Below are 56,335 nucleotides of genomic sequence, written 5' to 3'. Positions count from 1 at the left end.
CCTGCCGTTCGAGGAGCGGCTCTGGCGCGGCCTGCGGGCGTTCTTCCGGTTCGTCGGCGCGCACCGGGACGGCTGGGCGGTCCTCTACCGGCAGGCCCGGGGCGAACCTCCGTTCGCCGGGGAACTGGCGTCGATGCGGAGCCGGATCATCGAGGTGGTCGCCGGGATGCTCGCCCGGGGCCTGGCCGCCGACGGCCGCGAGGCCCGCGCCGCCGACCTGGAGATCATGGCGTACGCCCTGGTCGGCGCCGCCGAGTCGGTCGCCGACCTGCTGGCCGAGCAGCCGGACGCCGATCCGGACCGGATGGCCGGCCGGATGATGGAGATCGCCTGGAGCGGTGCCGGCAACCTGCTCGCCGGCCGCCGCTGGCGACCACCTTCCACCCAGCCGGACTGATCCCGGGCCGCCCTGCCGGACTGATCCCGGGCCACCCTGCCGGACTGGTCCCGGGCCGCCGCGCCGGGCTGCCCGGCACACCCCGCCGGCCTGATCCCCACCTCTGCTGCTTGACGTCTGCCGTCCAGGGTGTCAGTCTCGTCTGACAGGGGGTGTCAGATGCATCTGACACCGGGGAAGGAACGGGACGCATGGAGCAGGCCCCGCCCTCGGGGGAGCAGTTGCTGCGGATGCTCACCGCGCTGGCCAGCCCGCACCGGTTGCGGATCGTGGCGGCCCTCGCCGAGGGCCGCAGCTATGTCAGCCAACTCGCCCGCCGACTGGAGATGAACCGGCCGCTGCTCTACATGCACCTCCAGCGGCTGGAGGCGGCCGGGCTGGTCGTCGGCGAACTGGAGACGGCCCGGGACGGCAGCTCGGTGAAGTACTTCGAGGTGGTGCCGTTCGCGCTGGCCGTCACCCCGCGGTCGATCGCCGAGGCGATCCCGACGCTGGATCCGGCGGCCGGCGTGCCGGACCCATCGGGTGCGGCCGAACGGAACGACCCGGCAGCGGGTGTGGCGGGTGCGGCAGCGAGAAACGGCCCGGCGGCCGGCGCCACCGGCCCGGCGGAACAGCACGGCCCGGCAGCGGGCGGATCGGGAGAGGAAACGAGCGAGTGAACACATTGTTGGCAGCCGAACTGGACATCGCGCAGACCGCCACGATCGCGTCGGCCGCGGTGGCGGTCGCCCTGGTCGCCGTCGTCGGCTTCGTCGGCCTGGGCTTCTACCGGGCCCGGCGGAGCACGGCCGGGGATGCGGCGTACCGCGCGCTGGTCGAGCGCGTGGTCGAGGCGGAGACCCGGACGGCGGAGGCCGGCACCGCGACCGCCGGTGAACTGACCGGCCTGCGCACCGAGGTGCGCGGCGCCCGGGACGACCTGGCCGAGGTCAGGCAACGGCTGGCCGAGTTGGAACGGCTGCTCAGCCAGATCGGCTGAGTCCACCGGGAGCCGCACACGTGCCGGTCCGGTGACCGGCGGCACCCGCACGGGGGAGGAGACGAGATGATCAGCGAATCGCGCCGAGGAATGCTGGCCGTGCTGGCCGTGCTGGCCGTGCTGGCGGCCCTGCCGTTGGCGGTGGGCACCGGGGTCGGCCCGGCGGCGGGGGTGCCGCCGTCGCCGCCGGTCGACGGGATGTCCCGGGTGGAGAGCCATCTGCGGAAGTACATGGCCGAGGTCCGGGCACCCGGACTGGCGTACGCGGTGGTGCGCGGTGACCGGGTGGTCGGGCAGGGCGCCTGGGGCGTCGACGGGAACGGCGAGCCGATCACCCCGGGTACGCCCTTCGTGCTCGGCTCGGTGTCGAAGTCGTTCACCGCGCTGGCGGTGATGCAGCTCGTCGAGTCCGGCCGGGTCGAGCTGGACGCACCGGTCCGCCGGTACGTGCCGTGGCTGCGGCTGGCCGACGAGTCGGTGGCGGCCCGGATCACCGTACGGCAACTGCTCGTCCAGACGACGGGCCTGCCACAGGTGGCGTCGACGGGGCTCACCGACCGGTACGACAACACGCCGGGTGCGCTGGCCCGCTCGGTACGGGACCTCGCGACCGTCCGCCCGACGGCCGAACCGGGCGGGGTGCACCAGTACAGCGACGCCAACTACATGATCCTGGGCGTACTGGTCGAGGAGGTCACCGGGGAGAGCTACGGCGGATACCTCCGCAGGCAGGTGCTCGACCCGCTCGGGATGGCCGATTCCGCCGCCACCGGTGCCGAGGCGGAGGCGCTCGGGATTCCGCCGGGTCACCGCTACTACCTCGGCCGCCCGCAGCGCTTCGAACCGTCCTTCGACGGCTCCGGGGTGTCGTACGGTTTCCTGGCGGCGAGCCTGACCGACCTGACCCACTACGTCGCGGCGCAGCTCTCCGCAGGCCGGTACGCCGGTCGTGCGGTCCTGTCGCCGGAGGGCATGGCCCGGCTGCACACCGGCCAGGTTCCCACCGGCGGCGACGGCCGGTACGCGATGGGTTGGCGGGAGGGCACCCTGGGCGTTCCGGCCGAGCGGATCGTCTGGCACGCGGGTGCGACGGCCAGCTCGTTCGGCCACATCGTGCTGGTACCCGGGTCGGATCTCGCCGTGGTGGTGCTGACGAACGTCTACGGGCTGCCGATGGACGGCCCGCTGGCCTCGGCCGCCTTCGACGTCGCCCGGATCCTGCACGGTGCCGGGGCGGCGCCCGCCCAGGCGGAGGATCCGACGTTCGGCTGGTTGCTCGCCGGGCTGGCCGCGGTCGCCGTACTCCTGCTCGGTCTGCTGGTCTGGTCGGTGGTCCGGGCCTTCCGGCGCCCGGCCGGGCCGGTGCGGTCGGGGCGCCGGGCGGTCGCCGGAGCCGCCGGTTGGGTGGTCGGCTGCGCCGGGCTCGCGGTCGCGGTGGTCTGGGTGATCCCGGCGTTCTGGGACGGTGCCGGCCTGGCCAAGGTGCGGCTCTTCGCCCCGGACGTCGGTGACGCGATCGTGGCGGTGGCCGTGCTCGCCGGCCTGGTGGCCCTGGCCCGCGTCGGCCTCGCCGCCGCCACCGTCCGGAGCGGCCAGCCACGGCGACCGGCGCGACCGGGCCAGTCGGCGGGATCGGCGCAGCAGGCGGAGCGCCCGCGTCACGAGGTGCCGGGCGCTGCCTGACCGGGTACGGGTGCTCCGGTCCGGGTGGGACCGGAGCACCCGTGACGTCGCCGGTGGCCGGGTCGGATCGGCCGACGCCGTGGGCGACGGTCAGATCCGGCCGGTGCCGGCGCCGCCGGTGACGATGGACTTCACGTTGGCGGCCGGGTCGAGCGAGTACCCGTACGGGATGCCGTTGACGCTGCCGCCGGCCTGGCCGGAGCCGGAGTTGACGAAGTGGTTGTTCCGGGCGACCAGGCCGCCGACCGGCGAGCTGCCCTCACCCCGGTGGTACGGGTCGCTGACGTTCTCGAAGTAGTTGCCCTCGACGAGCACGCCCGCGTTGCAGGTGGAGGCGACGCCGTAGCCGCCGTTGCCCCGGTAGAAGTTGTTGTAGACGTGCACCGGGTTGCCGAACCGGACCCGGGGGTGCCGCTGGTTCGACCCGTCGAACCAGTTGTGGTGGTACGACACCCGCAGCCGACCGACGTCCTCGCCCGCGTTGCTGTCGGAGTGTCCGAGCAGGAACGACTTGTCGTGGTTGAAGACCCGGTTCCAGGAGACGGTGGCGCAGTCGGAGCTGCGCTTGATGTCGACCGCGCCGTCGGAGCCGCTGCTGAAGCTGTTGTGGTCGATCCAGACCCGGCTCGAGTACTGCACGTTTATCGCGTCGTCGCCCCAGTTCCGGAAGTTGATGTTCCGGATGATGACGTTGCTGACGCTGGCGACGTTGAGCCCGCCGCCGGTGATCGTGGCGTTGGCGCCGACCCCGATGATCGTCTTGTCCGCGGCGACCTTCTGCATGCCGCTGAGCGAGATGGTGCCGGAGAACCGGATCACCCGGGCGCCGCTGGCCTGCATGTTGCTGATCAGGCCGTTCGCGTCGCTGACGGTGACCGGGGAGGCGTTGCCGCCGCCGCTGGTGCCGCCGCACTGGGTCGCCCAACCCTCCAGGTTGAACGAGGCGGCCGAGGCGCTCGGCATCGCGACCAGGGAACTGGCCGCGAGCGTCGCGGCGGTGGCCGCCGCGAGCAGCGGCACCCGGACGAGCCGCCGGGTGCGCCGGGTGGTGGTTTCGGTGCTGGACACAGGGGAACCTCCGAGCGGAAGTGGTCCACCCCGGCGGCCGGGCGGGTGGGACGCGGACGCCGCCAGCGGTGGGTGGACGGTGCGGCCGACGGATCTGGGCCGCGCCGGGGACGGGGCTGCTGGAAAGCGCTTTCCAGCATCGACTGAAGACTATCGATGGCCCTCTATCCTGTCAACGGCAAATCTCGATGTTTGTGCCGTCCTGTCGGGCTTGGCCCGAGAGGGTGATCGGTCCGGATCAGACCTGATCATCCCGCCGTCCGCGGTCACCTCACCGAGCAGGTGGGGACGGCCGCGCGCCGGGTCGTGCAGCCCGAAACTCCGGCCCCGGCTCGCCGAGAAGGCCACCGTCGACGGCAGCGGCACCGGCAGCTTGAACGCCACGTCCACGGTGTACGCCTCGGGCAGCCGCCCCTCCAGCGCGGCCAGGCAGCGGGCCTTGCTCCACATCCCGTGCGCGATCGGCCGGGGGAAGCCGAACAGCCGGGCGGCGACCCGGGAGGTGTGGATCGGGTTGCGGTCCCCGGAGATCCGGGCGTACTCCCGGCCCACCCGGGTGGCCACCCGCCACAGCGCGGTCGGGGCCGGCGCGGCCGGTCGGTCACCCTGGTCGCGCCGGTCGCCCCCGGCGGCCGTACGCTCCCGTCGCAGGTACGTCGACACGCCGCGCCAGACCGTCTCCCCGGCGACGGAGGCGGTGCAGACCACGTCGAACTGTCGGCCCCGCTCGTGCGGGCGCAGGTCGACCGCGCGTACCGCCAGGTCCAGCGGCTCCGCCGCGTCCACCTGGCGGTACGTGCTGATCCGGTTCGCCACGTGCACCAGCCCGACCAGGGGCAGCGGAAACTCCGGTGCGCTCATCAGGCGCAGCGCCAGCGGGAAGGCAAGTACGTGCGGATAGGTCGGCGGCAGCGCGTCGGCGAGCCGGAACCCGCACACCCGGTCGTACTCCGCCAGGTGGTCCCGGTCCACCGTCACCCCCCGGACCACAAGTTCGGTCCCGGGAAGCCGACCGGCCCGCCGGGCCGACCCGAACCCCGGGGCCAGCCCGATCGCCGCCCGGCGGTAGAGCGGCCCGCCGGCCGGCACCGCCGCCAACTCGACCGGCACTGCTTCCGGCTGCTCCCCGGTGCCGTGCGGAAGCTCGGTCATCAGGCCCCCAACAGGCTCTGTCCGCAGACCCGGACCACGTTGCCGGTGACGCCGGCCGAGCCGGGTGAGGCGAACCAGGCGATCGTCTGCGCCACGTCGACCGGCAACCCGCCCTGGGCCAGGCTGTTCATCCGCCGGCCCGCCTCGCGGAGCATCATCGGCATCCGGGCGGTCATCCGGGTCTCGATGAAGCCCGGAGCGACCGCGTTGACGGTGATACCGCGCTCGGCCAGAAGCGGCGCCATCGAGTGCACCAGGCCGATCACGCCGGCCTTGGAGGTGGCGTAGTTGGTCTGGCCCCGGTTGCCGGCGATCCCGGCGATCGACGAGACCCCGATCAGCCGGCCACCGCGCGGGATCAGCCCACGGTCCAGCAGTACCTCGTTGATCCGCTCCTGGCTGGTCAGGTTGACCTCCAGGACCGAGTCCCACCGGTCCGGGGTCATCCGGCCGAGCGTCTTGTCCCGGGTGATCCCGGCGTTGTGTACCAGCACGTCGAGCCGGCCGTGCCGGTCGGCCAGGTGGTCGGCCAGCCGCAGTGGCGCGTCCGGCGTGGTCAGGTCGAGCTGCACCGCCGTACCGCCGACGGCGTTGGCGACCTCGGCGAGCGCGTCACCGGCCGCCGGCACGTCCAGGGCCACCACCTGGGCGCCGTCGGCCGCCAACACCTCGGCGACCTTCGCCCCGATCCCCCGGGCAGCACCGGTGACCAGGGCTATCCGGCCGTCCAGCGGACGGTTCCAGTCGACCTCGGGCACCTCGGCCGGGCTGATCCGGATCACCTGCCCGGAGACGTACGCGGAGCGGCCGGAGAGGAGGAAGCGCAGGGTCGACTCGACGGCCCGTTCCGCACCCGGCGCGACGTAGACGAGCTGCGCGGTGCTGCCCCGGCCGAACTCCTTGCCGATGCTGCGGGTCAGCCCTTCCAGGGCGCGCTGCGCCGTCGCCTCCCGGGGCGTGCCGCAGGACTCCGGCGGGGTGCCGAAGACGACCACCCGGCCGGACGGGTGCAGGGCCCGGGCCAGCGGGTGGAAGAAGTCGAAGAGTGCGCGCAACCCGGCGGAGTCGGTGATGCCGGTGGCGTCATAGAGCAGGGCGGCCTGCCGAGGCATCCGGCCGTCCCCGTCCCGGCCGTTCGGCGAGGCGTCTCGGGGCTCCGACGGGTCGGAGATCTGCACGCCGGCCGGGTGCAGCAGCGCGGCCAGCGGCTCGACCAGGCGACCGCCGGGAGCGGCACCGAGGCGTACCGGGCCGTGGGCGAGCGGGTCGCCGGGGCGGTACCGGCGCAGCCTGGGCGGGTCCGGCAGGCCGAGGCGCCTGACCAGCGCCCGGCCGGGACCGGTGTGGGCGAAGCTCGCGTACCTGTCGCTCATGCCCGTAGCCTACTCGCGGGTAAGGTAGGAACAACCCTGCGTTCTGGAGGCGTCACCATGGAACCCGTAGCCGTACGTCGCGTCGCGGTCCTCGGCGGCAACCGGATCCCGTTCGCCCGCTCGAACGGCCGGTACGCCAGGGCGTCCAACCAGGACATGCTGACCGCCGCCCTGGACGGGTTGATCGCCCGGTTCGGCCTGGCCGGGGAACGGCTCGGCGAGGTGGCCGCCGGTGCGGTACTCAAGCACTCCCGGGACTTCAACCTCACCCGCGAGGTGGTACTCGGCTCCCGGCTCGACCCGCACACCCCGGCGTACGACCTCCAGCAGGCCTGCGGCACCGGCCTGGAGGCGGCGATCCTGGTCGCCAACAAGATCGCACTCGGGCAGATCGACGTCGGCGTCGCCGGTGGGGTGGACACCACCTCGGATGCACCGCTGGCCGTCAACGAGGAGCTGCGACGGACCCTACTGGAGATCAACGCAGCCCGGACGCTCGGCGGGCGGCTGCGCGCCGCCACCCGGTTGCGCCCGGCCCAGCCGTTCCGGCCGGAGATCCCGCGCAACGCCGAGCCGCGTACCGGACTGTCGATGGGTGAGCACGCGGCGGTCACCGCCCGGCGCTGGAACGTCGACCGGCGGGCCCAGGACGAACTCGCGGTCCGCTCGCACCAGCGGCTCGCCGCCGCGTACGACCGGGGTTTCTTCGACGACCTGGTCACGCCGTACCTCGGGCTGACCCGCGATCAGAACCTCCGCCCGGACACCAGCGCGGAGAAGCTCGGCCGGCTCAGGCCGGTCTTCGGCACCCGGGGGCCGGAGGCCGAGCAGGCCAGCATGACTGCCGGCAACTCCTCCCCGCTCACCGACGGGGCGTCGACCGTGCTGCTCGCCTCCGAGGAGTGGGCCAGGGCGCACAACCTGCCGGTACTTGCCTGGTTCGGCGCCTCGACGACCGCCGCCGTCGACTTCGTACACGGCGACGAGGGACTGCTGATGGCACCCGCGTACGCCGTGCCCCGGCTGCTCGCCCGGACCGGGCTGACGCTTGCCGACTTCGACTACTTCGAGATCCACGAGGCGTTCGCCTCGCAGGTGCTGGCCACCCTGGCGGCCTGGGAGTCGCCGGAGTTCTGCAAGGACCGGCTGGGCCTGGATGCCCCGCTGGGCACCGTCGACCCGGCGAAGCTGAACGTCAACGGCTCGTCGCTGGCTGCCGGCCACCCGTTCGCGGCGACCGGCGGCCGGATCGTGGCGACCCTGGCCAAGCTGCTCGCCGAGCGCGGTTCGGGACGCGGGCTGATCTCCATCTGCGCGGCCGGCGGCCAGGGCGTGGTGGCCATCCTCGAACGCTGAACCGAATGCGTCGCGATGCATGGCGGGACCTGGGCCGCCCTACCGCTCGGCCCAGGAACCGGGTACAGATCTCCTCCGGTGGCCAGGTCGGGCAGGTCGGTGGCCGCGTAAGTGCCGCTCATCCGCCGGAAACCGATCGCCGGGATCGCTGACCTGGACACCAGAGGCGTTATGGCTTCCGGGTAACGCCTCTGGTGTCCAGGTCGCGGTCGTTGGAGCCCGTCAGGTGGTGGCCGGCCGCCAGGAGGCACCACCGTCCAACAGACGTTTGATAGTTGAGACGCCGTCTTCTAGACTCCCAAACATGTCTTTGGGAGTTGACGGTCCGGACCGACCTCCGGGCGGCAGCGGAGCTAGCGCCGTGGGCGCACCGGATCCGACCGCCCGGCTGCGGGCCCTGGCCCACCCGGTCCGGCTGCGGATCCTGTCCCTGCTCACCGCGTCGGCGTTCACCGCCGCCGAGATCGCCCGCGAGCTGGACCTGACGCACGCCAACGCCAGCTACCACCTCCGGCACCTGCTCGCCGCCGGGGTGATCGAGGTGGCCGGCGAGGAACGGATCCGGGGCGGCGTCGCCAAGCGCTACCGCTACGACGCGTCCCGCGACTTCGACTGGAAGCAGCGCCAGGACGCGGCGACGGCGCCGAAAACGACCGACGGCGAGGTGACCCCGGACCACCGGCTGGTCTACGCGGCACTCGCCACCGAGCTGCGCCGCCGGGCCGAGCGGGTCCGGCGCGGCCCGGGGAACTTCCTCACCGACGCCGAGTTCTGGGTCGACGACGAGACCTGGGACGAGATCCGGAACACCGTCGCCGAGGCGTCGGCCCGGCTGCACGCCGCCGCCAAACCACCGCGTACGCCCGGCACCTCCCGGGTCAGCGCCACCGTCGCGCTCTTCCGGATGGAGGACTGAGGCATGCGTACCCGTGACCCGGCGGGTAGCCGCGACTCGGCGTTGGCGCCGCTACGGCACCGGCCCTTCCGCTATCTGGCGATCGGGCGCGCCGCCACCATGCTCGGCAACGCGGTCGCACCGATCGCGCTGGCGTTCGCCGTACTCGATCTCACCGGCAGTGTCCGCGACCTCGGCCTGGTGGTCGGCGCGCGGTCGCTGACCCACGTGCTCTTCCTGCTCTTCGGCGGGGTGCTTGCCGACCGGCTGCCCCGGCAGGCGGTGATGGTGGTCTCCTGCACGCTCGCCGCCGTCACCCAGGCGGCGGTCGCGGCACTTGTGCTGACCGGCAGCGCGACCATCCCGGCGCTGATCGCGCTCAGCGCCCTCAACGGCGTACTGGCCGCCTTCGCCTGGCCGGCCGCCGCCGCGCTGGTCCCGCAGACCGTGCCGGCCGAGCTGCTCCAGTCGGCCAACGCGCTCAACCGGCTCGGCACCAACGCGGCGATGATCGGCGGCGCCTCGCTCGGCGGAGTGCTGGTCGCCGGCGTCGGACCGGGCTGGGGCCTGGCGGTGGACGCCGGCACCTTCGCGCTGGCCGGGCTCGCCTTCGCCGGGGTACGGGTGGCGCCGGTCGCCCGCCGTGCCGCTGCCGAACGCGGCAACCCGCTGCGGGACCTGCGGGAGGGCTGGACCGAGTTCGTCGCGCGCTCCTGGGTCTGGGTGGTGGTACTCGGCTTCCTCCTGATCAACTTCGCCTACACCAGCTCGGTGAACGTGCTCGGCCCGGCGGTCGCGGACGAGACGATCGGCCGGACCGCCTGGGGGCTGGTGCTCGCCGCCCAGACCGCCGGCATGGTGCTCGGAGCGCTCGTCGCCCTCCGGATCCGGATACGCCGGCTGCTCCTGCTCGGCGTGTTCTGCATGTTCGCCGACGTGTTGCTGCTGCTCGGGCTGGCCTGGGTGCCGTCGGTCGCCGTCCTCCTGGTCGCCGCCGTGGTCGCCGGGTTGGCCGTCGAGCAGTTCTCGGTCGCCTGGGAGACCTCGATGCAGCAGAACATCCCGGCCGACCGGCTCGCCCGGGTCTACTCCTACGACGCGCTCGGCTCGTTCCTGGCGATCCCGCTCGGCCAGATCGCGATCGGTCCACTTGCCGAGACCATCGGCGACCGGTCGACGCTGCTGGTGGCCGCCGGGATCGTCTTCGTCGCGGTGCTCGGCATGCTGGCCGACCCCGGCGTACGCGGGCTTTCCGCCCACCTCCCGACCCGCGAGGGAACCCCGGCCGGCGAGGGGACCCCGACATCCAAAGGAACCCGGCTCTTCGCCGAGACTCCGGCTCCTGCGGAGAGTCCGGTGGCCGGTGCATTGCCGCCGTCAACGCGCGCTTCCTCCGAAAGCGGCGGTGCGCCGGTCGGCGGTGGGCCGGCTGCGGAGAACGTGTGACCGACGGCTACCGCCTGCGGTCACGGGCCCCCGGGCAACCCGCCGATCCCTGGCAACTCCGAGCATTGGTGCCGCCGTTCTCGCGCGGGTTGGTGGTGGCGGTTGCCGCGACGGCGTACCTGAGTGCGCTGCGGGAGCGGGGGCGCTGGCCGACACCTGCGCTGCTCACCGTCGGCGGCTTCGCCGGACCGGCGGTGCTCGCCGGGTCGCTACAGGTCTTACCGCACCAGCAACGCTGCTCGCGGAGATTGCGCACACCCGGTTGTCGAACTCCGACAACGGCATCCTGGGGCTGGTTCCTCCGCTGCCGCTGCTGGTCGCGTTCCTGCTTGGCGTTTGCCGCGCTACAGGTTCTATACCTGGACCGTCTGGCCATGCGGGTGGGCCGACCGTCCGGTTCTCCGGCCTCACGGTCCGGCCCACCTCCACAGCCCACCCTTGCCGGCCCACCCTTGCGGCTTCCACCTCCGCCGCCTTCGCCGGAGGTGGAGCCGCCCACGGCCGGCGGTCGGACCGGGTAGCCCGCCGTGGCCGACCCGCCGTACCGGGTAACCCTCACTCGTCTGTGACGAGCACGCCCATCGAGCGGGCGGTACCGGCGATCTGCCGCATCGCCGCCGAGACGTCGTCGGTGTTCAGATCCGGCAACTTCCGCTCGGCGATCTCCCGGAGCTGCTGCCGGGAGATCCTGGCCACCGTCTCGGTGCCGGGCCGGGCCGAACCGCCGGCCAGCCCGAGCACCTTCCGGACCAGGTACGCCGTCGGCGGCGTCTTGAACCGCAGCGCGTACGACCGGTCGTCGAAGACGGTGACGACCACGGGCACGATGTCCCCGCGCTGGCCTGCGGTGGCGGCGTCGTAGTCGAGCGTCAACTGCCGGGTGTTGACGCCGGTCGGCCCGAGCATCTTGCCGATGTCGACGATCGCCGCGTTGCCGGCGTCGAGTTCCAGGGTGAGCTGACGGCTGATCTTTCGCTGTGCTGCCATGCCGGCGAAGCTATGGATTCCAGCGACTGGAAGGTCAACGCCGTTTCAGGACCGCCCGGCCTCGGGGGCCGCCCCGGCCCACCCGGTACCGCCCGGCCAGGACCGCCCGACGGCCGGCCCTGGACGGCAAGCGGAAGGCTGACCGAGTGCGGGTTCGGTAGGGGCTCCAGGCGCGGCGGACGGAGTCACGGTCCCGGCGGCCCAGGGCAGGCAGACCCCGGGGTTGGCCGTCACGTCCGGCAAATAACTTAGGGTACCCTCACCTAACTGCTGACCTTGGCTGGAGGGGCTTCGTGAAACGGAACTGGGAGGGCCTGGTACTCAAGGCCATGGGAGGCCGGGAGTTCCGGCTCACCGTGCTGGGTACCGAGTCGGTCGAGGGGCACTACCAGCGCATCGTCCTCGACGACGGTGGGTTGCTGAAGTCGTGTGGTGTCCATCCGACGATGTGGATCCGGTTGTGGTTCGACAACGACGGGCGGGCGCACCAGCGGGCGTACACGCTGGTCGACCCTGATCCGGAGAACGGGCGGTTCACGCTGGAGTTCGCCGTCCACGACGGCTGCGCCGCACGGTGGGCCACCACCGCCAAGGTCGGCGACACCATCGACGCGATCGTGCAGGGCAGCGCGTTCCAGTTGCCCGAACCGGCGCCGGAGCACCTCTACCTGGTCGGCGACGCGGCGTCGCTACCAGCGGTGAACAGCCTCCTCGACGCCGGCGCACACATTCCGGCGACGGTCTGGCTGGAGTACTCGCACGAGGGCGAGAAGGCGCTGGCGCCGCGGGCCCGGGCGCACCACGAGGTGACCTGGGTGCCCCGCCGCGACGGCGGGCGGCACCTGGTCGGCACGGTCTGCGCGGCGCTGCCCGCCAGTGAGACCGCGCACTACTGGGTGGCCTGCGAGGCGGCCAGCACCCGCAGCATCACCCGGCACGTCCGGCGGACACTGGGCGTCGGCAAGCACCAGCTCACCTCGCTCGGCTACTGGCGGGCCGTCTGATGGGCCGCCTCGGCACGCTGACCGCGCTCTACGTCACGCAGTACCTCGGCATCGGATTCATCACCGTCGGCCTGACCGCCATCCTGCGCGACGGCGGCACCTCGCTGGACACGCTGGCGCTGCTGCAGGTCGTCGGTCTGATCTGGCCGATCAAGTTCCTCTGGGCACCGGTCCTCGACCGGTACGGCTCCCGGCACCGCGGCCACTACCGCTCCTGGCTGCTGGTGCTGCAGAGCGCGCTGGTGCTGGCGCTGCTGGCACTGCTGCCGTTCTCCCGGCCGGCCGACCAACTCGGCCCGGTCATCGCCATCTGCGCCGCGTTCGTGTTCTTCTCCGCCACCCAGGACATCGCCGCCGACGCGGTCGCGGTACGACTGCTGGCGGCGTCGGACCGGGGCGCCGGCAACGGCATCCAGGTGGCCGCGAGCTATCTGGGCAACCTGCTCGGCGGCGGCGCCTGCGTGCTGGTCTACGACCGCTTCGGCTGGGCGCCGGCGGTCGGACTGCTGGCCGTGCTGACCGCGGTCGGGCTGCTCGTGGTGTGGCGGTTCCGGGAACCGGAGCGTACCGACCGAGTCGTCCGCGTCGGCGTCGCGTACCGGGCGCTGGTGTCGGTGTTCGGCCAGGTCGGGTGCCGGTGGTGGACGTTCGGGGTGGTACCGCTGGTCTACGTGGGTGCCGGCATGGCGTACGCGCTGATTACCCCCGCGCTGGTGGACGCCGGGTGGTCGCTGGGCCGGATCGGCGTGGTGACCGGCGTGGTGACCAGCGTGCCGGCGATCGCGGCCGGTCTGGTGGCGGGCCTGGGCATCGGCCGGTTCGGTCGGGCCGGCGTGCTGGTGGCCGGCGGGGTGACGTTGGCGCTGTCCACGCTGGCGTTGCTGCCGCTGATGAACGGTCGCGCTCCGCTGGGCGGCACGGTCGCCGCGATCTGCTTCTTCCTGGCCGCCTACACGGTCGCCAACGTGGTGCTCTATACGGTCAACATGGACTACTCGAGGCCGGGCAGCGGCGGGACCGACTTCACTGTGCTGTCGTCGTTCGGGCTGGTCTGCTCGTTCGTGGCCGCGTCGCTCGGGCTCGCCGCCGCCGAACGGTTCGGCTACCCGGCGGTCGCGGTGGCGGCTCTCGTGCTGGTCACTGCCGGGGTCGTGGTGGGTGTGACGCACCAGCGCCGGTTCCCGCCGTCCGGACCGGCACGGAATAAGGTGACCGCCACGGCGGACTTGCTTGTTGGGTGAGCCCTCGCCCAATACCACGATGCCCGGCGTGCGCCGCCGGTCTCTACTTCTGGTACGTGCGGAGGGCTTCGGGAGCATCGATCCGCTCGCCCACCTGTGGTCGCTGAGCATCATCGAGCAGTTCTTGGTGTGGCCACCGGGCTGGCCGGGCCGGGCGGGGCCAGCAACCGGCATTCAGCCCCGGGCGGGCGGGTCCGGCTCCGCATGGTCGAATGGCGGGGTGACCATTCCCAACATCCTGGCCAACCGCTACGCCTCGGCCGAGCTGGCCGCCCTCTGGTCGCCGGAGGAGAAGATCCGGATGGAACGGCGGCTCTGGCTGGCCGTACTCCGGGCGCAGCGCGATCTCGGCGTGCCGGTGCCGGACGGGGTGGTCGAGGCGTACGAGCGGGTGCTGGACCAGGTCGACCTGGCCTCGATCGCGGCCCGGGAGCGGGTCACCCGGCACGACGTGAAGGCGCGGATCGAGGAGTTCAGCGCGCTGGCCGGGCACGAGCAGGTGCACAAGGGGATGACCTCCCGGGACCTGACCGAGAACGTCGAGCAGCTCCAGGTCCGGGCCTCGCTGGAACTGGTCCGGGACCGGGTGGTCGCCGCCCTGGCCCGACTGGCCCGACTCGCCGTCGAGCACACCGACCTGGTGCTCACCGGACGTTCGCACAACGTCGCCGCGCAGGCGACAACGCTGGGCAAGCGGTTCGCCAGCGCCGCCGAGGAGCTGCTGATCGGGTACGAGCGGCTCACCGACCTGATCGAGCGCTATCCGCTGCGCGGCATCAAGGGGCCGGTCGGTACCGCCGCCGACCAGCTCGACCTCTTCGACGGGGACGCGGCGAAGGTGGCCGAGCTGGAGCGCCGGGTCGCCGGGCACCTGGGCTTCCGCCGGGTACTCGACAGCGTCGGCCAGGTCTATCCGCGCTCCCTCGATCTTGACGTGATCTCCGCGCTGGCCCAGACCGCCGCCGCGCCGAGCAGCCTGGCCACCACGATCCGGCTGATGGTCGGGCAGGAGCTGGCCACCGAGGGCTTCCGCCCCGGCCAGGTCGGCTCCAGCGCGATGCCGCACAAGATGAACACCCGGTCCAGCGAGCGGGTGAACGGCTTCGCGGTGATCATCCGGGGTTACCTGTCGATGGTCGGCGAGCTGGCCGGCGACCAGTGGAACGAGGGTGACGTCTCCTGCTCGGTCGTCCGCCGGGTCGCCCTGCCGGACGCGTTCTTCGCCGCCGACGGGCTGTTCCAGACCTTTCTGACGGTGCTCGACGAGTTCGGCGCGTACCCGGCGGTGATCGCCCGGGAGCTGGACCGCTACCTGCCGTTCCTGGCCACCACCAGGATCCTGGTGGCGGCGGTCCGGCGCGGGGTCGGCCGGGAGACGGCGCACGAGGTGATCAAGGAGCACGCGGTCGCGGTGGCGCTGGCCATGCGCGAGAAGGGCGCCGCCGAGAACGACCTCTTCGACCGGCTCGCCGCCGACGGCCGGCTCGGCCTGACCCGGGCCGAGATCGACGAGCTGGTCGCGGACCGGGCGGGCTTCACCGGGGCGGCGTCCGCGCAGGTCCGGGCCGTGGCCGACCGGATCGCCACCGTGCTGGCGGCGCACCCCGAAGCCGCCGCGTACGACCCGGCCCCGATCCTCTGACGCAGATCGGTCAACGAGGTGGCTCGGCGGCGCCATCCGCTGCCGGCACCTGCCCGGCAGGCCCGCGTCGGCCTCCCCAGACGAGCCACAGCCCGGTGACGAGCACAATCACTCCTACCGGCACGCCGTATACGGCGTGCACCACTGCCTCGACGAGGCCCGCGTAGTGGTCGGCGGACATCTGCTGGGTGGCTCCCGGAATGGGCATCGCACTCCCGACAAGCTCGCCGAGGACGGCGAGCAGGAGCACGACTCCGAGCGGTGTCAGCAGCCAGCCGAGTTCGGACCGCCAGCCGGTCCAACCGGCCCGGAGCAGCCATCGTGGGAGCGTCACGCCGCGAAGCGTAGCGCAGCCGGACGATCCGCCAGCGGTGGTCAGGTTGCCGAGATGCCGATTCTCGGCGTCAGCCACGCAGCAGCACGGTGCCCCGGACCCGCCTGGCGTCAGTTCCGGGGTGTCGGGGTGCCGGCGGCGCTGCCCAGGTCGGGTGCGCTGGGCGCCTCGGCGATCGCACCGGAGCCCAGCGGTTCGGCCAGGTGCGCCGTCTCGGCGGCGACCTTCGGCTGGTCGGCGGGCGGATGCTCGGGTGGCTGCCGGACGGCGACCACCGCCGTACCGTAGGCACACAACTCCATCCACATCTCGCCGACCTCGCGGTGGTCGAAGCGCATCCCGATCACCGCGTTGGCGCCGAGCCGGGTGGCCTCCTCGCCCAGCTTCTGCACGGCGTCGGTACGCCAACGCGTGAGGTTCTCCGGCGCCTTCGGGTCGTAGGCGCCACCACGGAGGTTCTTCACCCCCTCCCGGTACGGGTTCCGGGTCCGGGCCTGGGAGGACACGACTTCGCCGAGTACGGCGCGGATGTCGTAGCCCGGCAGATGATCCGTCGTCACGACCAGCACACGTTGATGCTGGCAGAGTGAGGGCCGACCGTTTTGCGAGGGCTGTTCACATCGCTCCAGTTTGCGAAACGGCGCGGCTGCCGCGAAACGGCGCCGGCACCCCGAGACCGGCCGCCGGGCCGCCAAACGGTGCCTGGCCGACGGAAACGGCGCGGCGCGGACGTCCCGACCCAGTCGGAACGTCCGCGCCATACCCCTGAGGAGGGTGTGGGTGGTGCCTAGACGCCGGAGACGGAGGTGATCCAGGAACGGTTGTAGGCGACGCTGCCGTAGTTCTGGATGCTCTGCCCGTCGGCGGTGGAGGCGACGCCGACCTGGGCGCCGTTGTAGACCTGCGGGCCACCCGAGTCGCCACGCCAGGCGTTGCCGTTGACCCGGGTGCTGCGGATCGCCCGCCCACCGTACGCGTCGGAGACGCTGGTACTGGTCACCCTTACGGTGGCGGTCTTCAGCGTGCTGGACGCCGAGCAGCCGCTGTAGCAGGTCATCCCCCACCCGTAGATCGAGTTGGTGGAGTTGACCGGCGGGTAGCTGCTGGACAGCGGCATGTAGCTGGTCTGGATCGAGGTGGAGAGGTTCAGCAGCGCCAGGTCGTAGCGACCGTAACTGGCGGTCACGCCGCTGGTGACGCCACCGGAACTCCGGTTGACGCTGCCCACCCGCACCGACATCGTGCCGCTGACGCAGTGCCGGGCCGTGAGCACCCAGCGGGCCGCGATGATGGTGCCGGAGCAGGTGAACGAGCCGTTGCTGAACACGGCCGCGGCCCACGGGGCCGAGGAGACGGTGCCGCCACCGATGATGTACGGGGTGACGGGGGCGGCGGTGGCGACGGACGGCGCGACGAGCGCGCCGGTGAGGGCGGTGGCGAGCATCACCAGGGTTCGGTGAATACGCACAGGGGGCTCCTTCCGGGGGGTTTACCCGGGGTCACCGGGTCGGTTGAGCCGCCGTAGGCGGGAGGATGTCCGCCGTACGGACCTGAACGGTCAACGTTCGGTCCTGCCGACCGGACGTTTGACGCCACACGCTAAGCCGTTCGTCACCTATTCACAAGGGTGAACTCCTTCGGCCGGTTTCCGGCCCTCGCCGCCGGGTGACCGGGTCCGGCACGCCCGGCAGGTGGGCGCCCCCGGACCGTCGCGCTCCGCCGAGGGCATCGACGCGCCGGCCCGTGCGTCAACTGGCTGGTCGGCCGGGTACGCTGGCTCCGCTCGCCCCTTTCGTGGGCCGGCACCCAACTGCGTACACAGTCAGGAGTGCCCAGTGCCTCGCGTCGTCGTCGACGTCATGCTCAAGCCGGAGATTCTCGATCCTCAGGGCCAGGCCGTCGCGAATGCGCTGCCGAGGCTCGGCGTCACGGACGTCTCCTCCGTGCGCATCGGCCGGCGGATCGAGATCGAGTTCACCGGCCAGCCGGACCTGGACCGGGCCCGGGAGATCGCGGACAAGCTGCTGGCCAACCCGGTCATCGAGGACTTCTCGGTCCGGGTGGCCGAGGCCGGGGACACCGCGGAGGGCAACCCGTGACCGCCCGGATCGGCGTGGTGACCTTCCCCGGCTCGCTCGACGACCGGGACGCGGCCCGCGCCGCCCGGATCGCCGGCGCCGAGGTGGTGTCGCTCTGGCACGACGATCCAGACCTGCACGGCGTCGACGCCGTCGTGCTGCCCGGCGGCTTCTCCTACGGCGACTACCTGCGCTGCGGCGCCATCGCCCGGTTCGCCCCGGTGATGGAGACGATCGCCGCCGGAGCCCGGGACGGCCTGCCGGTGCTCGGCATCTGCAACGGCTTCCAGATCCTCTGCGAGGCACACCTGCTGCCCGGCGCGCTGACCCGCAACCAGCACCTGCACTTCCGCAACCGTGACCAGGTGCTGCGGATGGAGTCGGCCGGCACCGCCTGGACCAACGAGTTCCAGCCCGGTCAGGAGATCCTGATCCCGGTGAAGAACGGCGAGGGCTGCTACGTCGCCGACGAGCGGACCCTCGACGAGCTGGAGGCGGGCGGCCGGGTCGTCGCGCGCTACCTGGGCGGCAACCCGAACGGCTCGCTGCGGGACATCGCCGGGATCAGCAACGAGGCCGGCAACGTCGTCGGGCTGATGCCGCACCCGGAGCACGCGGTGGAGGCGCTGACCGGACCCTCCCTCGACGGGCTCGGCTTCTTCACCTCGGTCCTCAAGCACCTCGCGGGAGTACCCGCATGATCGAACGGAGTGAGGTCATGGGCCAGCCAGAGCCCGCCCTCGCCGGCCACCCCTCGGCACCCGATCCCGCAACCCCGGCACCCGCACCGGCACCCGCCTCGGCCGTCGACGCGGTGGCGGCCAGGATGGCGGCGGCTCCGGCTCCGGCTGCGGCCCCGGCCGAGCCGGCCGTACCCGGCCAGCCGGTGCCGGAAGGCGTTCCCGCCGAGCTGCCCGTGAACGGCTACCCGGGCGGCGTGGACACCGTGTCGAACGCGGCGGGCACCCCCGGCGACCTCCAGCCCTACGCCGAGCTGGGCCTGCGCGACGACGAGTACGACCGGATCCGGCAGATCCTCGGCCGCCGCCCCACCCAGTCCGAGCTGGCGATGTACTCGATCATGTGGAGCGAGCACTGCTCCTACAAGTCGAGCAAGGTGCACCTGCGGCAGTTCGGCGAGAAGGCTCCGCCCAGCGACCGGCTGCTCGCCGGGATCGGCGAGAACGCCGGCGTGATCCAGATCTCCGACGAGCTGGCGGTGACCTTCAAGGTCGAGTCGCACAACCACCCGAGCTTCGTCGAACCGCACCAGGGCGCGGCGACAGGTGTCGGCGGGATCGTCCGGGACATCCTGGCGATGGGCGCCCGGCCGGTCGCGGTGATGGACCCGCTGCGCTTCGGCGCCGCCGACCACCCCGACACCGCCCGGGTACTCCCCGGCGTCGTCGCCGGGATCGGCACGTACGGCAACTCGCTCGGGCTGCCGAACATCGGCGGCGAGGTCGTCTTCGACTCCTGCTACCAGGGCAACCCGCTGGTCAACGCGCTCTGCCTCGGGGTGCTGCCCGTGCGGCGGCTGCAGAACAAGGCCGCCGCCGGACCCGGCAACGTGGTGGTGCTGCTCGGCGCCAAGACCGGACGGGACGGCATCGGCGGGGTTTCCGTGCTGGCCAGCGCCACCTTCGACGACGGCAGCGAACAGCGTCGTCCGTCGGTGCAGGTCGGCGACCCGTTCATGGAGAAGCTGCTGATCGAGGCGTGCCTGGAGCTGTACGACGCCGGGCTCGTCGTCGGCATCCAGGACCTCGGCGGTGCCGGGCTGACCTGCGCGCTCACCGAGACCGCCGCCGCGGCCGGCACCGGCATGCGGGTCATGCTGGAGCGGGTGCCCCTGCGCGAGGCGTCGATGCAGCCGCACGAGATCCTGGCCAGCGAGTCGCAGGAGCGGATGCTGCTGATCGTCGCCCCGGAGAAGCTCGACGCGGTGCTGCGGATCGCCGAGAAGTGGGGCGTGCCGGCCAGCGCGATCGGCGAGGTGACCGGCGCCCCGGCGGGTTCCGGGCCGGGCCGGCTGCTGGTCACCTGGCAGGGGCACACCGTTGTCGACGTGCCGCCGGGCTCGCTTGTGGACGACGGTCCGGTCTACGCCCGCCCGATGCGGGAGCCGGCCGACCTGATCCTGCTCCAGGCGGACCGGGCCGAGACGCTGCCCCGGCCGTCCACCGCCGAGGCGCTGCGGGAAACCCTGCTCCGGATGATCGCCTCGCCGAACCTCTGCGACAAGACCTGGATCACCGAGCAGTACGACCGGTACGTCCTCGGCAACACCGTGCTGGCGCAGCCGGAGGACGCCGGGATCATCCGGATCGACGAGCGGTCCGGGCTGGGCGTCGCCATGTCGGTCGACGGCAACGGCCGGTACACCCGACTCGACCCGTACCACGGTGCCAGGCTGGCGCTCGCCGAGGCGTACCGGAACGTGGCCGTGACCGGCGCGAAGCCGGTCGCGGTGACCGACTGCCTGAACTTCGGCTCGCCGGAGGACCCGGGCGTGATGTGGCAGTTCGCCGAGGCCGTGCGCGGGCTCGCCGACGGCTGCGCCGAACTGGGCATCCCGGTCACCGGCGGCAACGTCAGCTTCTACAACCAGACGGGCGCGGCGGCGATCCACCCGACTCCGGTCGTCGGCGTGCTCGGCGTACTCGACGACGTGGCGCAGCGGGTGCCGATGGGCTTCGCCCGGACCACCGGGGCCGACCACGACCTGATCTTCCTGCTCGGCGAGACCCGGCTGGAACTCTCCGGCTCCGAGTGGGCCTGGGTCACCCACCAGCATCTCGGCGGGGTGCCGCCGAAGGTCGACCTGGCGGCCGAGCGGGCGCTCGCCGAGCTGGTCGCCGAGGCGGCCCGGGTCGGGCACCTGCGCTCCGCACACGACCTCTCCGACGGCGGTCTCGCCCAGGCGCTCGTGGAGTCGAGCCTCCGCAACGGTGTCGGGGCCCGGATCGCCCTGCCGGAGGGCTTCACCGCCGGTTCGATGCCGTTCGTCTTCCTGTTCAGCGAGTCGACCGGCCGGGCGATGGTGGCGGTGCCGCGCGGGCACGAGAAGGCGTTCACCGCGCTCTGCGTCGAGCGGGGTGTGCCGTGGACCCTGATCGGGGTCACCGACACGGCCGGCGACGAGCTGGAGATCCGGGACCAGTTCACCATCGGGCTGCCGGAGTTGCGGGCGGCGTACAGTGCGACGCTGCCGAGCCTGTTCGGCGAGGGCGCGACGACGTTGGCCGAGTCCGTGGCCACCGGCACGAGCACCCCGGACCCGGCTCCGACCGGCCCCGACCGGAACGCCCCGACCGCGGCCGAAGCTCCCGTGGCGTCGCCGGCCGCCGCGCCGCGGGCCAGCGAGTCGTCGGCCGCCGCGCCGCCGGCCACCGTGTCGCCGGCCGACGACGACGCGTCCGAGGTTCCGGTTGCCGGCAACTCCGCCGACGCCGACGCCGTCGACGACGGTCACGAGGGTGCGACCGATGGTCACGAGGGTGCGACCGACGGCTCCGACGCCGTCCAGGCCGGCCCCGGAGCGGTTACCGAGCCCGGCGCCGTCACCGGCAACCCTGGCACCGACGGCGGGTCGGCCGGGGCGGCTCAGCAGGGCGAAGCCGCCCCGGACACCGCCGCCCCGGACACCGACGCCAACCAGCAGGACGCGGCGCCGGCCCGGTCCGACGTGGGAGACCGCCCGGCGGATTGATCCGACCGCACGGCGGCCGGGCGTTCCGACGGGGGAGGAATCACATCGTGACGGGGCCGGGTGGACCACCGCACGGGTCGGCGGAGTCCGTCCACGCCCAACCGGGTACCGGCGCCAGGCTGGACTGGGGCTTGGCCGGCGCGGCCGAACTGAGCCGGGTCTGCGCGGTGCTGGTCGTGGTGGACGTGCTCTCCTTCACCACCTCCGTCGAGGTGGCGGTCGCCCGGGGGATGCGGGTGCACCCGTTCCCGTGGGGCGCCCAGGCCGCCGAGTACGCCGCCCGGGTCGGTGCGGTGGCCGCGGTCGGGCGCCGTGCGGTGACCGCCGAGCATCCCTGGTCGCTCTCCCCGGCAGCCCTGCATGCCGCTCCCGTCGTACCGGAGCTGGTGTTGCCCTCCCCGAACGGTTCGGCGATCAGCGCCGCCGCCAGCGCCACCGGGCTGCCGGTGGTGGCGGCCTGTCTGCGTAACGCACGCGCCGTCGGGCGCTGGCTGCTCGCCCAGGGGTACGGCTCGACCGCCGCACCGATCGGCGTCGTGGCGGCCGGGGAGCGCTGGCCGGACGACAGTCTCCGGCCGGCCGTCGAGGACCAGCTCGGTGCGGCCGCCGTACTGGACGTGCTCGCCACGGTCCCCGGTGGACTCTCCGTCGAGGCGGCCGTCGCACTGGCGGCCCTGAACAGTCTCCCCTCGGTGCCGGCGGCGGTCCGGGGCAGTGTCTCGGGGCGGGAACTCGTCAGCCGGGGATTCGGCCGGGACGTGGAGATCGCGGTCCAGGTCGACGTCTCCGAGGTGGTCCCGGTACTCCGCAACGGCGTCTACTCCCCGGCCTGAACGCGGCAGCCGTCGTCGATCCACTCATCCGCCCGTCCCGTCGACCGGCGGTCCGGTGGAAACCGTGGGGCCCGGCTCGCTGTCGCGAACCGGGCCCCACGGGTCACCTCGTCTGGACCGTCCGGTCAGTCGTCCAACCAGTCGAGCGACCGGCGCTCCGAGCGGCCCGGCTGCTGCGGCGCGCCCGACCGGCTCTGCCCGCCGGCCCGGGGGTCGTCGTCGTAGTAACCGCCGCCCTGCTGCTGGCCGTAGCCGGCCCGGTCGTCGTAGCCGTTGTGGTCGTCGTAGCCGCCACGCTGCTGGTCGTAGCCGGCGCCGGTGGTCGGCTGGTCGTAGCCGGTCCGGTCAGCCTCGTAACCCTGCTGGTCGTAGCCGCCCCGGCTGTCGTAGCCCTGCTGGTCGTAGCCGTCACCGGCCCGGTCGTAGCCGGCACCGGTACGCGGCTCGTCGTCGTAGCCGCCGCGGCCGTAGCCGGCGGCACCGGCGTCGTAGCCGTCGTCGTCCCGGCCGTACTGCTGGGTGGGCTCGTAACCGCCGTGCCCGGCCCCGGAGGACGGGCGGTAGGCGTTGGTGTCGTACGGGTCGGCCGCCGGGCCGTAGCCGTCGGCGTCGTCCCGGTCACCGGTGTAGCGCCCGGTGGGCTCGTCGTACCCGTTGTCGTAGCCGCCCGCACCGTTGGCGGAGTATCCGCCGCCGGAGACCGGCGCGCCGTATCCGGCACCCGAGCCGGGAGCGTTGCCGTAGCCGACCCCGGACGCGGGAGCGTTGCCGTAGCCGCCGGCACCGGAGCCGGGAGCGTTGCCGTAGGCGCCGGCACCGGAGCCGGGGACGTCGCCGTAGCCGTTCGCGTTGTCGCCCCAGCCCTGCTGTCCGCCGCCGTAGCCGGGACCCTGGGGTCCGGGGAGCGGTGCACCGTACGGGTCCGGGAACTCGTCGTCGACGAGTGGCGCACTGTGCATCATGGTCGGTGCGTCGGCCAGGTTGCCGCCGCCGGCCGCGACCATCGTCGGGTCGGCGCCGGCCCGGTTGGTGACCCGGGTGGCGTCGTCGTCGCGGTAGCCACCACGGCCGGCACCCGTGCGCGGCCCCGGCCCGCCTGCTCCGGCCACACCGTCGGCCTCGTCGTCGCCGTCTTCCTTGCGGCGCATCAGCAGCAGCACGATGGCGCCGACACCGAGCGCCACCAGCAGGCCGCCGGCCAGGATCAGCACCCAGGAGCCGAGCCCGCCGCCGGAGTCCTCGTTGGCGGCCTGGTCGGGCGCCGCCTCCGCGCTCTCCTCGGCGCCGGCCTCCTCGGTCGGCACCTCCTCGGCGGCGTCCTCGGTGGGCTCCACCGTGGCGTCGGCGCTGGCGGTGGGCGCACCGGCCAGGGCGAGCTGGATGCCCTGGTTGTTCACCCGGGCGCCGGCACCGCCGTTGACCTCCTTGGTGTCGGTGATGCCGTCCTTGGTGGCCCGGATCTGGAGCCGTCCCGGCGCGATCACCCGGTCCTGCGAACCGACGAACCGGTAGTTGCCGCTGCCGGTGGTGTTCGTGGTGTGGGTACGCCCCTGGCCGTCGGTGAGCCGGACGCTGGCCCCGGAGACCCCGTCGCCGCTGGCCTCGTCGGTGACCCGCCCGGACACCTCGGCAACGGTCTGCACCTCCGGCGGCGCCTCCGGGCCCTGCACGCGGATGTTCCGCGAGGCGGTGGCGCCGTCGTTGCCGACCTCGGCGGTGATCCGTACGGCTCCGGACCGGCTCTGCCCGGCCGCGACGTTCCCGGCGCGCAGCGTGACGCTGTACGACTTGGTCGCACCCAGGTCGATGGTGTCGGTGAAGTCGCACCTGCCCTGGCACTGCAACTCGTTGATCGTCGTGCTCACGGCGATGTTGAACGAGGTCTCCCCGCCCAGCACACCACCGTTGTTGTTCTTGACGTTGAAGCTGAGCGTGGTCGTCTGCCCGGCGTTGAGGCTGGCGTTGACCCCGGTGATGGTCACCGTGGGGTCGTCAGCCGAGGCTGGTGTGGTGGGGAGAGCGAATAGTGCGCTGGCTGCCAGCGCCACGACCACACCGGCCCGGGTAATCCAGGCTCGTCGGTGTGCTGTCACGTCCACCGCCTTCCGGGGCTCCACCGCCGACCTGTCGCCGGCCGGGGATCTACCCATACGACTACACCGTCGGCAACTATGCCTTGTCCGACCGAGTCGGCGCGACCCAGGGGCGGCGAAAAATGCCACGAAGCCGGGTCGTATCGTCCCGACGTGTCCTCTCCGCACAATAAGTCCGCAGCGGTCGCGACCGCGCTGGCGGACCTCGACGCCGGCCGTACGCCGGAGCGTACGACGCTGCGGGACGCCGTTCGTGTCCTGCTGGCCGACCTGGCGCGGGCGGCGCCCGGCCGGGCGGTGGAGGTCCGGGTGCCACCCTACGGTGCGGTCCAGTGTTGTGCCGGCCCGCGCCACACCCGGGGTACTCCGCCGAACGTGGTGGAGATGGCTCCGGAGGACTGGTTGCGGTTGGCCACTGGCCGGATCTCCTGGACGGAGGCTGTCGCCGGGGGGCTGGTACGCACCAGCGGCAATCGCGCTGATATCTCCCCTTATCTACCCATTTAGCCGCAGCCTTCCATCACCACCTGTCACTTACGGGGGCCATAACGTGGCTCTCTGTATCGGCTGCGGTTCGCGTACACTGTCGGAGTCGACAGAACCCGAAATCAACCGGGTGACAGGCGAGTCCGAGCAGATCAGCAAGAGGGAGCGGCAGGTGCCCCGAGGCGACGGCCGGTTGAGCCATGACCTCGACCCCCAACGACCCGGTCCGCAGGACGCGTGCGGCGTGTTCGGCGTCTGGGCCCCGGGCGAAGAGGTGGCGAAGCTCACCTACTTCGGCCTCTACGCGGTCCAGCACCGGGGTCAGGAGGCTGCCGGCATCGCCGTCAGCGACGGGTCGGGCGTGGTGGTCTACAAGGATCTCGGCCTGGTCGCCCAGGTCTTCGACGAGCCGACGCTGGCGAGCCTGCGCGGCCACCTGGCGATCGGCCACACCCGGTATTCCACCACCGGCGGCTCGACCTGGGAGAACGCCCAGCCGACCATCCGGGCCAACACGGCCGGCACCACTATCGCGCTGGCGCACAACGGCAACCTGGTCAACAGTGCCGAACTCGCCCGGCAGGCGGTCGAGCGCGGCATGGACTCGGACGGCTCGACCTCGGACACCGCCCTGGTGACAACGCTGCTGGCCAGCCGCCCCGACCTCTCGGTGGAGGCCGCGGCGCTGGAGGTACTGCCGACGCTGCGCGGCGCGTTCAGCTTCGTCTTCATGGACGAGACCACCCTCTACGCCGCCCGTGACGCGCACGGGGTGCGCCCGCTGGTGCTCGGCCGGCTGGAGCGCGGCTGGGTGGTGGCGAGCGAGACCGCCGCACTCGACATCGTCGGGGCGAGCGTGGTCCGCGAGGTCGAGCCCGGCGAGCTGATCGCCATCGACGAGCACGGGCTGCGGTCGGCCCGGTTCGCCGCGCCGGAGCCGAAGGGCTGCCTCTTCGAGTACGTCTACATCGCCCGGCCGGACACCACGATCGCCGGCCGCAACATCCACGCCGCCCGGGTCGGCATCGGCCGGAAGCTCGCCCGGGAGCACCCGGTCGAGGCGGACCTGGTGATCCCGGTCCCCGAGTCCGGCACCCCGGCCGCGATCGGCTACGCGGAGGAGTCCGGCATCACCTACGGCGCCGGACTGATGAAGAACCCGTACGTCGGGCGCACCTTCATCCAGCCGTCGCAGACCCTGCGTCAGCTCGGCATCCGGCTCAAGCTCAACCCGCTGCGGGAGAACGTCCGGGGCAGGCGCCTGGTCGTGGTGGACGACTCGATCGTGCGCGGCAACACCCAGCGGGCGATCGTCCGGATGCTGCGCGAGGCCGGCGCGCTGGAGGTGCACGTCCGGATCTCCTCGCCGCCGGTCACCTGGCCCTGCTTCTACGGCATCGACTTCGCCACCCGGGCGGAGCTGCTCGCCAACGGGCTGGACACCGAGGGCATCCGCCGGTCGATCGGCGCCGACAGTCTCGGGTTCGTCTCGCTTGCCGGTCTCGTCGCGGCCACCGAGCAGCCGAAGACCCGGCTCTGCCGGGCCTGCTTCGACGGCGAGTACCCGATCGAGCTGCCGGCGGGGAACCTGATCGGCAAGCACGTACTCGAAGGAGTTGACCGCCGGGTCGCCGGCGCCGGGGCGGAGGAGGCGGCTCCGGCCGGGGCCACCTCCCGGGGCTCCGGCGGTCAGCCGTTCGTGAACAGTTCCAGTGGCGGCGAAGTGTCGTCGCACGCGTAGGCACCACGCCGGGCGGGGCTCATGGGTACGACGCCCGGCGACAGGACCGGTCCGGCCGGACATCTCCGGTGGGGCAGCACGAAGTCGAGCGATCCTCGACCGCTACCGACGCGGCCAGCCGCGAGAAGCACTAAGGGGAGAACCGTGACGCACGTGACCGAGCGCAGTGGTGCAGGAAGCGGCCGGGGTGGTACCCATCAGCCGTGGACGGCGGGGATGGGTCGGTCGGGCCGTAAGCGCACGGTGTCGTACGCGGACGCCGGTGTCTCGATCCACGCCGGCGAGCGCGCGGTCGAACTGCTCCGGCCGAAGGTGCAGGGCACCCGGCGCCCCGAGGTGATGGGTGACATCGGCGGGTTCGCCGGGCTGTTCCGGCTGGACACCCAGAAGTACAAGAACCCCATCCTCGCCTCGTCCACCGACGGGGTGGGCACCAAGCTGGTCATCGCGCAGCAGATGGACATCCACGACACGGTCGGCATCGACCTGGTCGCGATGGTGGTGGACGACCTGGTCGCCTGCGGCGCCGAGCCGCTCTTCCTGCTCGACTACATCGCCTGCGGTGAGGTCGTCCCGGACAAGGTGGCCGAGATCGGCGCCGGCATCGCCGACGGCTGCCGGTACGCCGGCTGCGCGCTGCTGGGCGGCGAGACCGCCGAGCACCCGGGCGTACTCCGCCCCGACGAGTACGACGTCTCGGCGACCGGCGTGGGTGTGGTGGAGGAGAGCGAGATCCTCCGCCCGGAGCGGGTCGAGATCGGCGACGTCGTGATCGCGATGGGCTCGTCCGGCCTGCACTCCAACGGCTACTCCCTGGTCCGGCACGTGCTGCTCGGCGCCGGCCGGATGCGGCTGGACAGCGTGATCGAGGAGTTCGGCAAGCAGCGGACCCTCGGCGAGGAGCTGCTCACCCCGACCAAGATCTACGCGCGGGACTGCCTGAAGCTGATCGCCGAGGCCGAGGTGCGCGCCCTGGCACACGTCACCGGCGGCGGCATCCCGGGCAACCTGGTCCGGGTGCTGCCCGACCACGTCGACGCGGTGGTCAACCGGGCCACCTGGCGGCCGCAGCCGATCTTCGACCTGGTGCAGGCCAAGGGCCGGATCGAGGACCAGGACATGGAGTCCACCTTCAACATGGGCGTGGGCATGTTCGCGATCGTGTCGGCCGAGGACGCCGACCGGGCGCTGGCCTGCCTGACCGGCCGTGGCGTGCACGCCTGGCAGGCCGGTGAGATCATCGAGGGCACCGGCGAGGTGCACATGATCGGCCAGCACACCCGGGGCTGACCGGTCCCGACACACCGGCCGGGCGGCGCCCCGGGCTCGCCCTGGGCGGGCGGCCGGGTGCGACGCTGGGCGGGTACAACAAAAACGCCAAAACCCGCATCCGCGATATTGCCCGTGATTCTCGGCATACCTGGTCAGGACTTCACCGGGGTGGCTACCGCCACCTAGCCTGAGGGGCACCTCAGAGGCGGGGGAGGAGGGCCATGGCTGTCCGCGGACAGGAGTTTTCCGGTATGCGGGGGATCGCCGCGGTCCCCAGCTACGTGGTCATGCAGCCGACGACGCTCTGCAACCTCGACTGCGCGTACTGCTATCTCCCGTTGCGTGCGGCGGACCGTCGGATGACGGTACCGGTGGCCGCCGCGGTGGCCGCCCCGGTCAACGGTTGGGCCCGGCTGGGCCGGTTCTCGGTGGTCTGGCACGGTGGCGAACCACTCGCCGCCGGCCGGGACCACCTGGCGGCCCTGCTGGCGCCCTTCGACGCGACCGTCGAACACCACGTGCAGACCAACGCGACCCTGATCGACGACGCCTGGTGCGAGTTCTTCGCCGCACACCGGATCCGGGTCAGCGTCAGCGTGGACGGGCCCCGGGAGCGCAACGGGGAACGGGTCGGCCGGGGCGGGCGGCCGGCGTACGACCGGATCGTGGCGGGGATCGAGGCGCTGCGCCGGCACGGGATCGGGTACTCGGCGCTATGCGTGGTGAGCCGGCCCGAGCCCGGACTCGCCACCGAGCTGTACGACTACTTCCTCGGCCTCGGCTGTGACGTACTCGGGATCAACATCGAGGAGACCGAGGGGGTGAACACCCGGCGCAACGCCCACCCGGCCGAGCTGGTCAGCGGCTTCTGGGCCGAGCTGGTCGCCGCCTGGCGCCGGAACCCCCGGATCCACCTGCGGGAGGTCGAGTGGTCGCTGCGGTACGCGGCGGCCGTGCTGGACGGCACCGACGACGACGTACTGCCCCGGCAACTCGACCCGATCCCCACCATCGGGTACGACGGCTCGGTGGTGCTGCTCTCTCCCGAACTCGCCGGCTTCTCCGACCCGAGATACGGCGACTTCACCAGCGGGAACGTCCTGGAGACCCCGCTGGCGGAGATCCTCGGCGCGGCCGGCGGCACGCCCTGGGTGGCCGAGTTCCTGGCCGGGGTGGAGAACTGCCGGGCCCGCTGCCCGTACTTCGGGTTCTGCGGGGGCGGGCACGCCGCCAACCGATACTTCGAGCACGGGCGTTTCGACGGTACGGAGACCGACCACTGCCGCAACAGCAAGATCCGTCTACTAGAGGGAGTGTTGGAGCATGCCCGAGATCACGAGCCCACGGCCGTCTGAGCCCGTCGAGACCGGTTCGCACGATCCGGTGGCCGCCCGGGTGCGGGGTGCTCGGGACGGACTCACCACCCTGCTGCGGGAGGCGGCGGAGGCGCGCCGGCTCCGGGCCGAGGTGTCGACCGCCGGGGACGGCGCCAGCGCGGTCTGCGCCTGGAACCACTTCGAGAACATCCCGACGTTCTACAACTGGAACAACCGTCCCCGTTGAGCACCGGGCGAGGCGGATCACCCCGGGTGCCGGTTCTGGGGCCGGGAACTCTGAGATGTCTGGCTCTGCGGCGGCTGTGGCGGAACGTCCCTGATCGATCGGCCCTTACTCTCGGGTACGCCGGAGCCCGGCTAGATGGGTAAAGGACCTGCCGGTGGGTCGGAGGCAGGCTCCGGCCCCGGCAGGTCCTTACCGGTGGCGTCCCGATCGGCGGTACGGTCCCGCAGCCACTCGGACACGCGTGAGCACGCGGTGTTACCGCGTGCTCAGATGTGACCGGAGGTCAGCGGGTCGACGACCAGGTGTCGCGGTCGTCGTCCGCGTCATGGTCCTCGTCATCGTCGTCGACATACTCTTTGTAGTCGTCGTCGAAGTCGTGGTCCGACTTGCGGCTGCCGCCGAGTTCTCGCTGCAAGGCGGCGAGGTCGGTGTTCGGGGAGTGGTACTTCAACTCCCGGGCGACCTTAGTCTGCTTGGCCTTAGCACGGCCGCGCCCCATGGCTCGACCCCCTCGCACAGAATTCGGGGCAGCCCGAAGGCGGGCCCCGATGACGTCAGGCATCTCTCGTGGCTCTTACGGTACATGGGGAGGACCCGGTTCGGCACCTCGGGTTACCACCGTCCGTGCCCGCGCGTCGCGCGGACATCGACGGGCGGTGCCATTCTACTCAGTAAGGAGCGACGCGGGGGCCCGGCCATGACTCGTTTGCGACCTCCAGACCCATCGGTCCAGTACAGCGTACTTTCGACAGGAATAACCGGCAATCGGTCGCGGTGACCTCCAGCGTCGTGCGGAGCCGGTACCCGGACCGGCTCCGCCTCGTCCGCCGACGGCGGGCCGGTCAGCGCAGGTGGATGGTGCGCAGCCGGCCGACCTCGGCCATCCGGCGCTCGGCGAGCCGGTCGGCGGCGACCACCGGCGGCACGCCCTCGGCATCGGCCAGTCGCAGGATCTGCCGGGTGGTGTCGTAGATCCGGGTGGCCCGCAGCTTGGCCCGCTCGAAGTTGAAGCCCTCGATCTCGTCGGCGACCTGGATCACCCCGCCGGCGTTCACCACGTAGTCGGGGGCGTACAGCACGTGCCGGTCGGCGAGCAGCTTCTCGATTCCCGGGTGCGCGAGCTGGTTGTTCGCGGCGCCGACCACCACCGAGGCGCGCAGTGCCGGCACGGTGTCGTCGTCCAGCGCGCCGCCGAGGGCGCAGGGGGCGTACACGTCGATGTCGGAGGTGATCAGGGCCTGGGTGTCGGCGACCACGTCGACCTGCGGGTACGCCTGCCGGACCCAGGCCAGTGCCTTCTCGTTCACGTCGGTGGCCACCACCGAGGCGCCGTCGTCGATCAGGTGCCCGGTCAGGTGCTTGCCGACCTTGCCGAGCCCGGCGACCCCGACCCGGCGTCCGGCCAGGGTCGGCGACCCCCAGGTGTGCTCGGCGGCGGCCCGCATCCCCTGGAAGACACCCCAGGCGGTCAGCACCGACGAGTCCCCGGCACCGCCGTGCTCGACGCTGCGGCCGGTCACGAAGCGGGTCTCCCGGGCCACCACGTCCATGTCGGCGACGTAGGTGCCGACGTCGCAGGCGGTGTAGTAGCGGCCGTTCAGCGACTCGACGAAGCGGCCGTACGCCCGCAGCAGCGGCTCGGTCTTGATCTGCTCCGGGTCGCCCCAGATGACCGCCTTGCCGCCCCCGAGGTCCAGCCCGGCGAGCGCGTTCTTGTACGCCATCCCCCGGGACAGGTCGAGCACGTCGTGCAGCGCCTCGGCCTCGGTGGCGTACGGGTAGCAGCGGGTGCCGCCGAGGGCCGGGCCGAGCGCGGTGGAGTAGATGGCGATGATCGCCTTGAGTCCGGTCTGCTTGTCCTGGCAGAACACGACCTGCTCGTGGCCGTCGGGTTCCGGACCGTCGGTGCTGGCGAATACGTCCATGTCTTCGCTCCTGATCTGGAGGTGGGCATCCTCGTGGGATGCGGCCGGGAGGGGGCTCCCGAGGTGCCGGCGGGGGATGTTGCCGGCCTGCTCCGAGCCTAATCGTGATCGGCACACGGATGGGCCGCGGCCGGCGCGCCCGAGACGGATTGGAGATGCTGGAGACTCGTCCACTCTCGTTTCGTGGGAGGATCGCGCCGTGCCGTCGCTCTTCGCTTCCTACCTGCGGGTGTACGAGCCGTTGACCGCCTTCGATCGGGACCGGCAGCTCTTCTGGCGTCGGTACGTCAAGGAGGGCAGGGCGGTGGCCCCGTTGGAGGGGCCGGTCCGGCAGCGGACGGCGGTGATCGAGGCGCTGGGCGCGGGCTGGACCCGGCTGCCCGACCTGCCCGAGGAGGCGTACGTCCTGGAGGCCGACGACACGCTGCTGGTCTGCCCCTGGAACCTGCGGGTCCGGGTCGCCGAGGCGGCGCTGAGCGCCCGGGACGGCGTACCTCCGGTGTTGGCCGACGCGTTCGTCCCGCCGGTGCTGGCCGGTCAGGCCAAGGCGGTGGTGGAGGACTGGCGCAGCGGGGCGCGGGTGCTGGAGCACGGGGTGCCGAGGCTGCACGAGCAGATCGCCACCTGGGGGGTACCGCTGCGCTGGTTCGTCTTCGTCGACCCGGAGGAGCGGGAGCTGACCACCCGGCCGGACCGGCGGGTGCTGCGCTACCGCACCGAGATCTCCAAGGCCCGCCGGCGGGCCTCCCGGGGGCTGTCGGTGCTGCGCAAGTCGGTCGGGGACGCGCCGATCACCGAGGCGGTCGAGGAGGGCGCCCGGTGGCTCGAGGAGTTCCATCCCCGGTCGGTGGTGGAGCTGGACTACGGCGGGCTCGTCGACCTGCTGCCGGACGAGGCGCTGGCCGCGGACGACTCCCCGGAGCTGGTGGCGGCGGGGCTGGCCGGGCTCTCCCGGGGCGACGCGGACGCCGCGACCGAGGCGTACGAGAAGCTTGTCGCGCGCTGGCGGGCGGTCCAGTTACTGGAGCGTTGCAATTAGCGAACAATGCGGCTCAGGGCCCATTGGGAGCGCACACAGATGAATGCCCCTCGTAATATCGGCGTCACGAGGGGCAATCGGCCGTCCGGTTAAGTCTTTTTCTGGCATAAAAAAGGCCCATATATCGGTCATTGTTCATCCGTCCATCCAGGGACCTTCGGCCGTTCGGCCCATGTCGGACATCGGGGACTAGCCGGACCATGGGAGACGCGTCGGCCGGCGGGACCCCGGCCGATGTCTATAGGCACCTGTGGAGGAGTGACCGATGGCATCGCGTACGCATGAACCTGAGCCGCTACTCACGCCGGCAGAGGTCGCGTCGATGTTCCGTGTCGACCCGAAGACCGTGACCCGGTGGGCCAAGGCGGGGAAGCTCAGCGCGATTCGAACGCTGGGCGGGCACCGTCGTTACCGCGAGTCGGAGGTTCGTGCCCTGCTTCAGGGCCAGATCCCCCAGCAGCGGCAGGGCGACTGAGACCCGAGGAACAACAGCACCGATTCAGGGATGGGACCCGTGCGGACGTACGGATCCCATCCCTGAATCGTGTCCGCCGCCGACGGCGCGGGGCTGCGGGAGATTCGGCCGAAGATCAGCTGCCGGCCAGGGCCGCCCCGTCCAGCTCCGCTCCGTCCCGTCCCGCCCCGGCCACCAGCCGGCCGTCGCGCAACGTCAGCACCCGGTCGGCCAGGTCGATCAGGGTCGGGTCGTGCGTGGCCACCAGCGCGGTCATCCCCCGGGCGTGCACCAGGGCGCGGAGCAGATCCATTATCGAACGACCGGTCTCCGAGTCGAGTTGACCCGTCGGCTCGTCCGCGATCAGCAGCGCCGGATCGTTCGCCAGCGCCCGGGCCACCGCCACCCGCTGCTGCTGGCCGCCGGAGAGCTCGTACGGCCGCTGCCCCGCCTGCCCGCCCAGGCCGACCAGTTCGAGCAGCATCGTCACCCGCTCCTCCCGCTCGGCCCGGCCGCGCTTCGCCAGCCGCAGCGGCACCCCGACGTTCTCCGCCGCGGACAAGATCGGGATCAGCCCGAACGACTGGAAGACGAACCCGATGGTCGAGCGGCGCAGCTCGAGCAGTTCCGCACTGCCGGCGGCGGTGATCTCGTGCCCGGCGACGTGGATCCGCCCGGTGGTCGGCCGGTCCAGGCCGCCGACCAGGTTCAGCAGGGTCGTCTTGCCGGCCCCGGAGCGGCCCCGGATCGCCACCAGCTCGCCCCGGGCGGCGGTGAGGGAGACCTCCCGGACCGCGTGCACCACCCGGTCACCGGTGGCGAAGTCCCGGCCCACCCCCTCGACCCGGACCAGCTCCTCGCCCATCAGCCGCCCTCCTGTGCCGTTCCCGCCCGCTTCCCGCCTCCGGCGCTGCCGTTCCGCCCCGGGCACGGGCGCTTCCCGCCCGCGGCGCTGCCGTTCCCCCGCTTCGGTCACGCCCGCGTCCCGCCCCCGGTCGTGCCGTTCCGACGCCCCGGTCACGGCTGCTCACCACCGGTGCCGCCCGGCCGGACCTGCACGTGGTCCGGCTCCAGGTTGAGGCGTACCCGGTCGCGCAGGCTCAGCGCGTCGACGAAGGCGGCCGGCAACTGCATCCGGCCCGACCGGTCCAGCAGCGCGTACTCCTCGGTCACCAGCTCCTCGACGCCGTCGGCGCCGAGCCGGGTGGAACGGCGTACCTCGGAGGCGGTCCGGCCGTCCCGGATCGCGACCGTCCGGCGGACCTGGGCCGAGACGGCCTGGTCGTGCGTGACCACCACGATGGTGACGCCCAGCTCGGCGTTGATGGTGCGCAGCGCGCCGAAGACGTCGGCGGCGGTCGCCTCGTCCAGCTCACCGGTCGGCTCGTCGGCGAAGAGCACCTCCGGGTCGTTCGCCACCGCGACCGCCACCGCGCAGCGCTGCTGCTCGCCGCCGCTCATCTGGTCCGGCCGGCGGTCGGCGCAGTAGCCGACCCCGACCATCTCCAGCAGCTCGGTGGCCCGCTTCCGGGCCGCCCGGCCGCGCGGCCCCCGGGCCAGCCGCATCGGCAGCTCCACGTTCTCCCGGGCGGTCAGGTACGGCAGCAGGTTCCGCGCGGTCTGCTGCCAGACGAACCCGACGGTGCGCCGGCGGTACCGCAGCCGGCGCTTCGGCGACATGGTCAGCAGGTCGTAGTCGGCCACCCGGGCGATCCCGGCGGTCGGCACGTCCAGCCCGGAGAGGATGTTCAGCACCGTCGACTTGCCCGAACCGGAAGCACCGACGATCGCGAGCAGCTCGCCCCGGTCGACCACCAGGTCCAGCCCCTGCAGGGCGACCACCTCGACGCCCTCGGTCTTGAAGATCCGGACCAGTCCGTCGCAGACGATGTGCCCGCGCAGCCGGTCCGCTCCGCCGGCCCGGGCCGCCGCCCGCTCCGCCGCCCTGCGCTGGAGTACCGCCAGCTCGGGCACCGCCTCGGCGGTCGTCGGACTCGCCATCTCAGTTCTCCTCTCCGCGACCAACCCCGGCAGCCATCTCAGTTCTCCTCTCCGAGCCGGAGCACCTCGCCGAGGCGCATCCGCCGGTTGACCACGTTCTCCACCGTGAGGGCGGCGACCAGCGCCACCACCACCAGCAGCAGTACGGCGACCAGCAGCAGCGGATCCAGGTGGATCCGGGCCGGCAGCCCGCCGGTGAAGCCGGAGAGCCCCAGCGCCGGCCCGAGCAGTCGGGGCAGGGCCACCCCGACCAGCCCACCGGTCAGCACCGCGACCCCGAGCAGCGGCACCAGCTCGTAGACGAGCAGCCCCCGACCCTGCCGCCCGGAGAGCCCCATCGTGCGCAACCGGGACAGCATCCGGCCCCGGCCCGGCGCCTCGGCGAGCACGGCGAAACCGACCGCCAGCAGCGCCAGCGCGGTCGCCCCGGCCACTCCGGTGCCGAAGGTGAAGCTGAGCAGGCGGTTCACGCCGCTGCGCTCCAGCGACCGGCGGTGCGCCGTCCAGGTGTCGACGGCGACCGCGGTCTGCGGGCGTACCTGCTCGACCGGCTGGGCGAGCACCTTCGCCAGGTACTCCCGCTGGGCGGCGTCCACGGTCGCGGTCAGCTCGGCGGGCGCGAAGCCCTCCCCGGCCAGCAGGAACTGGTTGGCCCGGATCGGCTGGAACTCGGGCACCGGCAGCGCCTGCCAGGGGAGCACCACGAACCGGCGGGCGTCGACGGCGACGCCCGGGAAGCCGGACGCGACGTGATCGACCCGGAACGCGTACCGGCGGCCCTGCACCTCGGTCACCGCCCCGGCACCGACCGTCCCGGTACCGGCTGCGCCGGCACCGACCGCCTCGGCCACATCGGGCGAGACCAGCGCCGGCACCGGGCCGTCGACCGGCCCCGGCGCGGTCAGCCCGGCCGGCACGTCCGCGTCGACACCGCTCTCCGCCAGCACCCGGGCCAGCGACGGGCCGTCCACCACGAGTACCTGCACCTGGCCGAGATCCCGGCCGCCGAGCAGGTCCGGGGTGGTCGAGCGCAACGGCTGGCCCACCTCGACCGCGAGCGGACTGACCGCGGCCACCCCGGGCAGCGCGCCGAGCCGGTCGGCGGTGGCCTGCTCGGAGTACGAGCCGGTGATCCGGGCGTCGGCGCCGATCTCCTGGTCGGTGACCCGGTCCCGGGCCTCGGCGACGGTGCTGGTCACCACGCTGGTGAAGACGCCGGTGGCGATCGCCACGACGAGTACGGCCAGCGGCCCGACGGTCACCGGTGCGCCCCGGCCGGCCCGGGCCAGCCCGACGAACGGCACCACCGTACGGGCCCGGGCGGCGATCCGGCCCACCTGGCGCAGCGGCCACGGCACCAGCCGCAGCGCCACCAGGGCGGCGGCCACGGCCAGCAGCACCGGCACCGACACCAGGTACGGGTCGACCCCGCCGGCCTGGCTCAGCCCGCGCCGGTGCAGCAGCAGCACGCCGAGTACGGCGAGCAGCAGCACGAAGAGTTCGGCGGTCAGCCGGCGTACCGACGGGCGGTGCCGGACCAGGTCGCGGCGCTGGGCGACGAAACCCGCCCGGCGCTGGCTCAGCACCGCCAGCAGCGGGATCGCCAGCGTGCTGCCGAGCAGGACCAGCGCGACGCCGAGCGGTTCGGCCCCGGCCGGGCGGCCCGGTGCCAGCCGGCCGAGCAACCAGCCGGCGAGTACCGCGAACGGCAGCACCACGGCGGTCTCCCGCAGGGTGCGGGCCCCGATCGCCGTGGTCGCCGCCCCTCTGGCCCGGAGCAGCGTGAACTCCTCCCGGCGGCGCTGCACCGCCAGCCCGGCGGCCAGGACGACCAGCCCGAGCAGGGTGGCCAGGATGCCGGCCTGCACCACGGCGAGCAGCGCCCGCACCGCCCGGAGCTGGTCGTCGAACCTGTTCAGGCCGCTGTCCAGGCCGGTCGCCAGGACCAGCCCGCGCTCCGGCGGGGTGCGCCGGGTCGCCGCGATCGCGGCCAGCACCTCCGGGATGTCGGCGCTTGTCATCCGCTCCTCGTCGACCCGGTAACGCCAGTCGTAGCCGATCCCGAGCACCCGGCCGGCGGCGGTGATCCCGGGCAGGTCGGTAAGCAGCGCCACCCGGTGCGTGGTGCCGTCGGTCGGGCCCGGGCAGGGCACCTCGGCCAACCGGATCGCGTCCCAGGCGGGCGCCGCCGGATCGACCGGGTCGTAGATCCCGACGATCCGGACCGGTACGGAGCCCTGCGCGAGGCCCTTGCCGCCGAGTTCGACGAGGGTGCCGACCCGCAGCCCGAGGATGCCGGCCGCCTCCCGGGACACCGCCGCCTCGACCCCGCCCCGGGACGCCGGCCAGCGCCCCTCGACCATCCGCAGCTGCCGATCGATGCCGGCCTGGCCGCGCAGTTGCAGCTCCGGCGGGCAGTTCCCGCGCAGCGACGGCGCGTCACCCGACACGCTCAGGTCCTTCGGGCCGATCCGGCCGGCGAACCACTGCTGGCCGACCAGCCCCGGCAGCGGTCCCGGCAACTGCTCCCGGTACCGGTCCAGCTGGTCGGCGGCCGCGGCGGCGTCCGGCCGCTGGAGCGCGTCCTGGTTAGCGGTGAAGGTCAGGTCCCGGACCTGGTACGGCAGGTCCCGTACGTCGTGCCGCAGCCCGTCGTCGGCGAACTCGTTGGCCAGCCGGGGTGCTCCGGTCACCAGCAGCGCCGCCACCAGCCCGAGCATGCCGAGCAGCCCCAGATAGCCGGCGAAGACCCGGGCCCGGCGCAACGGCCCCGGCAGTCGACCCCCGGTCCGTCCGCCCACCGGTGCACCCTCGCCATCGCCACGTCCCTCCGCCGGCCCCGTCCGTGCCGCCGCTGTCCGTGCCACCCCTGTCCGTGCCACCCCTGTCCGTGCCACCCCTGTCCGTGCCGGTCCGGTGCCCGCCGGTTCCGCGCCGGCTGGTTCCGCGCCGGCTGGTTCCGTGCCTGCCGGCCCGGTGTTCGTCGATCCGGTGCTCACCGGTCCTCCCCGATCCGGAGCTGGGCCGCCGCCAGCCGTTGCCGCATGGTGGCGGCGGTCAGCCCGCTCAGCGCGAGCGCCAGCAGCAGCAGTACGGCGGCCGTCCCGCCGGCCGGCAGCCAGGCGATGTCCAGCAGCGGTGCCGGTACCGGCCGCTGTGCCGACGGGGTGAGGATGACCAGCGGGGCCATCGTGGCGGCCACCCCGATGCCCACCCCCAACCCGACCAGCACGCCGATGCCGGCGAGAAACGCCTGCTCGACCAGGAGCGATCGGGCCAGCAGCCGGGGCCCGGCGCCGAGGGTGTGCAGCACGGCCAGCTCGGTGACCCGGCGCCGGGCGGTGGCCCGGACGTCCACGGTGATCCCGACCGCCGCGAGCAGCAGGGCACCGAGTGCGGCGGCGAAGAGGGCGGCCCGGGCACCGACGCCGTACGGGTCGTTCCCCGAGCGGCCGGCCACCTCCACCCGGTCGGCGACCTGGAGCCCGCCGAGCCCGGCCGCCGCTCGGGCCGCCTCGGCGTGCCGGTCGGGGCGGGTGGCCAGCCACCACTCCTCGGGCGCGGCGACGATGCCCCGCTCGTGGAAGAGCGCCGTGCTCAGCGAGGGCAGGTCGACCAGCAGCGCCGCCGACTCCGGTACGCCGGGCAGCGCGGCGACGGTACCGGTGATCCGGACGTCGACGGCTCCGCCGGCCAGTACGAGCACGGTCTGCTGGCCGACCGTCAGCCGCAGCGCGGCCAGCGCCTCCGGGGTCGCCACCACCGGCACCTGCCCCGGGCCGGGGGCCACAGTGACGGCGAACGCGATCGGAGTGCTCGCCCCCCACCAGGAAGTCGACGATTCGGGCGCACTGTAGCTGGTGGCCAGGCCACGCGGTCCCGCCGCCGCGGGCGAGGTCTCGCCGGATCGGTGCACCGTCTGCCACTGCCGGCCGTCGGCGAGCGGCACGGTCGGGCCGGTACCGTCGGACGTCCCGGCGCGCAGGTCGGTGAGCTGCCAGTCGACGACGTACCCGGCGGGTCCGAGGGTCTCCACCGCGAAGCCGGCCAGTTTCGGTGCCGCGTCGCCGCCGGCCGGCAGCGGCACGCTGAACCGCAGCGGCCGGTCGTCGTAGCTCGCGCCGAGCGGAACCCGGAGGTGCCCGCCGTGTGGCTCGGCGAAGATCGCCGTGCTGCGGACCGGTGTCCGGGCCGAGCCGCCGGTGCCGGTGGTGCTGATCCGGCCGGTCAGCCGGGTCGTGCCCGGCGGTAGTGCCAGCACCGGGGCGGTCACCCGGGCGTCGGTCAGCCCGGCGAAGAGTCCGGCGGCGTCGCCGTCGACCAGGTCGTCGCGGAGCCGGACGACCCGCTCCGCGCCGGCGGCGTCCAGCGCGACCATTCCGGCCGGCACGCCCTCGGTGCCGAGCCGGGGGGCGTCCCGCCAGGCCGGCAGGACCAGTTCGGCGCCGGGGAGTTCGGCGAGCTGGCCGGTGCGGGCCGGCGGCGCCACCCCGCTCGACTCGACCAGCCGCAGGTCGGCGCCGACCTGGTGGTCGGCCTGGTCGGCCAGGGACCGTTCCGAGGTGGCGGCCAGGCACCAGGCGAGGGTGCCGACCGCCACCGCCAGGGCGAGCAGCAGCACCGGGCCGGCGTGCGGCCGGCGGCCGGCCTGCCACATCCCGAGCATGGTGCCGGTCCAGGACCGGCGGTCGACGTACTGTTCGGCGAGGCGGGCCATCGGCGGCAGGCCGCGCAGCGCCAGCACCGCACCGGCGAGTACCCCGACGGTGGGGGTGGCGGCGAGCAGCGGGTCGATCCCGAGGGTGCCGTCCGGGCGGGCACCGGCCAGCGGCGAGGAGTACTGCCGCAGTTGCAGCCAGCCGAGCACCGCCAGGGCGACGAGCGCGACGTCCAGGCCGGCCCGCTGGGCGACAGTGCGCCGGCTCGGTCGGGACCGGCTGGCCAGCTCGCCGACGTAACTGCCGCCGCGCCGCAGTGCCGGGCCGAGCATCGCCAGCGCGCAGCCGAGCGCGGCGATCGCGGCGATCAGCCAGCTCCGCGGGTCGGGCCGGGGGTCCAGGTGCAGCGCGGCGGCGGCCAGCATCGGGGTACGGTCGGCCAGCCGGACCAGTTCGGTGGCGAGTACCGGTGCGATCACCGCGGCCGGCAGCACGACCAGCAGCGCCTCCCGGCCGGCCAGTCCGGCCAACTGGCCCCGACCCGCGCCCCGGGCCCGCAGCAGCGCCACCTCGCCCCGGCGCTGCTCGGTAAGCAGCAGCGCGACAAGCAGCAGGGCGTACCCGCCGAGGACCACCACCAGCAGCATCGGGGTGACCAGCGCCGACCGCCCCACCAGTCCGGCCCGGTCCAGCCGTTGGACGAGCTGGTCGAGTTGGGTGGTGACCAGTCCGGAACTGCCGAGCCCGGTCTCGGCGGGAAGGGTGGCGACGGTCCGGTCCGCCGCCTCGCCGAGCCGGCCGAGCGAGGTGATCGTGGCCCCGGCCAGCTCGGGTTCGACGAGCCAGCCGGCCGAGGCGTTCGCGATGAAGTGGTCGAGGAAGTCCGCCCGGTCCACCACCAGCGGCCCGTACGTCGCCGAGCCGGTCGCCACCCCGTCGGCCACCTCCGGCACCAGCCGCCAGTACGGGTCCCGGGGGTCGCGCGGCTGCCAGACGCCGGTGACGGTCGCCTCGGTCACCCGGTCGGTGACCCGGTCGGTGATCGGGATCCGGTCGCCGACCCGGGCACCGAGGATCTTGGCGACCGGCTCGGCCAGCGCGGTCTGCACCGGTCGCCGGCCGGGTTCCGGCCACGCCCCGGCGGTCAGCCGGGCGTGTGCGGGCAGGTCGTCGAGGAAGACCACCCGGGCGAAGACCGATCCCTGGGCGTCCGGTACGGCGTTCCCGGTGCGTCCGGTCAGCTCCCGCCCGGCGGCGTAACCCGCTCCGGAGACGCCGGCCGGTACCCCGCCGAAGCCGTCGGCGAACCGGGACCGTACCGCCGTGTCGCGTTCGGCGAGACCGTCCGGGGTGCTGCCGGCGGTGCCGCGTACCAGGATCGACCGCTCCTCCTGGGAGGCGGACGCCACCGCCTGTTCGGTGCCGGAGTCGATCACCTCCCGGCTGTAGCCGGCGAGCCCGGTGAGCAGGGCGGTGGCGATCAGGGTCGCCCCGGTCGCCGCGAGGAGCAGACTCTTCGCTCCCCGGGCACGCCGCAGCACCAGCCTCATCGTTCCGCTTCTCCCCGTCGGCGAGGCGGGCGGCGCCGGTCGTCGCCCTCATGGCTTGCGAAGCGCCCGAGGGCGGGCGAAAGGTTGGCAGGCCGGGCAGTGACGTGGCCGACAGCCGACTTCGTTATCCGGGCATGATCAAACCGAGATCCACTCGTTGCGGCCACCCGTTGCGGCCCACCCGTTGCGGCCCGGCCCCGCCGGTCACCGCAGGGCGGGGACCGGCCGGGGCGACACCGGGTGCGACGACGAGGCCGTGGCGGCGGCCTCCCGGTAGGTCGTACCCGGGAAGCCGCCGCCACGGCCTCGGTCCTGCTGCCCGCCCGGCGGTGCCTGCGCTCAGGCGGTGGGTGGCGGAAGGCCGCCGTCGCCGTCCACCACCTCGTCCGGCTTGCCGTCCTCGTCGGTGTCGACCATGGTGATGTCCACCTTGCCGTCGCCGTCGGTGTCGAACTGGAAAAGGTCCGGCTTGCCGTCGCCGTCGGTGTCGACCACCCAGACGTCGGTCTTGCCGTCCTGGTTGGCGTCGGCCCGGAGCAGTTCGATCCGTTCGTCACCACGGGTGTCGACGGTCTCCTGCGACTCGCTCATCTGTTGCCCTTCCGTCAGCTGAAGTTCTGGCCACGCCGGAACCCTCGATCTGCGTGCCGCCCGGACACCCACGAGACGCTCCCCGACACGACTACCGCACTGTGCCACTCGCACTACCCCGGCGGGGGCCCGGCCATGCCGACACGCGGGCAGGCGGGGGCCGGTGCGGCCGGGTGGACCCGGGCAGCAGTGACCAAGCTGGACGGATCGGACAGCCTGCGCGGTGCCGCTGCGGCACCGCGCGGTGCGCCGTCCGCGATCAGTTCGTGACGTACGGGTTGGTCTGCCGGTCCTGGTAGTTGACCTGGTCGATGGTGCCGTCGTGGTCGGTGTCCAGCAGCAGCCGGTCGGCTTTCCCGTCCTCGTCGGAATCGACCCGGATCTCGTCCGGCCGCCCGTCGAAGTCACCGTCGGTCATCCAGGTGTCCGGCCGCCCGTCGAAGTCGGCGTCCGCGACCACCCGGTCCGGCACGCCGTCCCGGTTGGCGTCGGTGACCACCGAGTCGACCCGGCCGTCCCCGTCGTTGTCCTCCAGCACCTGGTCGATCCGACCGTCCAGATCGGAGTCCCGCTCGACGCTGTCCAGCCGGCCGTCCCAGTCGGTGTCCTGGTAGCGGACGTCGGCGAGCCGGTCGCCGTCGACGTCGTATTCAAGCAGCTCGGCGTAGCCGTCGCCGTCGAGGTCGGTGGCGACCTCGGTGACCCCGCCCGGGTGGTGGGTCACCACGGAGGTGACCGGCGGCGGCTCCTCGGCCAGCTCCGGCGGGTCCAGCGCGAGCGGGTCCGAGGTGAGCGGCTCCGAGGTGAGCAGGTCCGCCTGGGGGTCGACGGCCGAACCGAAGCCCTGCTGGTCGTCGACGCCGGGCAGCTCGTGCTCCGGAAGGCAGTCGCCCGACCCGCTGGGGTCGCCGTCGTAGCTCATGTCGTACCTCCCCGGTCGCCTCGTGCCCGGCGGGACCGCCGGGCACAGCGGTAACGCTAGGCCGACAGCGGCGACCGGCGACTCCCGGAAACGTGCCACTTCCGTGCCGTACGGCGCGGTGATCGGCGACCGTCCGGCGTACGGGGCCTACTGCTGCTGGATGTTCACCCCGGCGGCGGCGAGCGCCTCGATGACCCTCGCCGACTCGCCGAAGCCGATCACCAGGATCGCGTCGGCACCGAACTCCTTGATCTCCTGGGCGCCCCTGGTGAAGTCCACCGGCGGCGCGTCGGGGCCGTCGGTCACCTCGTAGTTGAACAGGCGTACCTGGTCCGAACCGTGTCCGGCCCGCTCCAGTTCGGCCCGGACGTTGCCCTGGAGCCCCTCGCCGTACGAGTCCTGGCGGGCGACCAGGGCGATCCGGTTCGGCCCGTCCCGCAGGATCATGTCGGCGAGTGCCCGGCCCTGGAGGATGTCCGACGGGGCGGTACGGAAGTAGAGGCCCTTGTCGTCCACGGTGCTGAGCCCGGCGTCGGTGTTGCTCGGCGAGAAGAGCACCAGCCCGGCGGCCATGACGTCCGGCAGCACCGCCCGGGAGATGCCGGAGGCGCCGGCGCCGATGATGACGTGCACCCCGGCGTCGACGTGCTGCGCCACGGTCGCCTTCGCGGTGTTCGGGTTGGTGCCGTCGTCGCCGTCGACCCAGACCAGCGGCTCGCCGAGTACGCCCTCGGCGGCGTTCACCTCGTCGACCGCGAGCGCCACCCCGGCCGCCATTGGCGGGTAGGCCAGGGCCAGGTCACCGGTGCGGGGCAGCAGGCCGCCCAGCTTCAGCGGCGCGCCGCTGGCCGCCTCGACCGCCCTGGTCTGCTTCTTCGGGGCCGGCGGCTTCTTGCTGCTGGCCGCCGACTCGTCTCCGGCGCCGAGGAACTCGGTCTTGCCGTTGTCGAGCTGGTCGTCGGTGCCGAAGTGCAGGGTGGCGTAGCTCGCCGTGGACGGCTCCCCGGCGTCGGTGAAGCCGCCCCGGTTCAGCGAGACACCCCGGTAGGCGACGTCGGTGCCGGCCCTGGCCAGTCGCAGGCAGTCCGCGATCGAGTCGCAGCGCTGCCCGCCGGTGGTGACCCCGACGATCTGCTTGGCGATCTGTGCCGGTTCGGTGGAGCCGGCGAGCTGGGCGGCGATCGCGGCGATGGCGACCGCGTCGTACGACTCGGCGGCGTAGAGGAAGTCGGAGAGCTTCGGATCCTTGGACATCAGGCGGTTCTTGAAGTCCTCGGAGAGCGGGGTGAGCGGTGTGGTGCCCTTCATCCCCTTGAGCAGACCGGTCTGCTTGTCGAACTCCGCCTTGAAGGAGTTCTGCATGTTGCCGTCCGTGCCGTACAGGCGGACCTGGGTCGGCCGGGCCTGCTCGGTCTGCCCTGCCTCGCCGTCACCGTCCGAACCGCAGCCGGACAGTAGCAGCGCCGCGCAGGCGGCGGCGGACAGAGCGGCGCGGCGGGTGCCGCGGAATACGAGCATGGGGTGCGTCCTTCCTCCCCGGAGATCCGTTGCGCAGATTAGCGCGCCTGCTCGGGCCGCGCGCCCGCGGCCGACCGCCAATCGCCGACAGCGGGGCACTGTCGTCCTGGTTTGGTAACGTTCACGCCGTTTGTCGGACGCTGCTTGACCTGCCGGCATACCCTTCCGCACGTGACGGACGTTCCGCAGGAGACGCTGGATGACGCCGCCGAGGTGCTCAGCTCCGCGCTGGCCGGCGACAGCGACGGGGTGGTCGGCACGTTCGACGCGGTGGTCGACCGGTCCGGCGTCGCGGGGGCGTACGAGGTCGCCTGGTGTCTCGCCGCCACGATGGTCGGCGACGGTGTGCCCCGGGGCGCGTGGACGCTGGACTTCCCCGGCATCGACGAGGCGGGCTACGACGCCCGTTGGGTGGCCCGGTTCGTCAGCGCCTACGCCAACGCCGACGGCGACACCGGTGCGGCCCTCTTCGGCGCCGCGCTGGCGGACGGACAGCTGCCGGACTGCCTGCTCACGCTCGCCGGCTCTGCCGTCGCGACGCTGCGGCACCGCGCCGGTTGACTCTCTCATCGACGTCCATCTTTGCATGCTCCGCATCCGCTTTGTCCAGCGGGTGACGTGCCCGCCTGCCCGCCTGCCCGGCAGTTCTGCCCGCCTGCCCGGCAGTTCTGTCCGCGTGCCCGGCTGCCCGGCCGTCCTGTCCGCCTGCCCGGCTGCCCGGCCGTCCCGTCCTCCTGGCTGCCGGTCTGCCTGCCCGCTGGTGCGTCCGCCACCCGTGGGCGTCGGGACCGGCGCTCCCGTGTCGGTGTGATAGCTCTGGTGCATGTCCGACGCGATGCTCAGCAAGGTCCGCAAGTTGCTGGCCAAGGCGGAGGACCCGGCCTGCACGCCGGCCGAGGCCGAGGCGTTCACCGCGAAGGCGACCGAGCTGATCGCCCGGTACGGGGTGGACCGGGCGCTGCTCGCCGCCCGTGACCCGGGCACCGATCCGGTCGGCGACCGGACCGTCGACATCCCCGCCCCGTACGCCCTGGACAAGGCGGGCCTGCTCGCCGGGATCGCCCACGCGCTGCGCTGCCGCTCCGTACGCCGACGCGGCGGCAGCGGGTTCGTCATGCACCTGTTCGGTTTCGCCAGCGACCTGGAACGGGTGGAGGTGCTCTTCACCTCGCTGCTGGTGCAGGCCGCGCACGGGATCTCGGTCGCGCCGGTTCCTCCGGGCGACCATCCGGCCGCGTTCCGCCGGTCCTGGCTGGCCGGCTTCGCCTCGGCGGTCGCCGGGCGGCTGAGCCGGGCCGAGGCAGCCGCCGCCGCGTCGGCGGAGTCCGGGTCGGCGGAGTCCGGTGCCCCCTCGGTGGCACTGGTCCTGGCCGACCGGTCGGACCGGGTCGACCGGCGCCTTGCCGAGGCGTACCCACGGCTGCGCACCGCCGCGCCCCGGCGGCTGCTCGGCGGCGGCCTCGAACAGGGCGCCTCGGCGGGCCGGCGCGCCGACCTCGGCGGCACCGAGCTGCGCTCCGGTCGGCCCACCCGGCCGCTGGGGCAAAGCGTCGGCGGGGCGTCGACGGAGGTGAGAGGCTGAGGGCGGGCGGCCACCGGGGCCGCGTCACGCCGCTGCCCTGATCTCCGCCGAAGCCCGCTCCACGGCCACTCCAGGGCCGGGGTACGGGGCCGGGGCTGTGGCCGTGGCCGTCGCCAGTGGCAGAGGGCAGCCATGACCAGGATCGGCGTCGTGCGGTGGCTGCGTCGACGGGACCCGGATTTCCGGGTACTCCGCCGGGGCGCCCGGCTGGCACTGGTCGCTGCGGCCGGACTCTTCGGCGGGCGGTACGGCCTGGACAACCCCCTGCTCGGCCTCTACACCCTCTTCGGGGCGATAGCCACCGGCCTCATCTCGCAACTGCCCGGCGGCCCGATCCAGCGGGCCCGTACCCTGCTCGCCGCGCTGCCGGTCGCCTTGTTCCTGGTCACCGCCGGCACGTTCCTAGCGGTCGACACCTGGATCGCGGCGGCCGGCATGCTGGTGGTGGGATTCGTCATACCGTTCGCCGGGGTCGGCGGACCGCACGTCCTCGGGCTCGCCACCGGACTGCAGCTCTTCTACATCGCGGCGTCGTTCCCGCCGTACCAGCCGGGGACCCTGCCCGCCCGGCTGGCCGGGGTGACCCTCGGCGTGATGCTGCTGGTCGTCGCCGAACTGCTGCTCTGGCCCGATCCGACACCGCCGGGCTACCGGCACCGGCTCGGCGGGGCGGCCGGCTCGGCGGCCCACCTCCTCGACCTGCTGTCCGGGCTCCCCGCCGCCAGGCCGGTGGACCGCGTCGAGCTGTCCCGGCGACGGGCGGCGACGGCGCGGGCGATGGACGGGGTGTGGCTGGCCCGGATCCCGCCGACCGAGCGGCCGGCCTCGGCGGGGCGGCGGGACCGGGCGCTGCGGCACGGTGACCGGCTGCTGCGGCAACTGCTGCACCACGCGTACCGGATCGCCGACGACCCCGGCGAGGTCCGCGACGAGGTTCGCGCCAGGGGTCGCGACGACGACCTGGCCGAACTGCTGCGGCAGTCGGCCGCCGTGCTGCACGACGCCGGGCGGATGCTGTGCGGCGGAGCGGAGCCGGTCGGGATGGCCCGGTTGGCGGAGTTGGAGTCCCGGATCAGGGAACTCTACGACCGGCCGTCGACGGTGCCGACCGACGACCGCGCCCCGGACCGGCTGCGCCGGGAGGCGGTCAGCCTGCGAGCCGCCGACCAGGCGCACGCCTTCGGCGTCGCGGCCCGGATCGCCGTCGGACTCCGCCCACCGGCCCGGTCACCCGCCGGCCCGGAGCTGGACGAGTTCTGGTATGCCCACCGCTCGCCGCTCGTGCTCTACTGGCAGCAGTTCCGGTTCCACCTGACGACCCGTTCGGTGTATCTCCAGGGGGCGCTGCGGGTCGCGGTGGCCCTGGCCGCCGCCCGGGTGGTGGCCGGCTTCCTGCACCTGAACCACGGGTTCTGGGTACTGCTGGCGGTCCTCACCCTGATGCGGACCTCGGCCGTCGACACCCGCAACGCCCTGCGCCCGGTGCTGTCGGGCACGCTGCTCGGCGCCGCCGTCGGCACCCTGCTGCTGTTGGGCGCGGGGGAGAGCCCGCAGGTACTGCTGGTGACCCTGCCGGTGGCCATGGTGCTGACCTTCACCGTCGGACCGCTGTTGCCGCAGTTCGGCGGGCAGGCGTTGTTCACCGTGCTGTTCGTGACGGTGTTCGCCCAGGCCGGCCCGCCGAACCTGGAGATCGCCGGAGCCCGGCTGCTCGACGTGGCCGTCGGTGCCGTTCTCGGGGTACTGGCCGGCCTGCTGCTCTGGCCCAAGGGCAGCAGCGGGGAGCTGCGTCGCTCCGTCGGCCGGTACCTGGCGGTGAGTGCCGCCGCGGCCGAGGAGGTGACCCAAGCGCTCGCCGGCCGGCCCGTCCGGCAGGACGCGGTCGGCACTGCCCGGCAGCACCCGGTCGGCACTGGCCGGCAGGACGCGGTCGGCACTGCCCGGCAGCACCCGGTCGGCACTGGCCGGCAGGACCCGGTCGACGCTGCCCGGCAGGCGTGGATTCTCGCCGAGGCGTCGTTCCTGCAATACCAGTTGGAGCGGGACGACCCGCGCCTGCCGCCGGTGAACTGGCAGGCGGCGCTCGTCGCCGGTCAGCACCTGCACCTCGGCGCGGTGGCCCGGCTCCGCCGGGGCGGACGAGCCCGGTTGACCCGGGTGCAGGACGCGGCCGGCCCGCTCGACGACCTCGCCGGGCGGCTTCGGCGCCGCTACACCGACCTCGCCCAGCAGCTCTCCGCCGGCCGGCTCGACCGTCCGGTCGCCCCGCCCGGACCACCGGCGGATTTCGCCGACCGGGTACGGGCTGCGCTGGACGCGGGCGAGTCCCGGGCCGCCGCGTTGAACCTGGTCGACGTCGAGCTGTGGCTGACCGGCGCCGGCGCCGACCTGGCACGCATCCAGCCGGCGGACGCGACCGCCGGCCGCGAACACCCCACCTGATCAGGTACGCCCCGGGCGTCCGGTACGCCTCGGGCGCTCAGTCCGGTTCGTCGGCGTGCTCGACGGCTGCCGCGTACCGGGAGAGCAGCTCGTACCAGCCGGCGGTGAGTGCCTCGCGGTATCCCTCGGCGGCCTCGCCGTGCCGGTCGAAGTCGCGGTGCTCCACCTCGACCAGCGTGGTCCCGTCGGCCTGCGGCGCGAACCGGGCCTCCACCACGCTGCTGTGGGCGGGATCCGGCACCGGCGCCCGGTCCGGGCCGATCTGCCAGTTGAACACCAGACGCCGGGGCGGCTGCCACTCCAGCACCCGACCCCAGTCGGCGCGGAACCCGTGCGGGCCGATCTCGTAGAGCATGCCGCCGCTGCCCGGTTCGATGCCGAGCTTGGCCAGTTTCTGCGGGCCGGACCAGGTGTATTCCTTGACCCACCAGTCGGCGAGACCTTCGGTGAAGACGGCGAAGGCCCGGTCGGCCGGCCCCGGGACACGGAGGCTGCTGCGCACCGAGTACGTGCTGGTGTCCTGGCGGATGTCGGAGGCGTTCGTAGTCTCCTGTCCCATACGCCGGGACCATACCGGCTGCTGGTGAGCTGTGCATCTTCGACATCGACAGACGGTCGATCCCTGCGCCGAGCGGTAGATCATCAAATGGCGGTCCGGAGCGACCGCGCCATCGGCTCCGAATAGGCGCCTGGCGCCCGGCCAGATCGATCCCCGGCTCGTAGCATCGACCGGAGACGCCGCTGTCGAGCCGGCAGAGTCGATGTCCGGGCCGGGTTGACGGCGGTGGGAAGGAGGCTTCGGCGTGTCCGACGACGTTCCCGCCGCGTACCGGATGGACGGCCGTCGACTCCGGCGCCGACTGCTGCTGACGGCGTCCACGTACCTGCTGGCGGTGCTGGTGTCGGCCCTGGTCGCCCGCGCGGGCCTGGCGGCGGCCCGGTCCGGCGCCGACCGGATCGGGTTGCCGTGGACGGTCGTCGGGCTGGCCGGAATGCTCGGCGCCGGCACCCTCACCGCCGCCGCCTGGTACGCCCGCCGTGGCCTCGGCACCGGCCCGGCCGATCCGACCCGGCTGGGCCGAGCGGTGCTGCTGGCTCGGGCCGGCCGGATCGGGATGCTGCTGCTCGCCGCCGCCGCGGCGGTACTCGGCGTGCTGCTGGCGCCGGACGGGACCGAACGCGGCTTCGCCATCCTGGCCAGTACCGGTCTCGCCGCCCTGCTCGCCCTCTTCGCCGTACTCGCCAACGACCTGAGCCGGCTGCACCGCCGCGCCGCCCCGACGGCGCCACGCGGCAGCACGTAGCGTTCGGCCTGCTCTGGCCGGCCGAACGCTACGTGATCAGTCGTCACTCGCAGCCGACGCCGTCGCCGTCCCGGTCGGGGTGGCGGTAGCCGGTTTCGGAGGGCGCTCAGCGCTTGGCCACCGACGCCGTACTGGGCGAAGTCGGTCGCGATGGTCGGTGCTTCGGCGTCCTTGCCCGGATTGCGGGCCACAGTCGCTGGCACGCATCAGGCCGAGTTCCTTCAAATCCTGCTACGACTCCGCCGAGCCGGACGGCGCTGTCTGCTGACCGCCCGAAAACGAAGAACGCCCACCGGCGTTTCCGCTGGTAGGCGTTCTGATAGCCCGGCGAAAGGCTATGTGGCCAGGGGCGGGGTCGAACCGCCGACCTTCCGATTTTCAGTCGGACGCTCGTACCAACTGAGCTACCTGGCCGGGTTGCTCGGCTCATGTTACCTGGGTGACGTTGCCGCTGTCGCCTCGGTAACCTGCTCCGAAACGCCGAACGCCGCGCGTGTGCACGCGCGGCGAGCGGCGCTGGCGGTCCTGACGGGACTTGAACCCGCGACCTCCGCCTTGACAGGGCGGCGAGCACTCCAACTGCTCCACAGGACCTTGCTCTTCACTGCTCCCCGGCCGAGACCGGGGTCGTGCCCCCAACGGGATTCGAACCCGTGCTACCGCCTTGAAAGGGCGGCGTCCTGGGCCGCTAGACGATGAGGGCGGCCCCGCCATCATTGCACATGACAACTTCAGCGGCTGTGCTCCCATCCGGCCCCGCCGGAGGCTTCGAAAGCATACGTGATGGCCAGCCGCCCGGCCAAACCGGTATTGCCCATCGGACAAACTATCCCAAACTCCCTCAGCCTAGCCGGGTTATCCCGTACTTCCGCTTCAGCGAGCTGATCACCTGGGGGCAGGCGCCGATGGTGCGACTTCGATCACCGCCGCCGTCGTGCAGCAGCACGATCGAGCCGGGCCGGGCCTGCTGGGCGATCCGCCCCCTGATCTGCGGGGTGGTTGTCTTCTTGTCCCAGTCCGTCGGGTCGACGTCCCAGTGCAGCGACCTCATGCCGAGCGACCTGGCCACGGCGACGACCGACGGGGTCCACCTGCCGCCGGGCTGCCGGTAGTACCGGATCTCGGCGCCCGGCACCGCCCGCCTGATCTCCTGGTTGGTCCGGCTCAGGTCGGCCCGGATCTGGTCCGCCTTCCGGCTGCCCAGCTTGAGGTCGTGCTGCCAGCTGTGGTTGCAGAGCGAGTGCCCCTCGCGCGCGATCCGGCGGACCAGCGCCGGGTACTTGCGCACCTTCACCCCCACCACGCAGAAGGTGGCCCGGACCCGCGCCCGGCGCAGCTGGTCCAGCAACTTCGGTGTCCACTGTGGATGCGGGCCGTCGTCGAAGGTCAGCGCCACGGCGCGACCCCCGGTCAGCCGCTGGGTGTTCAGCGGGCCGGCGGTGCCGCGTGGGGCCGGCTTCTTCCGGCTCGGCTTGGTCGGCGCGGTGCTGGTCGGTGCGGTCGGCGGTGTCGCGGTGACCTGCGGGATCGTCGGATAGGGCAGCGGCGACCGGGTCGGAGCCGGCTCGCCGTTCGCGCAGCCTGCGGATATCAGCACCAACAGGACGAGGCCGGCGGCGAGCACCGTACGTCGGGTCATCGGGTGGCTCCCGAGGGGTTTTCGGGTTACGGCTGCCCCACGTTAGCGGAAGCGGGTGCGGGGGTGATGTCCCGAATAACCGGTAGTCCGGTCAGCGCCCCGAAGATCCGGGTACGTCCCGCAGCATCGCCAGCCCCTCGGCCAGGGTCGCCGGGTTGCGTACCCCGGCCGGCAGCAGGTCCGACCACCAGCCCGGTCCGGCGGCGACCAGCAGCGGCGGCGACTGGGGGCCGGACCGTACCGCGGCGAGTTGGGCCGGGTCGCCGGTCGCCGGCTGCTGTGACCAGACCACCACGGCCCGGGGGGCGGTTCGGCGCACCGCGTCGACCAGGGCCGCCACCGGCACCCGGGCGCCGAGCTGCCGGCACGGCACACCCAGCTCGGCCAGCGCGGCGGCGAGCGCCTCCAGCGGCAGGCTGTGCTGTTCCTCGTCGGCGCAGCAGAGCAGGATCCGCGGCGTCGTGGCACCCGCCGGTGGCCGGGGCACCGCCGCCAGCGCCTCCGACACGCACCGGGACAGCAGGTGCTCCACCTCGATGTACCCGGCGCTCGCGGCGTACCGCTCGCCGACACCGACCAGCACCGGCCGGAGCAGCCGATCCCAGGTGGCGACGACCCCGTCCGCCTCGATCGCGGCGTCGATGCCGGCCCGCATCGCCACCGGGTCGAGCCGCATCGCCGCGCGGGCCAGTCCCCGGGCCGCCGCCCCGGCCCGGCCGACCGCGATCACCGCACCGCCGCCGGCCCGCGCGGACATGTCCCGCGCCGGCACGTCCCGATCCGGCACGCCCCGGTCCTGGACGCCACGCGCAGGCACGTCCCGGTCCGGCAACTTTCGGTCCGGCTCCGCTCCGGGTACGGCAGCCGTGCGCGCCCAGCGCGCCGCCTCGGCCGGGGAGACCCCCTCGGCGGTCAACCGGGCCATCACGTCCAGCCGGTCGAGGTCCTCGACGCTGTACCGCCGGTGCCGACCCGGCACGTGCCGACTCGGGCCCAGACCGTACCGCTGGTGCCAGCTCCGCAGGGTGGTGACGGCGACGCCGAGCCGTCGCGCGACGGCCCCGGCGCTCAGTCCGTCATCGGCCACCCGACCACTCCGCCGGGTTGTCCTCCTCCTGACCCGTGGGCGCCGGAGGCTGCTTCCACCGGCCGCGGTTCCCCGCCCGCCGCGCCGCCCCGCCGGCCGACGAGCGCGACCGCTCGGTGAGCCGGCCGAGCACTCCGGCCAGCCACGGCGCGTAGGCGTCCGGGTCGGCGTCGAGGCCGGCCCGCAACTCGTCCGGGTGCACCCAGCGCAGGTCGGCCACCTCGTCCGGATCGGGCAGCACCGCGCGACCGGCGTCGAAGTCGCCCAGCAGCACGTGGTCGTACTCGTACTCCACCCGGCCGGTGCCGGGGTCCTCGGCCCGGTAGAGGTGCACGCCGATCTCGGTGAGCGGCACCGCCTCGACGCCGAGTTCCTCGCGCAGCCGCCGGCCGGCGGCGACGTCGAGCGACTGGCCGGGTTCCGGATGTCCGCAGCAGGCGTTGGCCCAGCGCAGCGGGAACCTGGTCTTGACGGCGGCCCGCTGCTGGAGCAGGGTCCGGCCCTCCGGGTCCACGAGCAGCACCGAGAAGGCCCGGTGCAGCTGGCCGGGCGGCCGGTGCGCCTCGTCGACGGTACGGGCACCGAGCGGAGTGCCGGCCTCGTCCACCAGCTCCACCAGGTGCCGCTCCCGGTCGGCTGTCATGAGCCACCTCCAGTCACCCGGGCGGCGGCGAGCTTCCCGGAGATCATCACCATAGGCACGCCCACCCCGGGCTGGGTACCCGATCCCACGAACACCACGTTCGGCAGTGTCCGGTGCAGGTTGCCGGGGCGGAACGGGCCGGTCTGCCACAGGTTGTGCGCGGCCGCGAAGGGCGTACCGGCGGCCATGCCCGCGTCGGCCCAGTCGGCCGGGGTGACGATCCGGAGCACCTCGACGCTGTCGGTCAGGCCCACGTAACCCCGGCGCTCCAGGGTGCCCAGCAGCTCGTCGGCGTACCGCCGGGGCAGGTCGCCGCGCCAGTCCAGCCCGGCGCCCCGGTCCAGGTTCGGCACCGGAGCGAGCACGTAGTAGCCGTGCCGGCCGGTGGGCGCGACCGACGGGTCGGTCCGGCTCGGGTTGGTGACCAGCAGCGACGGGTCCGACATCAGTTCGCCGCGCCGGATCACCTCGTCGAAGGTGCGCCGCCAGGCCCGCCCGAAGTGGATGTTGTGGTGGGCGATGCCCCGGTAGCCCTGCCGGGCGCCGACGTGCAGCACCACGCAGGAGGGCGAGTAACGCAGCCGGCGCGGCGGGGCGGCGTCGGGCAGCAGGTCGCGGTACGCCACCGGCAGGTCCGGGTTGAGCACCACCACGTCGGCCGGGACGAACTCGCCGTCGGTGGTGCGTACCCCGGTGGCCCGGCCGGCGGAGGTCTCCACCCGGTCGACCGTGCGGTCGTACCGGACGCGTACCCCGTGCTTCTCGGCGGCGCCGGCCAGGGCCCGGGAGACGGCGTGGATGCCGCCGCGCGGGAACCAGACCCCGGCGACCGAGTCGAGATAGGAGATCACGGTGTAGATGGCCAGCGCGTCGTGCGGGGCGAGGCCGGCGTACATGGCCTGGAAGGAGAAGATCCGCCGGGTGCGCGGGTCGGCGAAGAACTGGTCGACCTTGGTCTGCAACCGCCGGAACGCCCCGGCGGCGAGCAGCCGGAGCAGGTTGCCGGTGAGCAGGTCGGTGGGGCTGTCCAGGTTGCGGTCGATGAAGTCGGCGCGTTCGAGCTGCCAGAGCCGCCGGGCGTAGTCGACGAACCGCAGGTAGCCGTCCGCCTCGCGGGGGCCGCAGACCCGGGCGACCTCGGCGGCCATCCGGGCGGTGTCGGTGACGACGTCCAGGGTGGACCCGTCCGGGTAGTGCGCCCGGTAGGCCGGGTCGAGCGGTACGAGGTCGAGCCAGTCGGTCAACTCCTCGCCGACCGCCCCGAGCGCCTCGGCGAGCAGGTCGGGCATGGTCAGCACGGTCGGACCGGTGTCGAACTCGTACCCGTCGAGGGTGAGCCGGCCGGCCCGGCCACCCGGCACGGACTCCCGCTCCAGCACCGTGACCTGCCGTCCGGCGCCGGCCAGGTGCAGGGCGCAGGCGAGGCCGCCCAGTCCGGCGCCGACCACCACCACCCGCTCGGTCGGTCCCGTCACGGTCCGCACCCGATCACCTCCTGGAGTCGACAATCATCCTGCGGCCACGGTCACCGAAGGCGGCCGTCTTCCCGCTTTTGTAACTGAAAGATCCCTTGTCGTCGGGCCGGACAGCCCGGGAACCGCGCGCGGGAGAGCCGGTCGAGCGTACCCTGGTCGCAGAAGTTGCGTCGATTCATGCGTCGATCAGGCTCGGGAGGATCGGTGGACACCAGTCTCGGCGGGTCCTATGAACGCTGCCGCGAGCTGCACAGACGGCACGGCCGGACCTACTATCTCGCGACCCGGCTGCTGCCCGCATGGAAACGGCGGCACGTGCACGCGCTCTACGGCTTCACCAGGTATGCCGACGAGATCGTGGACCGCACCGAGGAGCTTCCGACCTCGGCCCGGTCCGCCCGACTCGCCGACTGGTCGCAACGGTTCCTCGCCGGACTGCGCGGCGAGCCGGTGACCGACCCGCTGCTGCCGGCCGTACTGCACACCATCGCGGTCTTCGACCTCGACCGGGCCGACTTCGCGGCGTTCCTGCGCAGCATGGCGATGGACCTGACCGTCACCGACTACCCCCGCTACGCCGACCTGCTCGACTACATGGAGGGGTCGGCGGCGGTGATCGGCACGATGATGCTGCCGATCCTGGGCAGCACCGACCCGGCCGCCGCCCGCGAGCCGGCCCGGCAGCTCGGCTTCGCCTTCCAGCTCACCAACTTCATCCGGGACGTCGCCGAGGACCTGGAGCGGGGCCGGGTCTACCTGCCCGGCGAGGACCTGGCGAAATTCGGGGTCACCCCCGCCGACCTGGTCGACGCCGCGCGACAGGGCCGGGCCACGCCGCCGATCCGGCAACTGATCGAGTACGAGGTGGGCCGCGCCCGGGAGCACTACCTGGCCGCGGCGCCCGGGGTGACCCTGCTCGCTCCCACCTCGCAGTCCTGCATCCGCACCGCCTACCTGCTCTACGGCGGCATCCTCGACGAGGTGGTCGCCGCCGGGTACGACGTCTTCGCCGGCCGGGCCGTCGTGCCGCGCCGCCGCCGGGCGGCGGTGGCGGCCCGCGCCCTGCTGACCCCGACCGGCACCCCGGTGCCGGCCCCCGGCGCCCCGCCCGGCCCGAACCGCGACCTCGCGCTCGGGATGGGCTGACCACTCGCTGGATGGGCCGGCTGTCCGTCGAGGCTGCCGGCTACCCCTTGAGGCTGCCGGTGGTCAGGCCGGACATGATGTTCCGCTGGAAGACCAGGAAGATGATCACGGTCGGGATGGCGGCGATCACCGAGGCGGCCACCACCACGTTCATCGGCGTACCGGCGGAGAAGGCGTAGATGCCGACGCTCACCGTACGGGTCTCCGGTGAGGGCATCACCAGCTTCGGCCAGAGGAAGTCCTTCCAGACCGCCGTCACGGCGAAGATGGAGACCACCCCGAGGATGGGGCGCGAGATCGGCAGCACGATCGACCAGAGCGTGCGCAGCGGCCCCGCCCCGTCCACCACCGCCGCCGCCATCAGGTCCTCCGGGATCGAGTCGAAGAACCGCTTCAGCAGGAAGATGTTGAACGCGTTCGCGACCAGCGGCAGCCAGATCGCGAACGGCGAGTCGAGCAGGTTGACGTGCAGGACCGGCAGGTCGATCACGGTCACGTACTGCGGGACGATGAGCACCATCGCCGGGATCATCAGCGTCGCCAGCATCATCCCGAGGATCGCGTTGCCGAGCACCGGCCGCAGCTTCGACAGCGAGTACGCCGCCGCGGTGTCCAGGACGAGCTGGAACAGCAGCGCCCCGGCGGCGTAGTAGAACGTGTTGAACAGCAGCTTCGCCAGGTCGAGGTTGTGCCACGCGTCGACGTAGTTGCGCGGCTGCGGGTCCTGCGGGAAGAGCGTCGGCGGGGTCTGCGCGATCTCCTGCCCGGACTTGAGCGCCCCGGTGACCATCCAGTACAGCGGGCCGAGGAAGACGAGCGTGAAGCCGACGACGACGACGGTGAGCAGGGTCCAGTAGACGACCCGACCGCGCCCCCGGCGCAGCTGGGCCGGGGAGACGAGGGTCCGGGTGCCGGAGTCCTGTGCCATGTCCCGCCCGTCCTAGTCCTGTTTCGAGGTCAGCCGCGCGTAGCCGGCGGAGAAGCCGGCCAGCACCACGAGCATGATCACGCCGAGCGCGGC

50 protein-coding genes and 3 tRNA genes (2 of these 53 only partly in view) are annotated in these 56,335 nt (G+C 73.1%); 26 read left to right on the top strand and 27 right to left on the bottom strand.

Annotated features, from left to right (window positions below; all coding sequences use genetic code 11):
* The 4 genes from ACN28A_RS12700 to ACN28A_RS12685 form a co-directional block, all read left to right on the top strand.
* Positions 1–397, top strand: the 3' portion of a protein-coding gene (locus tag ACN28A_RS12700) for a TetR/AcrR family transcriptional regulator (RefSeq protein ID WP_421395250.1). The gene continues 251 nt to the left of window position 1, outside the view; the window shows 397 of its 648 coding nt (coding positions 252–648); the start codon falls outside the window, past its left edge; its stop codon occupies positions 395–397.
* Between the two features lie 191 nt (positions 398–588).
* Positions 589–1,059 (top strand): ArsR/SmtB family transcription factor, encoded by a 471-nt coding sequence (locus ACN28A_RS12695; protein ID WP_421395248.1) that lies wholly within the window; start codon positions 589–591, stop codon positions 1,057–1,059.
* Positions 1,056–1,379 carry a hypothetical protein gene (locus ACN28A_RS12690; RefSeq protein ID WP_421395247.1) on the top strand — a complete coding sequence of 108 codons (324 nt, stop codon included), beginning with the start codon at positions 1,056–1,058 and terminating at the stop codon, positions 1,377–1,379. Before ACN28A_RS12695 ends, ACN28A_RS12690 begins: the two co-directional genes overlap by 4 nt.
* 66 nt (positions 1,380–1,445) lie before the next feature.
* A complete protein-coding gene (locus tag ACN28A_RS12685; RefSeq protein WP_421395245.1) occupies positions 1,446–3,062 on the top strand; it encodes a serine hydrolase domain-containing protein in 1,617 nt (538 codons plus the stop codon).
* A gap of 90 nt (positions 3,063–3,152) precedes the next feature.
* Here ACN28A_RS12685 and ACN28A_RS12680 read toward each other — a convergent pair whose 3' ends face one another.
* The 3 genes from ACN28A_RS12680 to ACN28A_RS12670 all read right to left on the bottom strand — a co-directional run bounded on the left by ACN28A_RS12680 (position 3,153) and on the right by ACN28A_RS12670 (position 6,655).
* Complete coding sequence (locus ACN28A_RS12680; protein WP_421404337.1) at positions 3,153–4,025, bottom strand: pectate lyase family protein; 873 nt, start codon at positions 4,023–4,025, stop codon at positions 3,153–3,155.
* 255 nt (positions 4,026–4,280) lie between these two features.
* A complete protein-coding gene (locus ACN28A_RS12675; RefSeq protein ID WP_421395244.1) occupies positions 4,281–5,282 on the bottom strand; it encodes a MaoC/PaaZ C-terminal domain-containing protein in 1,002 nt (333 codons plus the stop codon).
* The gene (locus tag ACN28A_RS12670) at positions 5,282–6,655 is read right to left on the bottom strand and encodes a 3-oxoacyl-ACP reductase (protein WP_421395243.1); all 1,374 of its coding nucleotides are present in this window, start codon (positions 6,653–6,655) and stop codon (positions 5,282–5,284) included. The genes ACN28A_RS12675 and ACN28A_RS12670 overlap by 1 nt, the downstream gene beginning before the upstream one ends.
* A 57-nt stretch (positions 6,656–6,712) precedes the next feature.
* Between ACN28A_RS12670 and ACN28A_RS12665 the strand changes: the two genes are divergently transcribed.
* From ACN28A_RS12665 to ACN28A_RS12655, 3 genes are all read left to right on the top strand, one after another.
* Complete coding sequence (locus ACN28A_RS12665) at positions 6,713–8,011, top strand: acetyl-CoA C-acetyltransferase (RefSeq protein ID WP_421395241.1); 1,299 nt, start codon at positions 6,713–6,715, stop codon at positions 8,009–8,011.
* Positions 8,012–8,372: 361 nt separating this feature from the next.
* Positions 8,373–8,927, top strand: a complete 555-nt coding sequence (locus tag ACN28A_RS12660; protein ID WP_421395240.1) for an ArsR/SmtB family transcription factor — start codon at positions 8,373–8,375, stop codon at positions 8,925–8,927.
* Between the two features lie 3 nt (positions 8,928–8,930).
* Entirely contained in the window at positions 8,931–10,352 is a 1,422-nt protein-coding gene (locus ACN28A_RS12655; RefSeq protein ID WP_421395239.1) for an MFS transporter, read from the top strand.
* 555 nt (positions 10,353–10,907) lie between these two features.
* Here the strand turns inward: ACN28A_RS12655 and ACN28A_RS12650 are convergent.
* Entirely contained in the window at positions 10,908–11,339 is a 432-nt protein-coding gene (locus ACN28A_RS12650; RefSeq protein WP_421395237.1) for an uL11 family ribosomal protein, read from the bottom strand.
* A 293-nt stretch (positions 11,340–11,632) separates the two neighbouring features.
* Between ACN28A_RS12650 and ACN28A_RS12645 the strand changes: the two genes are divergently transcribed.
* From ACN28A_RS12645 to purB, 3 genes are all read left to right on the top strand, one after another.
* Positions 11,633–12,343 (top strand): siderophore-interacting protein, encoded by a 711-nt coding sequence (locus ACN28A_RS12645; RefSeq protein ID WP_421395235.1) that lies wholly within the window; start codon positions 11,633–11,635, stop codon positions 12,341–12,343.
* Entirely contained in the window at positions 12,343–13,584 is a 1,242-nt protein-coding gene (locus ACN28A_RS12640) for an MFS transporter (protein WP_421395234.1), read from the top strand. Before ACN28A_RS12645 ends, ACN28A_RS12640 begins: the two co-directional genes overlap by 1 nt.
* Before the next feature lie 220 nt (positions 13,585–13,804).
* Positions 13,805–15,226 carry an adenylosuccinate lyase gene (gene purB, locus ACN28A_RS12635; protein ID WP_421395233.1) on the top strand — a complete coding sequence of 474 codons (1,422 nt, stop codon included), beginning with the start codon at positions 13,805–13,807 and terminating at the stop codon, positions 15,224–15,226.
* A gap of 10 nt (positions 15,227–15,236) precedes the next feature.
* Here purB and ACN28A_RS12630 read toward each other — a convergent pair whose 3' ends face one another.
* The 3 genes from ACN28A_RS12630 to ACN28A_RS12620 all read right to left on the bottom strand — a co-directional run bounded on the left by ACN28A_RS12630 (position 15,237) and on the right by ACN28A_RS12620 (position 17,004).
* Positions 15,237–15,560 (bottom strand): hypothetical protein, encoded by a 324-nt coding sequence (locus tag ACN28A_RS12630; RefSeq protein ID WP_421395231.1) that lies wholly within the window; start codon positions 15,558–15,560, stop codon positions 15,237–15,239.
* Positions 15,561–15,670: 110 nt separating this feature from the next.
* Entirely contained in the window at positions 15,671–16,129 is a 459-nt protein-coding gene (locus tag ACN28A_RS12625; RefSeq protein WP_421395230.1) for a YbjQ family protein, read from the bottom strand.
* A 218-nt stretch (positions 16,130–16,347) separates the two neighbouring features.
* A complete protein-coding gene (locus ACN28A_RS12620) occupies positions 16,348–17,004 on the bottom strand; it encodes a S1 family peptidase (RefSeq protein ID WP_421404335.1) in 657 nt (218 codons plus the stop codon).
* 391 nt (positions 17,005–17,395) lie between these two features.
* Between ACN28A_RS12620 and purS the strand changes: the two genes are divergently transcribed.
* The 4 genes from purS to ACN28A_RS12600 all read left to right on the top strand — a co-directional run bounded on the left by purS (position 17,396) and on the right by ACN28A_RS12600 (position 22,183).
* Positions 17,396–17,659 carry a phosphoribosylformylglycinamidine synthase subunit PurS gene (purS, locus tag ACN28A_RS12615; RefSeq protein WP_421395228.1) on the top strand — a complete coding sequence of 88 codons (264 nt, stop codon included), beginning with the start codon at positions 17,396–17,398 and terminating at the stop codon, positions 17,657–17,659.
* Entirely contained in the window at positions 17,656–18,339 is a 684-nt protein-coding gene (gene purQ, locus ACN28A_RS12610; protein ID WP_421395227.1) for a phosphoribosylformylglycinamidine synthase subunit PurQ, read from the top strand. Before purS ends, purQ begins: the two co-directional genes overlap by 4 nt.
* Positions 18,340–18,464: 125 nt before the next feature.
* On the top strand, positions 18,465–21,350 hold the full coding sequence (purL, locus tag ACN28A_RS12605) for a phosphoribosylformylglycinamidine synthase subunit PurL (RefSeq protein WP_421404333.1): 2,886 nt from the start codon (positions 18,465–18,467) through the stop codon (positions 21,348–21,350).
* A 47-nt stretch (positions 21,351–21,397) separates the two neighbouring features.
* A complete protein-coding gene (locus tag ACN28A_RS12600) occupies positions 21,398–22,183 on the top strand; it encodes a 2-phosphosulfolactate phosphatase (protein ID WP_421395225.1) in 786 nt (261 codons plus the stop codon).
* A 125-nt stretch (positions 22,184–22,308) separates the two neighbouring features.
* On the opposite strand, the gene ACN28A_RS12595 is transcribed toward ACN28A_RS12600, so the two are convergent.
* Positions 22,309–24,333, bottom strand: a complete 2,025-nt coding sequence (locus tag ACN28A_RS12595; RefSeq protein ID WP_421395223.1) for a carboxypeptidase-like regulatory domain-containing protein — start codon at positions 24,331–24,333, stop codon at positions 22,309–22,311.
* Positions 24,334–24,429: 96 nt separating this feature from the next.
* Between ACN28A_RS12595 and ACN28A_RS12590 the strand changes: the two genes are divergently transcribed.
* The 5 genes from ACN28A_RS12590 to amcA all read left to right on the top strand — a co-directional run bounded on the left by ACN28A_RS12590 (position 24,430) and on the right by amcA (position 29,338).
* On the top strand, positions 24,430–24,783 hold the full coding sequence (locus ACN28A_RS12590; RefSeq protein WP_421395222.1) for a sterol carrier family protein: 354 nt from the start codon (positions 24,430–24,432) through the stop codon (positions 24,781–24,783).
* Between the two features lie 151 nt (positions 24,784–24,934).
* Positions 24,935–26,503, top strand: coding sequence for an amidophosphoribosyltransferase (purF, locus tag ACN28A_RS12585; protein ID WP_421404331.1), 1,569 nt, complete (start codon positions 24,935–24,937; stop codon positions 26,501–26,503).
* Positions 26,504–26,647: 144 nt separating this feature from the next.
* Positions 26,648–27,793 carry a phosphoribosylformylglycinamidine cyclo-ligase gene (gene purM, locus ACN28A_RS12580; RefSeq protein WP_421395220.1) on the top strand — a complete coding sequence of 382 codons (1,146 nt, stop codon included), beginning with the start codon at positions 26,648–26,650 and terminating at the stop codon, positions 27,791–27,793.
* A gap of 233 nt (positions 27,794–28,026) precedes the next feature.
* A complete protein-coding gene (gene amcB, locus ACN28A_RS12575; RefSeq protein WP_421395218.1) occupies positions 28,027–29,130 on the top strand; it encodes a cyclophane-forming radical SAM peptide maturase AmcB in 1,104 nt (367 codons plus the stop codon).
* Positions 29,099–29,338 carry a multiple cyclophane-containing RiPP AmcA gene (gene amcA / locus ACN28A_RS12570; RefSeq protein ID WP_421395216.1) on the top strand — a complete coding sequence of 80 codons (240 nt, stop codon included), beginning with the start codon at positions 29,099–29,101 and terminating at the stop codon, positions 29,336–29,338. Before amcB ends, amcA begins: the two co-directional genes overlap by 32 nt.
* 283 nt (positions 29,339–29,621) lie before the next feature.
* Here the strand turns inward: amcA and ACN28A_RS12565 are convergent, their stop codons facing one another.
* On the bottom strand, positions 29,622–29,837 hold the full coding sequence (locus ACN28A_RS12565) for a DUF3073 domain-containing protein (RefSeq protein ID WP_421395215.1): 216 nt from the start codon (positions 29,835–29,837) through the stop codon (positions 29,622–29,624).
* Positions 29,838–30,180: 343 nt separating this feature from the next.
* Positions 30,181–31,263: a Glu/Leu/Phe/Val family dehydrogenase gene (locus tag ACN28A_RS12560; RefSeq protein WP_421395213.1), complete on the bottom strand. Its 1,083-nt coding sequence runs from the start codon at positions 31,261–31,263 to the stop codon at positions 30,181–30,183.
* A 199-nt stretch (positions 31,264–31,462) separates the two neighbouring features.
* On the opposite strand from ACN28A_RS12560, the gene ACN28A_RS12555 reads away from it, so the two are divergent.
* Together ACN28A_RS12555 and ACN28A_RS12550 are read left to right on the top strand one after the other, a co-directional pair.
* The gene (locus ACN28A_RS12555) at positions 31,463–32,302 is read left to right on the top strand and encodes a hypothetical protein (protein ID WP_318399009.1); all 840 of its coding nucleotides are present in this window, start codon (positions 31,463–31,465) and stop codon (positions 32,300–32,302) included.
* Positions 32,303–32,567: 265 nt separating this feature from the next.
* The gene (locus ACN28A_RS12550; protein WP_007073996.1) at positions 32,568–32,777 is read left to right on the top strand and encodes a BldC family transcriptional regulator; all 210 of its coding nucleotides are present in this window, start codon (positions 32,568–32,570) and stop codon (positions 32,775–32,777) included.
* A 115-nt stretch (positions 32,778–32,892) separates the two neighbouring features.
* Here the strand turns inward: ACN28A_RS12550 and ACN28A_RS12545 are convergent, their stop codons facing one another.
* From ACN28A_RS12545 to ACN28A_RS12515, 7 genes are all read right to left on the bottom strand, one after another.
* On the bottom strand, positions 32,893–33,621 hold the full coding sequence (locus tag ACN28A_RS12545; protein ID WP_421395211.1) for an ABC transporter ATP-binding protein: 729 nt from the start codon (positions 33,619–33,621) through the stop codon (positions 32,893–32,895).
* A 152-nt stretch (positions 33,622–33,773) separates the two neighbouring features.
* Complete coding sequence (locus tag ACN28A_RS12540; protein WP_421395209.1) at positions 33,774–34,757, bottom strand: ATP-binding cassette domain-containing protein; 984 nt, start codon at positions 34,755–34,757, stop codon at positions 33,774–33,776.
* 38 nt (positions 34,758–34,795) lie between these two features.
* Positions 34,796–37,558, bottom strand: a complete 2,763-nt coding sequence (locus ACN28A_RS12535; RefSeq protein WP_421395207.1) for an ABC transporter permease — start codon at positions 37,556–37,558, stop codon at positions 34,796–34,798.
* A gap of 194 nt (positions 37,559–37,752) precedes the next feature.
* Complete coding sequence (locus ACN28A_RS12530) at positions 37,753–40,965, bottom strand: FtsX-like permease family protein (RefSeq protein ID WP_421395206.1); 3,213 nt, start codon at positions 40,963–40,965, stop codon at positions 37,753–37,755.
* A gap of 339 nt (positions 40,966–41,304) precedes the next feature.
* Positions 41,305–41,556 (bottom strand): hypothetical protein, encoded by a 252-nt coding sequence (locus ACN28A_RS12525; protein WP_421395204.1) that lies wholly within the window; start codon positions 41,554–41,556, stop codon positions 41,305–41,307.
* Positions 41,557–41,815: 259 nt separating this feature from the next.
* A complete protein-coding gene (locus tag ACN28A_RS12520; protein WP_421395203.1) occupies positions 41,816–42,478 on the bottom strand; it encodes a hypothetical protein in 663 nt (220 codons plus the stop codon).
* Between the two features lie 147 nt (positions 42,479–42,625).
* On the bottom strand, positions 42,626–43,996 hold the full coding sequence (locus ACN28A_RS12515; RefSeq protein ID WP_421395201.1) for an ABC transporter substrate-binding protein: 1,371 nt from the start codon (positions 43,994–43,996) through the stop codon (positions 42,626–42,628).
* A 171-nt stretch (positions 43,997–44,167) separates the two neighbouring features.
* On the opposite strand from ACN28A_RS12515, the gene ACN28A_RS12510 reads away from it, so the two are divergent.
* From ACN28A_RS12510 to ACN28A_RS12500, 3 genes are all read left to right on the top strand, one after another.
* Positions 44,168–44,557, top strand: a complete 390-nt coding sequence (locus ACN28A_RS12510; RefSeq protein WP_421395199.1) for a hypothetical protein — start codon at positions 44,168–44,170, stop codon at positions 44,555–44,557.
* Positions 44,558–44,819: 262 nt separating this feature from the next.
* Positions 44,820–45,578: a DUF2786 domain-containing protein gene (locus ACN28A_RS12505; protein ID WP_421395197.1), complete on the top strand. Its 759-nt coding sequence runs from the start codon at positions 44,820–44,822 to the stop codon at positions 45,576–45,578.
* 132 nt (positions 45,579–45,710) lie between these two features.
* A complete protein-coding gene (locus ACN28A_RS12500) occupies positions 45,711–48,020 on the top strand; it encodes an FUSC family protein (protein ID WP_421395195.1) in 2,310 nt (769 codons plus the stop codon).
* Positions 48,021–48,057: 37 nt separating this feature from the next.
* Here the strand turns inward: ACN28A_RS12500 and ACN28A_RS12495 are convergent, their stop codons facing one another.
* Positions 48,058–48,579, bottom strand: coding sequence for an SRPBCC family protein (locus ACN28A_RS12495; RefSeq protein ID WP_421395193.1), 522 nt, complete (start codon positions 48,577–48,579; stop codon positions 48,058–48,060).
* 244 nt (positions 48,580–48,823) lie between these two features.
* Here ACN28A_RS12495 and ACN28A_RS12490 point away from each other — a divergent pair, with 244 nt between their 5' ends.
* Positions 48,824–49,324: a hypothetical protein gene (locus ACN28A_RS12490; RefSeq protein WP_421395192.1), complete on the top strand. Its 501-nt coding sequence runs from the start codon at positions 48,824–48,826 to the stop codon at positions 49,322–49,324.
* Between the two features lie 340 nt (positions 49,325–49,664).
* Here ACN28A_RS12490 and ACN28A_RS12485 read toward each other — a convergent pair.
* The 7 genes from ACN28A_RS12485 to crtI form a co-directional block, all read right to left on the bottom strand.
* A tRNA-Phe gene (locus ACN28A_RS12485) sits at positions 49,665–49,738 on the bottom strand.
* 103 nt (positions 49,739–49,841) lie between these two features.
* Positions 49,842–49,918 (bottom strand) — tRNA-Asp (locus ACN28A_RS12480).
* 36 nt (positions 49,919–49,954) lie between these two features.
* Positions 49,955–50,027, bottom strand: a tRNA-Glu gene (locus ACN28A_RS12475).
* Positions 50,028–50,165: 138 nt separating this feature from the next.
* Positions 50,166–50,963 carry a polysaccharide deacetylase family protein gene (locus ACN28A_RS12470; RefSeq protein ID WP_421395190.1) on the bottom strand — a complete coding sequence of 266 codons (798 nt, stop codon included), beginning with the start codon at positions 50,961–50,963 and terminating at the stop codon, positions 50,166–50,168.
* Positions 50,964–51,054: 91 nt separating this feature from the next.
* A complete protein-coding gene (locus ACN28A_RS12465) occupies positions 51,055–52,050 on the bottom strand; it encodes a MerR family transcriptional regulator (RefSeq protein WP_421395188.1) in 996 nt (331 codons plus the stop codon).
* A complete protein-coding gene (gene idi / locus ACN28A_RS12460) occupies positions 52,040–52,693 on the bottom strand; it encodes an isopentenyl-diphosphate Delta-isomerase (protein ID WP_421395186.1) in 654 nt (217 codons plus the stop codon). Before idi ends, ACN28A_RS12465 begins: the two co-directional genes overlap by 11 nt.
* Complete coding sequence (gene crtI, locus ACN28A_RS12455; protein WP_421395184.1) at positions 52,690–54,177, bottom strand: phytoene desaturase family protein; 1,488 nt, start codon at positions 54,175–54,177, stop codon at positions 52,690–52,692. The genes idi and crtI overlap by 4 nt, the downstream gene beginning before the upstream one ends.
* Before the next feature lie 195 nt (positions 54,178–54,372).
* On the opposite strand from crtI, the gene ACN28A_RS12450 reads away from it, so the two are divergent.
* Positions 54,373–55,314: a phytoene/squalene synthase family protein gene (locus tag ACN28A_RS12450; RefSeq protein ID WP_421395182.1), complete on the top strand. Its 942-nt coding sequence runs from the start codon at positions 54,373–54,375 to the stop codon at positions 55,312–55,314.
* Between the two features lie 40 nt (positions 55,315–55,354).
* Here ACN28A_RS12450 and ACN28A_RS12445 read toward each other — a convergent pair whose 3' ends face one another.
* Together ACN28A_RS12445 and ACN28A_RS12440 are read right to left on the bottom strand one after the other, a co-directional pair.
* A complete protein-coding gene (locus ACN28A_RS12445; RefSeq protein WP_421395180.1) occupies positions 55,355–56,242 on the bottom strand; it encodes a carbohydrate ABC transporter permease in 888 nt (295 codons plus the stop codon).
* Between the two features lie 12 nt (positions 56,243–56,254).
* Positions 56,255–56,335 carry the 3' portion of a carbohydrate ABC transporter permease gene (locus ACN28A_RS12440; protein WP_421395178.1) on the bottom strand. 876 nt of this gene lie beyond the right edge of the window, so only the last 81 of its 957 coding nucleotides appear in the window; its start codon lies off the right edge, out of view; the stop codon is at positions 56,255–56,257.

This window comes from Plantactinospora sp. WMMB782 (genome assembly GCF_049179135.1).
In the GTDB taxonomy this organism is placed as follows: domain Bacteria; phylum Actinomycetota; class Actinomycetes; order Mycobacteriales; family Micromonosporaceae; genus Plantactinospora.
Note: the sequence above shows the minus strand (reverse complement) of the source record. Positions and strands in the feature narration are given on the sequence as shown.

Coding starts and splice junctions, on each gene's coding strand:
- ACN28A_RS12695 (WP_421395248.1), top strand. CDS start 589: ATGGAGCAGGCCCCGCCCTCGGGGGAGCAGTTGCTGCGGATGCTCACC.
- ACN28A_RS12685 (WP_421395245.1), top strand. CDS start 1,446: ATGATCAGCGAATCGCGCCGAGGAATGCTGGCCGTGCTGGCCGTGCTG.
- ACN28A_RS12680 (WP_421404337.1), bottom strand. CDS start 4,025: ATGCCGAGCGCCTCGGCCGCCTCGTTCAACCTGGAGGGTTGGGCGACC.
- ACN28A_RS12675 (WP_421395244.1), bottom strand. CDS start 5,282: ATGACCGAGCTTCCGCACGGCACCGGGGAGCAGCCGGAAGCAGTGCCG.
- ACN28A_RS12670 (WP_421395243.1), bottom strand. CDS start 6,655: ATGAGCGACAGGTACGCGAGCTTCGCCCACACCGGTCCCGGCCGGGCG.
- ACN28A_RS12665 (WP_421395241.1), top strand. CDS start 6,713: ATGGAACCCGTAGCCGTACGTCGCGTCGCGGTCCTCGGCGGCAACCGG.
- ACN28A_RS12655 (WP_421395239.1), top strand. CDS start 8,931: ATGCGTACCCGTGACCCGGCGGGTAGCCGCGACTCGGCGTTGGCGCCG.
- ACN28A_RS12650 (WP_421395237.1), bottom strand. CDS start 11,339: ATGGCAGCACAGCGAAAGATCAGCCGTCAGCTCACCCTGGAACTCGAC.
- ACN28A_RS12640 (WP_421395234.1), top strand. CDS start 12,343: ATGGGCCGCCTCGGCACGCTGACCGCGCTCTACGTCACGCAGTACCTC.
- ACN28A_RS12620 (WP_421404335.1), bottom strand. CDS start 17,004: ATGCTCGCCACCGCCCTCACCGGCGCGCTCGTCGCGCCGTCCGTCGCC.
- purL (WP_421404333.1), top strand. CDS start 18,465: ATGGCGGCGGCTCCGGCTCCGGCTGCGGCCCCGGCCGAGCCGGCCGTA.
- ACN28A_RS12595 (WP_421395223.1), bottom strand. CDS start 24,333: ATGGGTAGATCCCCGGCCGGCGACAGGTCGGCGGTGGAGCCCCGGAAG.
- amcB (WP_421395218.1), top strand. CDS start 28,027: ATGCGGGGGATCGCCGCGGTCCCCAGCTACGTGGTCATGCAGCCGACG.
- amcA (WP_421395216.1), top strand. CDS start 29,099: ATGCCCGAGATCACGAGCCCACGGCCGTCTGAGCCCGTCGAGACCGGT.
- ACN28A_RS12565 (WP_421395215.1), bottom strand. CDS start 29,837: ATGGGGCGCGGCCGTGCTAAGGCCAAGCAGACTAAGGTCGCCCGGGAG.
- ACN28A_RS12560 (WP_421395213.1), bottom strand. CDS start 31,263: ATGGACGTATTCGCCAGCACCGACGGTCCGGAACCCGACGGCCACGAG.
- ACN28A_RS12550 (WP_007073996.1), top strand. CDS start 32,568: ATGGCATCGCGTACGCATGAACCTGAGCCGCTACTCACGCCGGCAGAG.
- ACN28A_RS12545 (WP_421395211.1), bottom strand. CDS start 33,621: ATGGGCGAGGAGCTGGTCCGGGTCGAGGGGGTGGGCCGGGACTTCGCC.
- ACN28A_RS12540 (WP_421395209.1), bottom strand. CDS start 34,757: ATGGCGAGTCCGACGACCGCCGAGGCGGTGCCCGAGCTGGCGGTACTC.
- ACN28A_RS12530 (WP_421395206.1), bottom strand. CDS start 40,965: ATGAGGCTGGTGCTGCGGCGTGCCCGGGGAGCGAAGAGTCTGCTCCTC.
- ACN28A_RS12525 (WP_421395204.1), bottom strand. CDS start 41,556: ATGAGCGAGTCGCAGGAGACCGTCGACACCCGTGGTGACGAACGGATC.
- ACN28A_RS12520 (WP_421395203.1), bottom strand. CDS start 42,478: ATGAGCTACGACGGCGACCCCAGCGGGTCGGGCGACTGCCTTCCGGAG.
- ACN28A_RS12515 (WP_421395201.1), bottom strand. CDS start 43,996: ATGCTCGTATTCCGCGGCACCCGCCGCGCCGCTCTGTCCGCCGCCGCC.
- ACN28A_RS12505 (WP_421395197.1), top strand. CDS start 44,820: ATGTCCGACGCGATGCTCAGCAAGGTCCGCAAGTTGCTGGCCAAGGCG.
- ACN28A_RS12500 (WP_421395195.1), top strand. CDS start 45,711: ATGACCAGGATCGGCGTCGTGCGGTGGCTGCGTCGACGGGACCCGGAT.
- ACN28A_RS12495 (WP_421395193.1), bottom strand. CDS start 48,579: ATGGGACAGGAGACTACGAACGCCTCCGACATCCGCCAGGACACCAGC.
- ACN28A_RS12470 (WP_421395190.1), bottom strand. CDS start 50,963: ATGACCCGACGTACGGTGCTCGCCGCCGGCCTCGTCCTGTTGGTGCTG.
- idi (WP_421395186.1), bottom strand. CDS start 52,693: ATGACAGCCGACCGGGAGCGGCACCTGGTGGAGCTGGTGGACGAGGCC.
- ACN28A_RS12445 (WP_421395180.1), bottom strand. CDS start 56,242: ATGGCACAGGACTCCGGCACCCGGACCCTCGTCTCCCCGGCCCAGCTG.